This window comes from Flavobacterium sp. ABG, from assembly GCF_001027725.1.
GTDB classification, from domain to species: Bacteria; Bacteroidota; Bacteroidia; order Flavobacteriales; family Flavobacteriaceae; genus Flavobacterium; species Flavobacterium cupriresistens.
The window spans coordinates 1-57,671 of record NZ_LEKS01000025.1 but is presented as its reverse complement, the minus strand read 5'-3'; the positions used below and the strand labels follow the sequence as shown (position 1 = coordinate 57,671).

General features: G+C 34.3%; 46 protein-coding genes, 1 other RNA gene and 1 pseudogene. 21 read left to right on the top strand and 27 right to left on the bottom strand.

Going from position 1 to position 57,671, the window contains the following annotated elements; translation table 11 throughout:
* Positions 1-78: 78 nt before the first annotated feature.
* From AB674_RS19925 to AB674_RS19910, 4 genes are all read right to left on the bottom strand, one after another.
* Positions 79-1,761, bottom strand: coding sequence for a sensor histidine kinase (locus tag AB674_RS19925; RefSeq protein ID WP_047779046.1), 1,683 nt, complete (start codon positions 1,759-1,761; stop codon positions 79-81).
* A gap of 941 nt (positions 1,762-2,702) precedes the next feature.
* Positions 2,703-3,335, bottom strand: coding sequence for a response regulator (locus tag AB674_RS19920; RefSeq protein WP_047779045.1), 633 nt, complete (start codon positions 3,333-3,335; stop codon positions 2,703-2,705).
* Positions 3,336-3,362: 27 nt separating this feature from the next.
* Positions 3,363-5,198 carry a tetratricopeptide repeat protein gene (locus tag AB674_RS19915; protein WP_082210683.1) on the bottom strand — a complete coding sequence of 612 codons (1,836 nt, stop codon included), beginning with the start codon at positions 5,196-5,198 and terminating at the stop codon, positions 3,363-3,365.
* 21 nt (positions 5,199-5,219) lie between these two features.
* Positions 5,220-5,696 (bottom strand): hypothetical protein, encoded by a 477-nt coding sequence (locus AB674_RS19910; RefSeq protein WP_047779043.1) that lies wholly within the window; start codon positions 5,694-5,696, stop codon positions 5,220-5,222.
* A 375-nt stretch (positions 5,697-6,071) separates the two neighbouring features.
* Between AB674_RS19910 and AB674_RS19905 the strand changes: the two genes are divergently transcribed.
* Entirely contained in the window at positions 6,072-6,602 is a 531-nt protein-coding gene (locus AB674_RS19905) for an AidA/PixA family protein (protein WP_047779042.1), read from the top strand.
* A 347-nt stretch (positions 6,603-6,949) separates the two neighbouring features.
* On the opposite strand, the gene AB674_RS19900 is transcribed toward AB674_RS19905, so the two are convergent.
* The 3 genes from AB674_RS19900 to AB674_RS19890 all read right to left on the bottom strand — a co-directional run bounded on the left by AB674_RS19900 (position 6,950) and on the right by AB674_RS19890 (position 8,811).
* On the bottom strand, positions 6,950-7,237 hold the full coding sequence (locus tag AB674_RS19900) for a hypothetical protein (protein ID WP_047779041.1): 288 nt from the start codon (positions 7,235-7,237) through the stop codon (positions 6,950-6,952).
* A gap of 187 nt (positions 7,238-7,424) precedes the next feature.
* A complete protein-coding gene (locus AB674_RS19895) occupies positions 7,425-8,120 on the bottom strand; it encodes an SIMPL domain-containing protein (RefSeq protein WP_047779040.1) in 696 nt (231 codons plus the stop codon).
* A gap of 52 nt (positions 8,121-8,172) precedes the next feature.
* On the bottom strand, positions 8,173-8,811 hold the full coding sequence (locus AB674_RS19890; protein ID WP_047779039.1) for a rhomboid family intramembrane serine protease: 639 nt from the start codon (positions 8,809-8,811) through the stop codon (positions 8,173-8,175).
* Between the two features lie 112 nt (positions 8,812-8,923).
* On the opposite strand from AB674_RS19890, the gene AB674_RS19885 reads away from it, so the two are divergent.
* The 3 genes and pseudogenes from AB674_RS19885 to AB674_RS23115 all read left to right on the top strand — a co-directional run.
* Positions 8,924-9,799: a lysophospholipid acyltransferase family protein gene (locus AB674_RS19885; RefSeq protein WP_047779038.1), complete on the top strand. Its 876-nt coding sequence runs from the start codon at positions 8,924-8,926 to the stop codon at positions 9,797-9,799.
* A gap of 597 nt (positions 9,800-10,396) precedes the next feature.
* Positions 10,397-11,134 (top strand): hypothetical protein, encoded by a 738-nt coding sequence (locus AB674_RS19880; RefSeq protein WP_047779037.1) that lies wholly within the window; start codon positions 10,397-10,399, stop codon positions 11,132-11,134.
* A gap of 83 nt (positions 11,135-11,217) precedes the next feature.
* A pseudogene (locus tag AB674_RS23115) lies at positions 11,218-11,307 on the top strand (transcriptional regulator); the annotation flags it as partial.
* A 169-nt stretch (positions 11,308-11,476) separates the two neighbouring features.
* Here the strand turns inward: AB674_RS23115 and glmM are convergent.
* Positions 11,477-12,865, bottom strand: coding sequence for a phosphoglucosamine mutase (gene glmM / locus AB674_RS19875; protein ID WP_047779036.1), 1,389 nt, complete (start codon positions 12,863-12,865; stop codon positions 11,477-11,479).
* A gap of 207 nt (positions 12,866-13,072) precedes the next feature.
* On the opposite strand from glmM, the gene AB674_RS19870 reads away from it, so the two are divergent.
* The 8 genes from AB674_RS19870 to AB674_RS19835 all read left to right on the top strand — a co-directional run bounded on the left by AB674_RS19870 (position 13,073) and on the right by AB674_RS19835 (position 27,878).
* The gene (locus AB674_RS19870) at positions 13,073-13,657 is read left to right on the top strand and encodes an ACP phosphodiesterase (RefSeq protein WP_047779054.1); all 585 of its coding nucleotides are present in this window, start codon (positions 13,073-13,075) and stop codon (positions 13,655-13,657) included.
* Complete coding sequence (ggt, locus tag AB674_RS19865) at positions 13,654-15,339, top strand: gamma-glutamyltransferase (RefSeq protein ID WP_047779035.1); 1,686 nt, start codon at positions 13,654-13,656, stop codon at positions 15,337-15,339. The genes AB674_RS19870 and ggt overlap by 4 nt, the downstream gene beginning before the upstream one ends.
* Positions 15,340-15,413: 74 nt before the next feature.
* Positions 15,414-17,198, top strand: coding sequence for a chloride channel protein (locus AB674_RS19860; protein ID WP_047779034.1), 1,785 nt, complete (start codon positions 15,414-15,416; stop codon positions 17,196-17,198).
* 61 nt (positions 17,199-17,259) lie between these two features.
* Entirely contained in the window at positions 17,260-18,213 is a 954-nt protein-coding gene (locus tag AB674_RS19855) for a Fic family protein (protein ID WP_047779033.1), read from the top strand.
* Positions 18,214-18,314: 101 nt separating this feature from the next.
* Positions 18,315-21,146 (top strand): excinuclease ABC subunit UvrA, encoded by a 2,832-nt coding sequence (uvrA, locus tag AB674_RS19850; protein WP_047779032.1) that lies wholly within the window; start codon positions 18,315-18,317, stop codon positions 21,144-21,146.
* Positions 21,147-21,492: 346 nt separating this feature from the next.
* The gene (locus AB674_RS19845; RefSeq protein ID WP_047779031.1) at positions 21,493-22,221 is read left to right on the top strand and encodes a TIGR00730 family Rossman fold protein; all 729 of its coding nucleotides are present in this window, start codon (positions 21,493-21,495) and stop codon (positions 22,219-22,221) included.
* Between the two features lie 306 nt (positions 22,222-22,527).
* Positions 22,528-25,278, top strand: coding sequence for an aminopeptidase N (locus AB674_RS19840; RefSeq protein ID WP_047779030.1), 2,751 nt, complete (start codon positions 22,528-22,530; stop codon positions 25,276-25,278).
* Positions 25,279-25,466: 188 nt separating this feature from the next.
* Positions 25,467-27,878, top strand: a complete 2,412-nt coding sequence (locus tag AB674_RS19835; RefSeq protein ID WP_047779029.1) for a thiamine pyrophosphate-dependent enzyme — start codon at positions 25,467-25,469, stop codon at positions 27,876-27,878.
* Between the two features lie 222 nt (positions 27,879-28,100).
* On the opposite strand, the gene AB674_RS19830 is transcribed toward AB674_RS19835, so the two are convergent.
* Entirely contained in the window at positions 28,101-28,874 is a 774-nt protein-coding gene (locus AB674_RS19830; protein WP_047779028.1) for a carbonic anhydrase family protein, read from the bottom strand.
* A 345-nt stretch (positions 28,875-29,219) separates the two neighbouring features.
* Positions 29,220-29,954, bottom strand: a complete 735-nt coding sequence (gene kdsB, locus AB674_RS19820) for a 3-deoxy-manno-octulosonate cytidylyltransferase (RefSeq protein WP_047779026.1) — start codon at positions 29,952-29,954, stop codon at positions 29,220-29,222.
* Between the two features lie 188 nt (positions 29,955-30,142).
* Between kdsB and AB674_RS19815 the strand changes: the two genes are divergently transcribed.
* A complete protein-coding gene (locus AB674_RS19815; RefSeq protein WP_047779025.1) occupies positions 30,143-31,480 on the top strand; it encodes a PQQ-binding-like beta-propeller repeat protein in 1,338 nt (445 codons plus the stop codon).
* Between the two features lie 75 nt (positions 31,481-31,555).
* On the opposite strand, the gene AB674_RS19810 is transcribed toward AB674_RS19815, so the two are convergent.
* Entirely contained in the window at positions 31,556-32,980 is a 1,425-nt protein-coding gene (locus tag AB674_RS19810) for an ATP-dependent RecD-like DNA helicase (RefSeq protein ID WP_047779053.1), read from the bottom strand.
* A 253-nt stretch (positions 32,981-33,233) separates the two neighbouring features.
* On the opposite strand from AB674_RS19810, the gene AB674_RS19805 reads away from it, so the two are divergent.
* Positions 33,234-34,055, top strand: coding sequence for a DUF3822 family protein (locus AB674_RS19805; protein ID WP_047779024.1), 822 nt, complete (start codon positions 33,234-33,236; stop codon positions 34,053-34,055).
* A complete protein-coding gene (locus tag AB674_RS19800; RefSeq protein WP_047779023.1) occupies positions 34,052-34,657 on the top strand; it encodes an RsmD family RNA methyltransferase in 606 nt (201 codons plus the stop codon). Before AB674_RS19805 ends, AB674_RS19800 begins: the two co-directional genes overlap by 4 nt.
* Before the next feature lie 233 nt (positions 34,658-34,890).
* On the opposite strand, the gene AB674_RS19795 is transcribed toward AB674_RS19800, so the two are convergent.
* Positions 34,891-37,005 (bottom strand): outer membrane beta-barrel family protein, encoded by a 2,115-nt coding sequence (locus AB674_RS19795; protein WP_047779022.1) that lies wholly within the window; start codon positions 37,003-37,005, stop codon positions 34,891-34,893.
* 137 nt (positions 37,006-37,142) lie between these two features.
* Here AB674_RS19795 and AB674_RS19790 point away from each other — a divergent pair, with 137 nt between their 5' ends.
* Positions 37,143-38,501: a sensor histidine kinase gene (locus AB674_RS19790; RefSeq protein WP_047779021.1), complete on the top strand. Its 1,359-nt coding sequence runs from the start codon at positions 37,143-37,145 to the stop codon at positions 38,499-38,501.
* A gap of 10 nt (positions 38,502-38,511) precedes the next feature.
* Entirely contained in the window at positions 38,512-39,201 is a 690-nt protein-coding gene (locus AB674_RS19785; protein WP_047779020.1) for a response regulator transcription factor, read from the top strand.
* Between the two features lie 126 nt (positions 39,202-39,327).
* Here the strand turns inward: AB674_RS19785 and AB674_RS19780 are convergent, their stop codons facing one another.
* The 3 genes from AB674_RS19780 to rnpB all read right to left on the bottom strand — a co-directional run bounded on the left by AB674_RS19780 (position 39,328) and on the right by rnpB (position 42,035).
* Positions 39,328-40,257 carry a ketopantoate reductase family protein gene (locus AB674_RS19780; protein WP_047779019.1) on the bottom strand — a complete coding sequence of 310 codons (930 nt, stop codon included), beginning with the start codon at positions 40,255-40,257 and terminating at the stop codon, positions 39,328-39,330.
* 180 nt (positions 40,258-40,437) lie between these two features.
* Positions 40,438-41,688, bottom strand: coding sequence for a cation:dicarboxylate symporter family transporter (locus AB674_RS19775; protein ID WP_047779018.1), 1,251 nt, complete (start codon positions 41,686-41,688; stop codon positions 40,438-40,440).
* A 31-nt stretch (positions 41,689-41,719) separates the two neighbouring features.
* Positions 41,720-42,035, bottom strand: an RNA gene (gene rnpB, locus AB674_RS22065) — RNase P RNA component class A.
* Between the two features lie 124 nt (positions 42,036-42,159).
* Here rnpB and AB674_RS19770 point away from each other — a divergent pair.
* Positions 42,160-42,453: a hypothetical protein gene (locus tag AB674_RS19770; protein ID WP_047779017.1), complete on the top strand. Its 294-nt coding sequence runs from the start codon at positions 42,160-42,162 to the stop codon at positions 42,451-42,453.
* A 395-nt stretch (positions 42,454-42,848) separates the two neighbouring features.
* Here the strand turns inward: AB674_RS19770 and AB674_RS19765 are convergent, their stop codons facing one another.
* From AB674_RS19765 to AB674_RS19750, 4 genes are all read right to left on the bottom strand, one after another.
* Positions 42,849-43,358: a hypothetical protein gene (locus AB674_RS19765; RefSeq protein ID WP_047779016.1), complete on the bottom strand. Its 510-nt coding sequence runs from the start codon at positions 43,356-43,358 to the stop codon at positions 42,849-42,851.
* Between the two features lie 113 nt (positions 43,359-43,471).
* Positions 43,472-44,185, bottom strand: coding sequence for an endonuclease/exonuclease/phosphatase family protein (locus AB674_RS19760; protein WP_047779015.1), 714 nt, complete (start codon positions 44,183-44,185; stop codon positions 43,472-43,474).
* 13 nt (positions 44,186-44,198) lie between these two features.
* Positions 44,199-44,642 carry a GNAT family N-acetyltransferase gene (locus AB674_RS19755; protein ID WP_047779014.1) on the bottom strand — a complete coding sequence of 148 codons (444 nt, stop codon included), beginning with the start codon at positions 44,640-44,642 and terminating at the stop codon, positions 44,199-44,201.
* A 9-nt stretch (positions 44,643-44,651) separates the two neighbouring features.
* Entirely contained in the window at positions 44,652-45,047 is a 396-nt protein-coding gene (locus AB674_RS19750) for an NIPSNAP family protein (protein WP_047779013.1), read from the bottom strand.
* Positions 45,048-45,459: 412 nt separating this feature from the next.
* On the opposite strand from AB674_RS19750, the gene dnaX reads away from it, so the two are divergent.
* A complete protein-coding gene (dnaX, locus tag AB674_RS19745; RefSeq protein ID WP_047779012.1) occupies positions 45,460-46,545 on the top strand; it encodes a DNA polymerase III subunit gamma/tau in 1,086 nt (361 codons plus the stop codon).
* Between the two features lie 28 nt (positions 46,546-46,573).
* On the opposite strand, the gene AB674_RS19740 is transcribed toward dnaX, so the two are convergent.
* A complete protein-coding gene (locus tag AB674_RS19740) occupies positions 46,574-46,786 on the bottom strand; it encodes a hypothetical protein (protein ID WP_047779011.1) in 213 nt (70 codons plus the stop codon).
* A gap of 10 nt (positions 46,787-46,796) precedes the next feature.
* Here AB674_RS19740 and AB674_RS19735 point away from each other — a divergent pair, with 10 nt between their 5' ends.
* Complete coding sequence (locus tag AB674_RS19735; protein WP_047779010.1) at positions 46,797-47,213, top strand: hypothetical protein; 417 nt, start codon at positions 46,797-46,799, stop codon at positions 47,211-47,213.
* A gap of 580 nt (positions 47,214-47,793) precedes the next feature.
* On the opposite strand, the gene AB674_RS19730 is transcribed toward AB674_RS19735, so the two are convergent.
* The 7 genes from AB674_RS19730 to AB674_RS19700 form a co-directional block, all read right to left on the bottom strand.
* Complete coding sequence (locus AB674_RS19730) at positions 47,794-48,372, bottom strand: NAD(P)H-dependent oxidoreductase (RefSeq protein WP_047779009.1); 579 nt, start codon at positions 48,370-48,372, stop codon at positions 47,794-47,796.
* A 6-nt stretch (positions 48,373-48,378) separates the two neighbouring features.
* Positions 48,379-49,410 (bottom strand): saccharopine dehydrogenase, encoded by a 1,032-nt coding sequence (locus tag AB674_RS19725; protein ID WP_240478113.1) that lies wholly within the window; start codon positions 49,408-49,410, stop codon positions 48,379-48,381.
* Between the two features lie 59 nt (positions 49,411-49,469).
* Entirely contained in the window at positions 49,470-50,030 is a 561-nt protein-coding gene (locus AB674_RS19720; RefSeq protein WP_047779007.1) for a Crp/Fnr family transcriptional regulator, read from the bottom strand.
* Positions 50,031-50,388: 358 nt separating this feature from the next.
* Positions 50,389-50,973 (bottom strand): TMEM175 family protein, encoded by a 585-nt coding sequence (locus tag AB674_RS19715; protein WP_047779006.1) that lies wholly within the window; start codon positions 50,971-50,973, stop codon positions 50,389-50,391.
* A gap of 185 nt (positions 50,974-51,158) precedes the next feature.
* Positions 51,159-52,049 (bottom strand): Ppx/GppA phosphatase family protein, encoded by an 891-nt coding sequence (locus tag AB674_RS19710; RefSeq protein ID WP_047779005.1) that lies wholly within the window; start codon positions 52,047-52,049, stop codon positions 51,159-51,161.
* A gap of 38 nt (positions 52,050-52,087) precedes the next feature.
* The gene (ppk1, locus tag AB674_RS19705) at positions 52,088-54,169 is read right to left on the bottom strand and encodes a polyphosphate kinase 1 (RefSeq protein ID WP_047779004.1); all 2,082 of its coding nucleotides are present in this window, start codon (positions 54,167-54,169) and stop codon (positions 52,088-52,090) included.
* Positions 54,169-54,660, bottom strand: coding sequence for a SixA phosphatase family protein (locus tag AB674_RS19700; protein WP_047779003.1), 492 nt, complete (start codon positions 54,658-54,660; stop codon positions 54,169-54,171). Before AB674_RS19700 ends, ppk1 begins: the two co-directional genes overlap by 1 nt.
* Before the next feature lie 624 nt (positions 54,661-55,284).
* Here AB674_RS19700 and AB674_RS19690 point away from each other — a divergent pair.
* Positions 55,285-57,671, top strand: a 2,387-nt coding sequence (locus tag AB674_RS19690; protein WP_047779001.1) for a choice-of-anchor L domain-containing protein, incomplete at its 3' end; no start/stop codon positions are given.

The following is a 57,671-nucleotide window of genomic DNA, read 5'->3' as shown; positions in this document are numbered from 1 at the left end:
AGAATTATTTAAGCGCTTTTCTCTAACAAATTATCTTTTTAACTTTATACATTTAAAGTATACTTATCGGACCTTATTTTAAACCAAGCTTATAAGCAGGTTAAAAATAATCTTAGTCCCCTTTCCTTCCTCGCTTTGAACGTCTATTTTTCCGTTAAACAATTCTACTATTTCTTTACATAAATTAAGTCCTAAACCTACCCCCAGATTGTTTACTTTATCTGAAACCGTTCCCTGATAATAAAGCTCGAATATATTTTTAAGGTCATTTTCAGCAATTCCAATTCCGCTGTCCTCAATTTCAACTTTTAGATTCACTTTCTTATCCGAGGTTCTTTCAAGGTCTATCTTTACCTTTATCAATCCGTTCTCAGTAAACTTATTCGCATTACCGATAATGTTATAAAAAAGCTGATGAATTTTTGCAGCATCGGAATTGACATCAAGTTCTAAAATCAGATTCGAATTCACTTCTATTTTATTGCCTTTGCTTTCAACCAGTGAAGTCATCGAATTCACAATCTGATGAATTTCTTCTTTAAGGTGAAATTTCTTTTTGTTTAGTTTAGGCGCATAATTTTCGTCTTTTGAATATTCCAAAATCTGATTGGCCAAAAGAAGCAATGAGTTCGTAGTAAATTGTATCGATTTAAAAGTATCTTTTATCTCGGGATCTTTTATAGAGGAGCCAATCATTTTACTGTAAATCGATATGATGCTTAAAGGAGACCTTATTTCATGACTGACCATCCCCATAATTCTATTCTTAAAATTCAGGCTTTCATGAATCTTCAGCTGAGCCATTGTAAGTCTCTTTTCATATTGAAAAGCCAGCCTTGTAAAACCAAAAAGTACAAGCGATATGATAAACATCAGCAGAATCAAAATTGCGATGGTATAATTCCTTACTATTTTATTCGAATCGTACTGCTTCTGCAACTGTTTTTGGGTATTGTCCTGAAGTACTTTTAATGAATTGTTATAATGAGGCATCACCTCAGCCTCTAAGTTCAGTAGTTCGTTATTAAACCTCTTTAGTTTAGCTTCCTGATCTTTTAAATTGTCGAATGACTTTTTTAAGTTTATAAACTGATTTTCGTAATATTTATTAGTAGTATTAAACAGGTTTGCAAATTGTTCTTCGATACTCCCGGTCACTATCTTATTATTATATTTCATAGTAACGGTGATCTTCAACTGCTCTTTTTGTATGTCAACTTTTCCGGCTAAAGCAGCTCCCAATCTGGAGAATAATCCTTTTTTAGACACACTGTCTATCGTCATATAAGAATCCGTTTTGATACTGTCTAAGATTTTTTTGTACTCGAACTTATTTAGTTTAAACGGTCGGGACAAATTATTTTTATCCGGATTGACCTGTGATTCAATTATTGAATCGATACTGGATTTTAGGGACTCAACAGAATGTTCGGACTGGTTCTTTTCCTGCAGCACCTTCATGAACTCTTTATTGTCTTTTGTAATTAAGCTTAAACTGTCGATCAAACGACTGATATCGTTTAAGCTGGCGGTGTACGCATTGAGCGATTCTTTGTCTTTATAAATACTATAATTATTAAAGCTTTTTTGAGAATCAACAAAGGAGTTGTTTATGTTGTTCGTAAAATGTGTTATTCTATTCAATGAATCCATAGAATTCATCGTTTTTGACATTTCCGAATCATTAGACGATTCGTTGTACCAAATAACTATTGCAGTTATTTGTAAAAAAATAACACAGGCTATTAAAGTATAGTGCATTATTTTTCTGTGTTTGAACTTTAGTCTAAAGAAACTAAAGGGGCTATTTTGGGGCTGTTTTCTAATCAAAATTTATATTTTAAAATGAAAAATAAAATAAGGAGTCAAAGAATCAAATCAATAACTCACACAACTTTTTTAATTAGGTATCGGAAGAACATCCTGAATGATGTACTACATTTTAAATAAATATTGTTCTATAGTCAAAATTAGCAGTCACTAATTCAATTTTAATACGGATAACAGATTTTACTCTCTCTAAGATACTGTTTCTTTGTTTAAAGAACAACAATATTTATCAGCACTAACTACAACACAACAGCTATTAAAAGAGATTTGGGGGATCTTTTTAATTGAATAAATAAACTTTATAGGATAAACATATTCTTATTCCGTTTATAAATATTTACTTATTTCTATTTTCTTAATAAAAAACAAAAATAGCATGCTGGGATTAAACCGACTGTAGAACATTCTGCAACAGTCTGTAGAACTTGTTCTACAATTTAATCATTGCTTATACTACAGTTTTCTTACTACAAAGATATTAATTTTAAAAAAATACGCCGGATTATTTACGAAATCGTTTGATATGGAACAAATCTAATGCCCCAACACTTAGATTCTCTCACATCTGGTGAATCAAAAAAAATATAAACTAAAGATATGAAAATTATGTAGTCAATTTACAGCATAATTTGAACCTATTTGTTTCAGGATTAACCCTCTTATTCTTTCTTACTGTATGTACGATTTCGATTCCACTCAATCTTCGTATGGCAGATTCAAAATTTTTGATGCCTAAGCCATTCTAATTGACTTAAAAAAAAATTAAGTTTAAAAGTTGTGGGTTTTCTTAGCACAAGCAAAAGAAACTTCTTGAACATATAACAGACTCATTTACAACCTAAAACACATGAGGTATCTTAAGAGAAATCCTCTCAAATAATGCCTTTTTCAATGGCCAATTTAATGAGTTCAGGTGAGGTTTTTACCTGTAGTTTGTGCATGATATTCCTACGGTGTGTTTTTACGGTATGTTCGCTGATAAAAAGGATACCGGATATGGCTTTGGTGTTCATTCCGTCGGCAACGCATTTTATGATTTCTTTTTCGCGTTCCGAAAGCTCCTGCATGTTGTTCTTATTTAAGTTTTTTCCACGGAAATAATTAAACAGTTGCTCGTTGATTTTACTGTGAAAATAATTCTTGCGCTGACTGGTATCAATAATCGCCTGTACAAGCTCGGCTTTTGAAGCATCTTTTAGAATATAACCCTGGGCGCCTTTTTCGAGTGCGCTCTTAATTTGTTTCATGGATTGGTGCATGGTCAGCATTAATATCGGCACATCATACCCCTTACTTTTTAATAATTCCATGCTGGCAATTCCGTCCAGTATTGGCATGTCTATATCCATCAGAATGGTGTCAATTGTCATCGTATCCAGGATAGATGGAATGGTATTTCCGTTTTTTGTATGCTCGACTATTTCAATACCATCTTCCGGTTTGAACATCGATTTTACGCCTTCGGCAAACAGATGGTGGTCGTCTACTATCAATACTTTAATCATAATCCGTAATTGTTCAGTTAGGTGATACTAAAAAGGCAAATCAATATTTACAGTAGTTCCGCTTGCCGGATTGCTGTCAAATTTAATGTCTCCCTGTAAATTGAAAATTATTTCTTTAAGGGTTTTGAGCCCCATTCCGGAAATTTCTTTTGATTTTTCGGTTACATTAAATCCTTTTCCATTGTCTTGTACAAGTATATTAATGAGGTTTTCATCATCGAAACAGGTTAGTAATATGGATAGTTTTGTGGCTGCTGCATGTTTCAATACATTGCTCACGAGTTCCTGCACGATACGATATACAATTATTTCATTTTCAGAACTCATTTGTTCCTGACACATGGCAGCTTTAAACTCTACTTCAAGACCATTGACTTGTTGTAAATGCGCGGTCAATTCTTTTAAGGCCGGTACCAATCCGAAATTATCCGATATGCCCATATTGAGTTCATGCGACAAATTTCGGATATCGGTGCAGGCCTGATCTACCAATATAGTCAGCGTCTGATGGTTGGAAATACTCTTTTCGTCGATTGCATTCAGGTTTACTTTTATGGTGGCCAACAAACTTCCAAAATGATTGTGCAGTTCCCGTGCGATACGTTTGCGTTCATTTTCCTGTCCCTGTACCATCGACTGGAGCGTCTTGGTCTCTTGTGTGTTTAGCAGTTTTTTTATTTTTTCATCATGCTGATTGCGCTCATTATGGGCCATCAGCCTAGTGTTTTTAAACCGTTGTCGGAAATACAACAACAACAATATGGCAAAAAGCAACAAAAAAACAGTAACGATAATATAAATCCGGTTGCTAAGTTGTCTTTTTTCCAGCAGTGCGATTTCTTTTTCCTTTTGAGTTACTTCAAAATCGGTACGAAGATTGGCAAGTTGTTTTGTTGCTTCGGTATTTTCGATACTGTCTTTGTAAGCAATATATTGGGATTGATACCTAAATGCTTTCGGATAATCTTTCTCGACCTCATATAGTTCTGATAAAAGCAAAGCCGCATCTCTGATTTGCTCTTTCAGATCAAGAACTTTCGCCATATTGAGCGCCTTAAGCGTATGATTAATGGCTTTTTCAGTCTGTTTCAGTTCAGAATAAATACGTCCCAACTGGTTGTGATAATCGGCCATACCAAATGTATCACCAAGTAAATCAAGCATTGTAATAGCTCTGAGAAGATCTTTTTCGGCAATAGCATATTTTCCTTGTTTCCAGTAGACCAATGCACGATTCCCTATGGTATAAGCCTTACCTATTTCAAGATCAATTTCATCAAAAATAGGTGCTGCTTCGTTATAAAGCGATAAAGCAGAATCGAGTTCGTTGAGCCTGTAATAACTAAATCCTGTATTGAGCAGGTTGATCGCCAATTGTTCTTTATTTCCATGCAATCGTATAACGGCTATGGCTTTCTTATTATAGACAATTGCATTTTTAAAGTCGTTATTGGACATATAGGTATTGGCTATTTCCAGATAATCACTCGTTAGCAGCTTGTCGTTCTTATACTGTATTGCAAGCTCAGCGCTTTTAAAAAGATTTTTTAAAGCCATTTTTAAATTACCCTTTAACCTGTATGCAACACCTATGGATTGATAGGCTTCAATTACATAAGTGAACTGCTTATCTATTGAAGCCATCTCCAACAATTTATTGGCATACAATAATACCTCGTCCGGCGAAGAAGAATGCGCAGCTATCTTAGCATAAATCCCCATTTTGGCCTTCGACGAAAGCGTATCTGTTTTAACCAACAGTAATTTAAGGCTGTCAGCTCTGGCCTGGTTTTGCGCCATGACTCCGTAGCTGATGCCAAACAATAAAAAACAAAAGATAGTCACTATCCTGCCTTTATTCATTTGAATGAAATTTAATAATTATCAGTTGCCTTGGTTCGCTCTCAATACAGGATCAATTAGTATCGGAAGACTCACCGTTTCACCCAAAACGTTCTTAAACTCTATAACAGCCAAAAGATCAAAGGCCACGTTGCTATTTTGATTCGCTTTTTTAATATATACATCAAAACTTACCTGCTTATCAGTCAGTGAAGATGTAGTAATTATTTCATTATTATCATTAAGAATCTTAAATTCAGTAAAATATATTTTGTGATACGAATAAAGACGAAGTGGTACAATCGTAAAAAAAATAGTTTCGCCTGTTTCAGTATCGATGCAAAAACTTTTTTCAGCATCACCCATTGCCATCAATCCCTGTTCACAAATAAATGAACTCTCACTGACATTCACTGGTGGAATAGACAAATCAAAATTAAGTTCTTTAAAATTAGAACCAGATTCTTTAATAACACGATCTGTATCGATCTGAATAAAAATGTTTCTTGTTTTTTTCATGGCTGATTTATTTTGTAGGTTTATTTTTAACAAATCTAACTAGAAATTTCTTAGGTGTGATACCCCAAAAGAGGTATTTGCCAAAATATAGTACTTATTCGGTAATCTCCGTTACGAAAGCTTTTTTGCTTCACAAATAACGATACTTCTTTTGGTAATCTATTCCGTATTGTATTACTATAAAAAAGTAGCACTTAATTGCCCCGCTACCTACTATGGGGTATTAAAAAAATCACTCTTTTGGCTTACAAATCAAGCTCATAACTTTCACAACTTTGTCATGTCTTCAAATCACATATATCGATAACTAAGACAAGGCGTAATCTGAAAAGCCTTCAACAGAGTAGGAAAACAAACCATATAAATTACAAAATCATGGGATTAATTAACATTTTAGTAGCAGTAGACGGAACGCAACTGGCAGAACAAGTTGCTAATGGCAAAATCAAGCCAGGAACCAAAACTTCACCAACCTCATTAGGAGCTTGGTCACAATCAGATGTGTATATTGCAATGATTTCACAACACAACAATGTTGTAAACAACGAAGGACAGTCTGAATTAAAAATTTCGGCGAATTCCGGCGATACCGTTCAGTGGGCAATGACCACATTTGGAAATAACGTAGATAATACCGCATTTTTGTATGCAGGATCATTTAGTCCTTCAGGTGCAATTCTTCCAAGCGGATTACTTTACTTTAATTCACAGACAGCAGAACATCTTCCAAACAACAGCGGTACTTTGCAAGAGTTTACCAACAATGTATATCTTGCTCAAGGTACAGTTATACAGGTTGGCGTAAAAATCCAGTATACCCTCTCATTTCAGTTGGTAAACAATGCTAATGGAAATGTAATAGGTTACTTTTCATGGGATCCATTCATCGATGTAAATCAGGGATAAGAATGCCCCTGAATCAAACCTTTATTACACAAAAAAACTTCAATTAGCACTAGCCAATTGAAGTTTTTGGTATTTAGAACGGGACTTCAACCCGTGCCACATAGTATTGTTTATTGAATTTTAAACCCGTCTGTCTATCCTTTTTTCCATCAAATACAATTTCTACTAGTAGCCACTTAATAAATAATTGTGCCCGATCTGACTTCGGGTTTTTGAAAATGGATACGGAATATTCATACTAAGCTGTTACAAAACCTTATAACTTTTAAACGAAATTCACATTATTCTAATTCAGAAAATAAGGAAGAACTAGTTTGATTTTAGGTTAATAAAATCAGCCATTTGAATTAATTATTTTTCTCAGAAGTGCTTTCACTAACCAAACAATCTATTACATCCATCAAATTATCTCTGGCAAAACTTACATCATTGTAGTTATTTACTTTTCGATTATCAGATTTGATCTGCTCTAAACGCTCTTTTATGATCTTCAAAATTTCCCAGGTCGAAAATTCTTTAGTATTGGCGCGTCCTTTTAATGTTAGTTTAATCGTTATTTCTTCCTGCTCCGCTCCTCCAAAACCAACAACGTTTTTTCTCTCTATTAATTCTGCTGTTTCTGTGAAAAATTTCATGATTTTTTGCTTTTAGTTGTTATCCGTTTTTTTATGTGCACTATAAATTTAGCTTTTATTTTCAACACTATAATTGATAACCCGTTTTTTATCAAAACATTAGCATTAAATTTTAAAACAAAAAAAATCCAAATCCCAATAAATAAAATTGGAATTTGGATTTTAAAATATTGAAATTTAGTCTGATTTAGTCCAGAATAAAACTAACCGTTACGTTTGCTGTAATTTCGATTTCACCAATTGCAAGAGTTTCATTTGAAGCTCCTCCCATTGCATCTGCAGACTCTGACTTTCTCATCGCTGCATACATAGGTTGTGGACGGTAGATTTGTGAATTATCAGAAATTGTAATTGCCTTACCTACTTTTTGACCTAAAACAGATACATAATCTTCTGCTTTTGCTTTAGCATCTTTAATTGCTAATTTTCTTGCTTCTGATTCGTGTTGCGCTAATTTAGAAGATTCAAAAGAAACGTTATCCAAACGATTAATTCCTTGTTGAACCAAACCTTCCATTAACTCATCGTACTTAGATAAATCTTTTAATACAATTTCTACAGTCTGATTGGCATTGTAACTTGTTTTCTTTTTCTCGTAATCGTATTGTGGATTAAGAGCTACTTGTTTTGTTTTGAAATCTGCTGTTGGAATATTCATTTTTTTAATGAATTTTAAAACCGCGTCCATTTTTTCGTCATTTTGCTTTTTGACATCCTTAGCATTATTCCCTTTTGTTTCAACCGTAGCTGAAATACAAACCTGATCGGGTGCTACTTTTACTTTTCCTTCCCCATTTACATTGATTTGAGGAATTTGTTTGGTTTCTTGGCCGTAAGACATAGTCATAAACATAATTGTTAATAATAATACTAGTTTCTTCATTTTCGTGATTTTTAAATTATTTGTTAATTGCTTTTCAAAAGTTGTGCCAGCTTTACAGCTTTCCTAATTTCGCCATTCCAAAAAGTACTATAATCGGAATCGCCAACAAAATAACCATTACTGTATGATCTACTAATAAAGCAGGTTCTTTTATTAAAGTGATTAAATAACCTCCTACTGCACCTCCAAAATGAGCCGTATGTCCGATGTTATCATTCTTGGCCTTCATTCCATAAATTGAATATAATAAATATAAAATTCCAAAAAGATAGGCCGGTACAGGAATCACAAAAAAGATTCCCAACATCATATCCGGCTGTAATAAAATTGCAGAGTACAAAACACCCGTTACTGCTCCCGAGGCGCCAACGGCACGGTAACTGTAATCGTTTTTATGAAACAACATGGTAAGTAAACTTCCGAAAATTAAACTTCCAAAATAAACTAAGATAAAAGAAAAATTGCCTAACCAATTTAAAACTACAGGAGCGAAAAACCAAAGTGTAAGCATGTTAAAAATCAAATGCATCATATCGGCATGCAAAAAACCTGATGAAAGCATTCTGATTTGCTCTCCGGAACGAATACTTCCGACGTGAAATTCGTACTTTCTAAAAAATGCAAAATCATTAAACCCCTTGTAACTTATTAGTACGTTGGCAACTATTATCCCAATCAAAATGGTATTCATAAAAAATGTTTATTGTGAAATGTAAATATAATCATTCTTCAACACAAGTGAGTAAGAAACCAAAATATCGATCGTTATTCATTTTTCTTTTATATTTGTAAAAAAAAATTACATGCAATTCCTCGTTTATATTTTAGCCTATCCTATTCTTTGGCTTATCTCTATACTTCCTTTTCGAATCTTTTATTGGTTTTCTGATTTTGTATTCTTTCTGGTCTATTATGTTTTAGGATACAGAAGAAAAGTGGTTCGCGAGAATCTGGCTTTAGCATTACCCCATTTAAGTGATGCGGAAAGAAAAGTAATCGAAAAGAAATTTTATCAGCACATGTGCGATATGTTTCTCGAAATGATCAAAACGATGAGCATTTCTCCTGAAGAAATGGAGAAAAGGTTTACCGTAACCAATATGGAAGTCATTAGAGAATATGAAAAAAAGGGCAAAAGTGCCATTTTGGTCACGTCACATTATGCCAGTTTTGAATGGATTCTGACGATTAACAAAAAATTACTCTTTAAAGGAGTTGGTGTTTATAAAAAAATTGCCAATCCATACTTTGATAAACTAGTTCGAAAAATCAGATCTAAATACGATACTGAATTAGTAGAAACCCGAAAAACAATTCCGCTTATGGCGCAAAACCAAAGAGACGGAATTCTGAGCCTTTACGGTTTGGCAAGTGATCAGTCACCAAAATTAGATCGTATTTTTCACTCGAGTTCTTTTATGGGAATCGAAGTTCCTGTTCACACGGGATCAGAAATGCTGGCTAAAAAATACGATTTAAGCGTTATTTTCTTCAAAGTAAAAAAGATAAAACGTGGGTATTATGAAGGTACTTTCATTCCGATCTGCGACAATCCACGGGATTATGAAGACTTCAAGGTCACAGAGATGTATCTGGAAGAAGTAGAAAAACAAATTCTTGAAGCTCCAGAATATTATTTGTGGACACATAAAAGATGGAAACATAGGGTTGAGAAATAATCTTCTCTAAAGTAAAAATCCAAAAAACGACATTTGTTTTTTGGATTTTTTCTTAAAATTTACTGATAGCGCAGAATTTAGATTTAGGAAAAACATTGAAGTCTTAGGTCAATAATTTTCTTCACCATATAAGTAATATAAGCTCATTTGAGTTTTTTTTCCTTTGCTGTTAGAAAAAAATAATCACAAGATAATCAAAGCTCTGTAGAAAACTTTGCGCGCCTTACCTTAGATTTATAATTAAAATAAAGATTCGCTAAAATTTTCTTTTGCACGCAGATTTAGCAGATTAGGCCGATTATATTTACCTCTTTAAAAAAAATCTGCTAAATCTGCGTGCAAAAAAATTAAGTGTAAAATTAAAAAGGTGCAGTAATGCTATAATTAAAACTTCACGCACCTTGCCTTTAATTTTTGATAAACAGGACTACAAGGTTAATCATAATCCCAATTTATCTTCATGTACAGTCTAAAACAATGTACCGTCTTATCTTTCAAAATTAGCTACTATTTCTTTAAGAACCTGCCGCACATAACACTAAAAAAAGTAACAAAAGTTTGATTTTCAATACTAATAGAAGTAAAAACTCTAAACACATGAAAAAACCACTGTTCATTTTACTAGCCATTTTTGGAACCTTTGTTCAACTTCATAGCCAAGAAAACCCTCTAAGTCCATTAAATAATCCCGCCGACAAAAGTCTTCTCAAGTCTGAAACTTCAGAAATGAATTGGTTTATGCTTAAGGATACTCTTAAAGTACAAATAGGAAGGGTACAAACCCAAATTCAGAAAAAGAAAGAGAAAATATACATTATAACAACAGTAGATATCAAACAAACAACTACAAAATGGGTTGACAGTACCATTGTTGAAACACAAAACTTTAAACCGGTCTATCATTCCTCCTTTAATCAACAAAGAGATATGGTATTGCAATTTGGAGAAAAAATCACGGGATATTACTTAGACAAAAAAACAGGAACTAAAACAAACATTTCTGAGGAAGTAAACAAGCCTTTTTTTGATAGTAATTTCTATCCTCAATTGATACGATTACTTCCTTTGAAAGAAGGTTATTCAAACACCATTTCGATTTTTGATTATAATCCTGCAGCTAAAATTGGAGCTATTATCGCAACAATTAAAAATACCCAAGAGACAACTATCACTTTTAAAGGACAGAAAAAACAGGTCTGGAAAGTTGAAACCACTGATGATATTTCAAATAACACGGCTATAAGTACCTATTATATCGACAAATCGACAAGAGAAATATTGAAACAGGAAATCGATTTTGGCGGTAGAAAAATGTTAATGGAATTGGTAGATTAGGCCTTACTGATTAAAAGGCTTAAACGCAAAGTTAGCAAGGGACACAAAGATTTGTTCTCTTTAAAAAAAAGACTTATGAATCTATCGATGAAAATAAAAAACTATACGAACGCTTAGTTCAAGTGGAAAAAGATAAAGTTGAATATTTAGAGAAATTACTAAAAGCCAAATAAACTTTTATAAAGGAAATAATTCAAACTAAAAAGACAGCCCTTTCAGACTGCCTTTTTGTTGTTATACTCGGTTTTGTCACAAGGATAAAACTCAAAATTCACACAGATTTTCAGATTTATGTACGTTTATTGTCTTCAAAATCTTATCTCTAAATCTTCAAAAAAGAAATTAAATCCCTGCAATAGCCTTAATTTCATCAATAATTCGAAGGGCTAAAACGTCTGCTTTTTCCTGAGACGGAGCTTCTGTGTAAATACGAATGATAGGCTCTGTATTTGATTTTCTTAAATGTACCCATTCGGTAGCAAAATCAATTTTTACACCGTCGATTGTTGAGATATCTTCGCTTTTGTATTTTTCTGTCATAGCGACTAAAATCGCATCAACATCAATTTGCGGTGTTAATTCGATTTTATTTTTACTCATGTAATACTCAGGGTACGACGCTCTCAATGCTGAAACTGACATCTTTTTATTTGCCAAATGCGTTAAAAATAAAGCCACACCAACCAAGCTGTCACGCCCGTAATGTGATTCCGGATAGATAATTCCACCGTTACCTTCACCACCGATAATGGCATTATTTTTCTTCATCAATTCAACTACATTCACCTCACCTACTGCGCTGGCTTCGTAGTTTCCTTTGTGTCCTATTGTTACATCACGCAAGGCACGTGAAGAAGACATATTTGATACTGTATTTCCCGGAGTTTTACTCAATACATAATCTGCACAAGCTACCAATGTATATTCTTCTCCAAACATTTCTCCGTCTTCACAAATAAATGCCAGACGATCCACATCTGGATCAACTACAACTCCTAAATGTGCTTTTTCTTTTACAACCAATTCTGAAATATCGGTTAAATGTTCTTTTAAAGGTTCCGGATTATGAGGGAAATGTCCGTTTGGTTCGCAGTATAATTTTACCACTTCAACGCCCATTAATTCTAACAATTTAGGAATAATAATTCCCCCTGACGAATTTACTCCATCAACAACTACTTTAAATTTTGCCGCTTTTACTGCTTCAACATCTACCAAAGGTAAATTTAAAACCTCGTCGATATGAATATCCATATAAGCATCATTGATCGTAATTTCTCCCAGATTATCCACATCTGAAAAATCGAAAGCCTCAGCCTCGGCAATTTCAAGAATTTTAGCTCCTTCTGCTCCGCTTAAGAATTCCCCTTTTTCATTCAATAATTTCAAGGCATTCCATTGTTTTGGATTGTGAGAAGCCGTCAGGATAATCCCACCGTCTGCTTTTTCCAAAGGCACAGCAACTTCTACAGTTGGCGTAGTGGAAAGTCCAAGGTCAATTACATTAATTCCTAAACCAATTAAGGTATTTACTACGAGATTATGAATCATTGGACCAGAAATTCTGGCATCACGACCAATTACAACTGTTAATTTTTCTTTTGAAGTATTATTTTTAAGAAAGGTTCCGTAAGCCGAAGCAAACTTTACCGCATCAACAGGAGTCAGGTTGTCTCCCACTTTTCCTCCAATGGTTCCACGTATACCTGAGATAGATTTTATTAAAGTCATTTTTTTGAGATATGGTTATTTATTACAAATATAAAAAAGTTGCCGAGTAACCAAGATGCTTAAGTGCTAAGATTTTAAAATAATATTAAAGTATCCTTACTATTACATACTAAGTTTTATAACAAAATGATTTAAAAAGTTTTTATACATTTACTAAAATAAACGTATCGCTTTCGAAACATCGAAATGATACTAACTCAAAAAAACATGAATTTCCTAGCACACATTTATCTGTCAGGAGACAATGATTTAATAAAAATCGGCAATTTTATGGCCGATGGAATTCGGGGAAAACAATTTGAACATTTTCCGGAGGATGTCCAAAAAGGAATAATCCTGCACCGATCGATTGATACTTATACTGATTCACATACTGTTTTCAGACAGAGTACCAAACGGTTACATGAAAAATACCACCATTACTCGGGTGTGATTGTAGACATCGTTTACGATCATTTTTTAGCCAAAAACTGGACGAAATATTCAGATGAAAAACTGGAAACTTTCATTAACCGATTTTATCGATCGTTACACGAAAACTATGCTATTCTCACTGAAAAAACGCAGGATTTAATGCCCTATATGATTCAGAGAAACTGGCTTTTAAGTTATCAGACGGTTGAAGGAATCCATCAGATTTTAACCCAAATGGACCGAAGGTCAAAAAACGAATCAAAAATGCAGTATGCCAGTGCCGAATTAAAAGAATTTTATACTGAATTCGAGCAGGAATTTACGCTCTTTTTTGAAGATATAAAAGAACATTCAAAACAAAAATTACTCTTATTATGAGAAAAGTTACACTACTGTTTACCTTATTATATATTAGCTGCTCAGCACAACAGACTCCGGCAAAACCAACCGGATTAGTCGTTACCAAAGCAATGGTGGTTTCTGCCCGTGAGGAAGCATCCAAAATAGGTGTTGAAATCATGAAAAAAGGCGGTAATGCTTTTGATGCCATGGTTGGTACTGAATTAGCGCTTGCCGTTGCTTTTCCGTTTGCCGGAAATATTGGCGGCGGCGGGTTTATGGTTTACCGAAAAGCAAATGGCGAAGTCGGATCGTTGGATTATCGCGAAAAAGCGCCATTAGCAGCCACAAAAGATATGTTTCTCGATAAAGACGGAAATGTAATTAAAGGAAAAAGTACGGAAACTGCTCTTGCTATTGGGGTACCGGGTACGGTTGCCGGTGTTTTTGCTGTTCATAAAAAGCTTGGTACACTGCCAATGTCTGAAATTCTAAAACTCGTAATTGTTCTTGCTGAAAAAGGGGTAGTTGTAACGCAAAAACAAGAAAAAAACTTAAAAAATTATCATGAAAGTATCGTCAAAATAAACGGAGAGCAAACACTACTCGCGGGAAATTTCAAGGAGAATGATACGATTAAATATTCCGCTTTGGCGAAAACTTTGAAAAGGATTCAAAAAAATGGAAGAAATGAATTCTATAAAGGAGAAACTGCCAAAATTCTTGTCGATTATCTTCAGAAAAAAGGTGGAATAATCACACTTGAGGATTTGGCGAAATACGAAGCAAAATGGAGAAAACCACTTCAATTTACTTACAAGGATTTAAAGATCACTTCTATGGCACCACCCAGCAGTGGCGGAATTTGTCTGGCACAAATTTTAAAAATGATCGAACCTTATGATTTATCTAAATTAGGACATAATTCTGATGCATCTATTCAAATCATTGTTGAAGCCGAAAGAAGAGCTTATGCAGACAGAAGTCAATACTTGGGTGATCCGGATTTTGTAAAAGTTCCAACAAAAGCTTTAATGGATAGTTCTTATTTAAAAGACAGAATGTCAACTTTTAATCCGGAAAAAGCCAGTTTATCTTCCGAAATAAAAGAGGGAAAAATTACCTATAATGAAAGTACCGAAACGACACATTATTCGATTGTAGATCAATTTGGAAATGCTGTTGCTGCGACTACAACCCTTAACGATGCCTATGGTTCTAAATACTATTGCGATGAATTAGGTTTCTTTTTGAATAATGAAATGGATGATTTCAGTGCTAAACCAGGTTCTCCGAACATGTTTGGTTTGGTGGGAAATGAAGCCAACAGTATTGCACCTCAAAAGCGCATGTTAAGTTCTATGACTCCAACAATTGTTGAGAAAGACGGTAAACTGTTTATGGTAGTAGGTACACCAGGCGGGTCGACGATAATAACTTCTGTTTTACAAACCATTCTAAATGTTTACGAATACAACTTAAGTATGCAGGAAGCTGTAAATGCACCTCGTTTTCATCATCAGTGGTTACCTGACCTTATTACTTTTGAACCTGATACTTTCGATACTAAGACCATCGAAAAACTAAAAGCTAAAAACTATCTGATCAACGAAAAATCTACTCCAATTATCGGAAAAGTGGATGCTATTTTGGTATTACCAAATAAAAATTTAGAGGGTGGCGCTGACTTCCGTGGTGACGATAAAGCAGCCGGGTTTTAATTTAGTTCCCTTTTTTTACTGGTTTTTTAAAGATTATAACTTAAATTTGTAGTATCCATAATTTTTAAAACAGAATGCTAAAAAAATATTTCAGAAGACTAGAAAGCATAATTGCTTTGGGGCAATCGCTAATGACACCAAAGCAATTTATTTTTTTATCAAGTGTTTTAATTGGTATTTCTTGTGCTCTTGCGGTAATTGTTTTAAAAACATTTGCCCATAGCGTATTTTCATTTGCTACTTATATCAATGGGATTCTTAAATTGAGTTTCATCAATAGTTTACTTCCTATTATCGGAATTTTGTTAACCGTTTTGGTTGTCAAAAAAGTACTAAGCGGAACCATACAAAAAGGAACTTCACAAATCCTTTATGCAGTGGCAAAAAAAGCAAGTATCATCCCTAAGAAACAAATGTACGCCCAAATTATAACCAGTTCCCTGACTGTTGGTTTGGGAGGTTCTGCAGGTTTGGAGAGTCCGATTGTAATTACAGGTGCTGCTTTTGGATCTAATTTTGCTCAAAATTATAAACTTCCTTATAAAGACAGAACCTTACTTATTGGCTGCGGTGTAGCTGCCGGGATTTCGGCCGCATTTAACGCGCCTATTGCCGGGGTTCTTTTTGCTATTGAAGTCTTGTTGGTAGATGTAAGTATTTCTGCTTTTACCCCTATTATGATTTCTGCTGCAACAGGGGCAATTGTTTCCGCTATTTTATTGGATGAAAGCATCTTATTGTCTTTCAAACAACAACAAACATTTAATTATCACAATACTCCTTTTTATGTAATTTTAGGAGTACTTACCGGTCTTGCTGCGATTTATTATTCTCGAAATTTTCAGAGAGTTGAACATTACTTTTCAAAACTGGAAATGGGGCCCTATAAAAAAGCATTAATAGGTTCTTCTATGTTGGCAGTTCTGATTTTTATTTTCCCTACTCTTTTTGGAGAAGGTTATGAAAGTATAAAAACACTATCAGAAAGTGATCCCGGAAAATTACTGGACAATACCCTTTTTAGTGAGTACCGAGACAATAATTGGGTGCTGCTCATCTTTGTTGGATGTACCTTAATGATAAAAGTTTTAGCCTCCGGTTTAACTATCGGAAGCGGTGGAAATGGAGGTAATTTTGCTCCTGCCCTCTTTTTAGGTTCTTATCTTGGATATTTTTTCTCCAAATTAGTTAATATGACCGGGCTTACAAACTTACCAGTCAGTAATTTTACTATGGTCGGAATGGCCGGAATCCTAAGCGGTTTGTTTCATGCGCCACTAACAGCCATTTTCTTAATTGCCGAAATAACAGGAGGCTACGGATTAATGATTCCCTTGATGATTATATCCTCCATTAGCTTTGCTATCTCCAAGCGCTTCGAAAAACATTCCCTCGATGTAAAAGGATTAGCCAAAAAAGGACATGCTTTTACCAGCAATAAAGATTCAAACATATTATCGACTCTTGATATTGATTCTATTATCCAGACAGATTATTTAACCGTACATCCTGATGAGAATTTGACCAAACTCGTCGATCTTATTTCCCACTCTAATCAAGTTGTTTTTGCCGTTGTGAATAACGAAAAAGATCTTGTTGGTGTAGTTCACTTTAATGATACTCGAGAAATCATCTTTAATAGTTACCGTGTAAAATACACCTTGATAAAAGACGTCATGAAAACTCCACTCGCTACCATATCCTCTTATGACAGCATGGAAATTGTTATGAGTAAATTTGAAAAAACTAAAACAGCTTTTATTCCAGTCGTACGAAATGAAAAATATTATGGCTTTATTTCCAAATCTATAGCACTTGAAGCCTATCGAACTAAGCTAAGAGCTATGACCATCGAGTAAGCTTAATATCGGATAAGTTAAAAAATTTTATTATCCGATAATAAGAAGTATCTTTGTGGTTATGTGGAATATAGACCTAATATATAGAAACGAATTTCAATCAACCTTTGAACGATTGTATCAGAAAAGGCAGGATTTGCAAACCAGCAGACTCTTGCCAAACATCGCTTTGCATAAAATTCGTGAAAGCCTTTCTTTAGAATGGACCTATAACTCCAATAGTATAGAAGGAAATACTATGAGTTTGCGAGAAACCCAAATGGTTATTCAGGAAGGCATTACCATAAAAGGCAAATCTTTAAGAGAACACTTTGAAACTCATAACCATGACAAGGCTATTGATTATCTGTACTCTATTGTTGATGATACTTACAAACTTAGAAGTATTGATATACTCTCTATACATGGTTTGGTTTTACGCTCTATTGAAGACGATTTTGCAGGACGTTTGCGCAATGGAGGGGTCCGTATTTCCGGTGCCAATTTTATGCCTCCAAATGCAAACAAGGTTTCTGACTATCTAGACGAACTAATTGATTTTATTAATACAAACCCTTTAGGGCTTAATGATATAGAACTGGCTACTATTTACCATCATAAATTAGTCTGGATTCATCCTTTCTTTGATGGTAATGGGCGTACTGTGCGTTTAAGCATGAATTTACTATTGATGCGTTGTGGGTTTCCACCTGCAATCATTCTTAAAAATGACAGGAAAAAGTATTACGAAGCCTTAAATCAGGCTAATACAGGAAACTATCAAAAACTAATACTTTTGATGTGTCAGGCTTTAGAACGTACGCTCAATATTTATCTAAATGCTATGCCGGACAGCGATACCAACTTTCAAAAAATAGCTGATATTGTTAGTGAGCCAGAGACACCTTATGGTCAGGAATATGTAAGTTTACTTGCCAGAACAGGTAAAATAGACGCTTACAAAGAAGGCCGAAACTGGTATACCACCAAAGAAGCTATAGAAGAATATATGGCCACCCGAAAAAGAAAACGCTAATTTTTATTAGCGTTTTTTGTTACAATTTATAACATAAACTTCTGCAGCGTAGTATAAAAAGAATAAATCAAAATGGTAACTTTGCTTTTTGCTCAAAATATATGTTAGAAAAAGACAATACTATTGAAGTTCTTGGTGCAAGAGTTCATAATCTAAAAAATATAGATATTTCGATTCCGCGTGAAAAACTGGTTGTTATTACCGGTTTATCTGGTTCGGGAAAATCTTCTTTGGCATTTGACACTATTTATGCCGAAGGTCAGCGTCGTTATGTAGAAACTTTTTCTGCCTATGCGAGACAATTCCTTGGCGGTTTAGAACGTCCTGATGTTGATAAAATCGACGGACTTTCTCCCGTAATTGCGATTGAACAAAAAACAACCAGTAAAAGCCCTCGTTCAACTGTTGGGACCATTACTGAAATATACGATTTCTTAAGATTACTTTTCGCACGTGGAGCAGATGCTTACAGCTATAATACGGGCGAAAAAATGGTTTCGTATTCTGATGAACAAATCAAAGACTTGATTATTCAGGATTTTATCGGAAAACGAATCAATATCCTTGCTCCGGTTATTAAAGCCAGAAAAGGACACTATGCCGAATTGTTCCAGCAAATTACAAAACAAGGCTTCCTGAAAGTTCGCGTCAATGGCGAAGTACAGGATTTAGTTTCGGGAATGAAATTAGACCGATACAAAACCCATGATATTGAAATTGTAGTAGACCGAATGTTAATTGAAGACACTGCCGACAATCAAAAACGATTAGCAGAAAGCATTAATACTGCAATGCATCATGGTGAAGATGTATTGATGATTCTAGATCAAGACACCAATGAAGTACGTTATTTCAGTAGAAATCTGATGTGTCCCTCAACAGGTATTTCTTATCAAAATCCGGAGCCTAATTTATTTTCTTTTAACTCTCCAAAAGGAGCTTGCCCACATTGTAATGGTTTAGGAACGGTACATGAAATCAATGTCAAAAAGATTATTCCGAATCCAAAATTATCTATTAAAGCCGGTGGTTTTGCACCACTTGGAGAATACAAATCCTCTTGGATTTTTAAGCAATTAGAAGTCATTGGAGAAAAATTCAGTTTTAAGATAACGGATCCAATCGAGAAGATTCCGGAAGAAGCTATGACCATGATTTTACATGGCGGAAAAGATAAATTTACCATAAACTCAAAAGACTTAGGTGTTACTCGCGATTATAAAATTGATTTTGAAGGTATTTCAAATTTTATCAAAAATCAATATGACGAGAGTCCATCTACAACCATAAAACGTTGGGCTAAAGATTTCATGGACGAAGTAAACTGTCCGGTTTGTGAAGGTTCACGTTTGAAAAAAGAAGCTTTATTCTTTAAAATCAATACCAAAAACATCACCGAATTGTGTGATATGGACATCTCTGATTTAACAGCCTGGTTCTTAGATTTAGAAAACCATTTATCAGATAAACAACTGTTGATTGCTTCTGAAGTGGTAAAAGAAATCAAAGACCGTCTGAATTTTTTAATGAATGTTGGTTTGAACTATCTGGCTTTAAGTCGAAGTTCAAAATCACTTTCGGGTGGTGAAGCGCAACGCATTCGACTGGCAACGCAAATTGGCTCACAACTAGTAGGTGTTTTGTATATATTAGATGAGCCAAGTATTGGTCTTCATCAGCGAGATAACGAAAAACTGATTCGTTCATTAGAGCAATTACGTGATATTGGAAATTCGGTTATTGTGGTTGAACATGACAAAGACATGATCGAAACAGCTGATTATGTAATTGATATTGGGCCAAAAGCCGGAAAATACGGTGGCGAAATTATCAGTATCGGAACTCCAAAAGAAACTTTGGCATCTGACACGATTACCGCTCAATATCTGAATGGCAAAATGAAGTTAGAAATTCCAAAAGAAAGACGCAAAGGAAACGGTAAGTTTTTGAAACTTTCGGGAGCGACTGGAAATAATTTAAAAAATGTAACCATTGAAGTTCCTTTAGGCCAACTAATTTGTGTTACAGGAGTTTCCGGAAGTGGAAAATCGACTTTGATAAACGAAACCCTCTACCCGATTCTGAATGCCTATTATTTTAATGGTGTAAAAAAACCACAACCTTATAAAAAGATAGAAGGTCTTGAACATATTGACAAAGTAATTGATATTGATCAGAGTCCGATTGGGAGAACACCACGTTCGAATCCAGCGACTTACACCGAGGTTTTCACAGAAATCAGAAATCTGTTTACTATGACTTCCGAAAGTATGATTCGCGGTTATAAAGCCGGACGTTTTAGTTTTAATGTAAAGGGCGGACGTTGCGAAACCTGTGAAGGCTCAGGTGTCAGAACCATCGAAATGAACTTTTTACCGGATGTATATGTGGAATGCGAAACCTGTCAGGGAAAACGTTTTAACCGTGAAACTTTAGAAATTCGATACAAAGGAAAATCTATATCAGATGTATTGAATATGACAGTGGATGAAGCGGTACCATTCTTTGAAAACATTCCAAAGATTTACCGAAAAGTAAAAACAATTCAGGATGTCGGTTTAGGTTATATTACACTTGGACAACAAAGCACAACGCTTTCAGGTGGTGAGGCGCAACGTATAAAGCTAGCTGGGGAATTATCTAAAAAAGATACCGGAAATACTTTTTATATACTCGACGAGCCTACAACAGGTTTACACTTTGAAGACATCAGAGTTTTGATGGACGTAATCAATAAACTTGTTGATAAAGGAAACACCATACTAGTAATCGAACATAATATGGACGTTATTAAACTGGCGGATTATATTATAGACATTGGCCCGGAAGGCGGAAAAGGTGGTGGAGAACTTATCGCAAAAGGAACACCTGAAGAAGTAGTTAAAAGTAAAAAAAGCTTTACGGCTAAGTTTTTGAAAAAAGAACTTATCTAACATTCTAAATTAAAATTATAGTACACACCCCACAACAACGATTACTTTAATTAATTGATAATGAGAAACAAAATTTAAAAAACTTGTTTCCATCGCTATATTTTGGTTAATAAATAAGTTTTTTTGCACCAACTCTCGAAAAAAGAGTTAATTTAGTATCCCTTTTTAATCAAAAAAAATCAACTTTAATCGATAAAAAGATAAAGCTGAATCAAAAACTGATGCCTTAGCTCCAGTGAAAGAGGAAATCTTATTGCTTTGATCCCTATAACTATTGGGGACCACAAAAGATTAGAATGTACAGCAGGAACGAGCTCCTGAAAAATAAATTAATAATACACAAAAAATGAGATTAGAAGATTTTGACAACGATGAGGATAAAATTATCCAAGATCGTTTGAAGCAAAAAACGTGGAATGAAATCAGAACAAACGACAGCTGGGCGATTTTTAAAATCATGGCTGAATTTGTAAATGGATATGAAAGCATGGGACGTATTGGTCCGTGTGTATCGATTTTTGGATCTGCAAGAACAAAGCCGGATGATAAATATTACTTACTGGCAGAAAAAATTGCTTTTAAAATTAGTAAAGCAGGTTATGGTGTAATCACAGGAGGTGGTCCCGGAATAATGGAAGCTGGAAACAAAGGCGCGCATTTGGGCGGAGGAACTTCAGTTGGTCTGAATATCGAATTGCCTTTTGAACAACACTTTAACCCTTATATTGATCACGACAAAAACCTTAATTTTGACTACTTTTTTGTTAGAAAGGTAATGTTTGTAAAATATTCTCAAGGTTTCGTAGTAATGCCGGGAGGTTTTGGAACTTTAGACGAAATGTTTGAAGCTATCACCTTAATACAAACTAAAAAAATTGGAAAATTCCCAATTATATTAGTAGGAGTTGAATTCTGGTCAGGATTGATCGAATGGGTAAAAACGGTACTTGTAGAAAAAATGCAAACAGTGAGCCCGGAAGATTTAAACTTATTCAAAATTGTAGATACTGAAGACGAAGTAGTAGATGTTCTGGACAAATTCTATAAGAAATATGATTTGAGTCCGAATTTCTAAACTTTTTCTTAACCACATAAGTAATGTAAGCGCATTTGAGAAACAAGCTTAACAAAGATTAATTTATTATGAATTTACATCGCTTTTATGGTTAAAATTTATTACGAAATGCAAAAAAAATGAAGCTGTTTTCTTAAACAGCTTTTTTTTATACTATTTTTACAAAAGTCAAAAAAAAATCTACGCTCGTAAATTAAAGAAACAGCTAAAAAAATTTAAGCCAACTTGAGATCATTTTATAAAAGAATTTTCTTCGTTTTAGTTTTATTCAATTCAGTAAAACAATATGCGCAACATCAATCTAAGATGGAAGTGGCTGTAAACCTTGAACTAAAAACTTTAAATGTAAAACAGGATATTGTTTTTTACAATACTTCTAATGACACTTTAGATTCAATTGTTTTAAATGATTGGAATAATGCTTTTTCTAATAAAAACACGCCACTTGCCAGGCGATTTTCTGATGAATTTTATCGTGGTTTTCATCTGGCCAACGACCAAGAAAGAGGAAATACTACAATTCTGAATTTACTCGATGCTAATGACATGGCTTTTGAATGGGAAAGAACCGAGAGAAATCCTGACTTTATCGTAGTAAAACTAAAGCAAAAACTACTCCCGAATCAAAAAGTTGAGCTTCATATTAGCTATATTTCTAAGGTTCCAAGCGATAAATTCACTCATTATGGTTTTGATCAAAATGGTGGAATGAACCTTAAAAACTGGTTTTTGAGTCCCGCCCGATATGAAAATCACGCTTTTATAAAATACAATAATTTTAATCTGGATGATATTGTAAATGCTGCCAGTACTTATGAAATTGCAATAAAAATTCCGAATACGTATTCGATTACAACCGATTTAAATTCGATTACTACAGATCTTACAAATCCACAATCGACTACCTATACTTTTTCCGGAACCAACAGAACTGATTTTAATTTGTTTATCGAAAAGCAAAATAGTTTCAAAAGCTATGAGAATAGCTCCATTGAGATTCTTTCTAATCTAAAAAACAAAAAACTTAACGATATCCAAAAAGCGATTGTCATAAACAAGGTAGTCACTTTTGCAAACAACTTTATTGGCACCTATCCACATCAAAAAATCACCGTTTCTCAAACCGATTATGACCGAAATCCTTTTTACGGGTTAAATCAGTTACCGTCTTTTATCAGTCCATTTTCAGATGAATTTATCTTCGAGATCACCTTCTTAAAGACTTATTTGAACAATTATCTTAAGAATAGTCTCCGTCTAGACTCCAGAAAAGACAACTGGATTCAGGACGGTATCCAGATCTATGCCATGATGAAATACATGGACGAAAACCATCTGGATCAAAAAATGCTTGGAAGTCTTTCGAACATGAGACTTTTTAAGAGTTACAATATTGCCAATTTGACTTTTAACGAGCAATACAGTTATTATTATATGCTAATGGCACGTAAAAATCTGGATCAGCCACTTGGAGACCCGAAAAATACATTGATAAAATTCAACGAGCAGATTGCCAGTAAATATCGTGCAGGTTTAAGTTTAAGTTATTTAGACAACTATCTAAATCATGACATTGTCCCTAAAAGTGTTCAGGAATTTTATGATTTAAATAAAAACCAACAAGTTAACAGATTTGATTTCGAAAAAATACTAACTCAAAACAGTCCTAAAAAAATCGATTGGTTTTTCAAAACCATCATTGACTCCCGTGATATTATTGATTACAAATTTTCGAATGTCACCAGAACCAAAGACAGCATACAATTTTCGATAAGAAACCGAACAGGCAACTTTGTCCCTATTCCGGTTTATGGAATTAAAAAAAACGAAGTTGTTTTCAAAAAATGGATTGAGCCTTCAAGTAACGACTCGATTTATCATTTTAACAGAAACAAAGCCGACAAAATAGTTTTGAATTATGACAATGAGGTTCCAGAATACAACTTAAGAAACAACTGGAAATCTCTAAAAAGTCTCGTGATCACCAACCGTCCAATAAAATTTAATTTCGCAAAAGATCTTGAAGATCCGTATTACAATCAAATTTTATATGTTCCAACGCTTACCTATAATTATTATGATGGTTTGACGCCCGGAATGCGTTTTCACAACAAAACCATTTTAGACAAACCGTTTACCTTCGACATTAATCCGGCTTATTCTATTAATGCCGGTACTATATCCGGTTCTTCTGCTTTTTCGCTAAATCATTATTATCGAAACAGTACGCTTTATAATGTTAGATATTCCATTAGCCAAAATTATTTTCATTACGCACCGGATGCCACTTATTTCAGATTAAATCCGATGGTACAGCTTAGAATTCGTGAAGAAAATTTCAGAGACAACCGAAAACAACTTATTCTGGTTCGTCAAGTTATTGTAAATCGCGAAGCAAGTAAATACATTACTGATAATTCAAATCCGAATTATTCTGTTTTTAACGCTCGTTATATGAATACCAAAACAGAATTGGTCGATCATTTTAGTTTTATGACCGATGTTCAATTTTCAAGCGGATTCGGAAAACTAGCCGGAGAAATCGAATACAGAAGATTATTTGAAAATAATCGAAAGCTAAACTTACGTGTATATACCGGAAGCTTCTTATATAACAGGACTGATTCTGATTATTTTAGCTTTGGATTAGACCGCCCAACCGATTATATGTTTGATTATAATTTTTTAGGCCGTTCTGAAAGTACCGGAATTTTCAGCCAACAATACGTAATAGCCGAAGGTGGTTTTAAATCTAAAATAGAACCGCGATACGCAAATCAATGGATGGCGACGCTAAATGCAAGTTATTCGATTTGGAATTGGATTGAGGCTTACGGTGACATCGGTTTCATGCAAAACAAACATCAAACCACAGACTTTGCATATGATAGTGGAATCCGCTTAAATCTGGTTCCGGATTACTTCGAATTGTATTTTCCGATCTATTCTAATAATGGTTGGGAGGTTGCGCAAAAAAATTATGACGAAAAAATACGATTTGTTGTTACTTTTTCTCCCAAAACATTAGTCAATCTTTTTACCCGAAAATGGTTTTAATTGAATAAATTTTAAATAAAAACATAAATTATTACCACTTAAATCACAAAATCATTAAACATTCAATAAAAAAACCCTAGTGTTTTAGCAATTTAATTGTTAATAATTAAATTATATTTACTTTAATGAATTATGATTATTGATACTTTTTAAGTAATTTTGTCGCCTAACATGACCCATTCCAGATTATGATTAAAGAAAAAAACAATTCTACATTGACTTTCGAAGATTTCAAAACTGAGGTGTTAAACGATTACAAAATTGCTGTAACCAGCCGCGAATGTAGTCTTTTAGGGCGTAAAGAAGTATTGACAGGAAAGGCCAAATTCGGAATATTTGGTGACGGAAAAGAGGTTCCACAGCTTGCTATGGCCAAAGCTTTTAAAAACGGTGATTTCCGTTCCGGATACTATCGCGATCAAACCTTTATGATGGCTATTGGAGAATTAACTCCAAAACAATTTTTTGCCGGTTTATACGGTCATACTGATATAGATTTTGATCCAATGTCTGCGGGCAGGCAAATGGGTGGTCACTTTGTAACGCACAGTTTAAACGAAGACGGCTCTTGGAAAGATTTAACAAAACAAAAAAATTCAAGTTCAGATATATCTCCTACTGCAGGGCAAATGCCAAGATTACTTGGTTTAGCACAAGCATCAAAAATTTACAGAAACGTTGACGGAATCACTGTCAAAGACAAATTCTCTGTTAATGGTAATGAAGTAGCTTGGGGAACAATTGGAAATGCAAGTACTTCTGAAGGTTTATTTTTTGAAACTATAAATGCTGCCGGAGTTTTACAAGTTCCGATGGTAATGAGTGTTTGGGATGATGAATACGGAATTTCGGTTCACGCAAGACATCAAACAACCAAAGAAAACATCTCTGAGATCTTAAAAGGATACCAACGTGATGAAGATGCAAAAGGATATGAAATTTTCAGAGTAAAAGGCTGGGATTATGCCGAACTAGTTTCGACATATGAAAGAGCCGCAGCAATTGCACGTGAAGAACATGTACCGGTTTTAATTCACGTAAATGAATTAACACAACCTCAAGGACACTCTACTTCAGGATCGCACGAGCGTTACAAAAATGCCGAAAGACTGGCATGGGAAAGAGATTTCGATTGTATTCGTCAAATGCGTTTATGGATGATTGCTGTCAATGTTGCTTCTCCTGAAGAATTAGCTGAAATTGATTTTGAAATTAAAAAAGAAATCCTTGACGCTAAAAAAGACGCTTGGAATTCTTTTATTAATCCAATTATTGAAGATCAAAAAAATCTTTTAGTTTTATTGGAACAAATTTCAAGCGCCAGTATCAATCATAAAGATAAAATTCAGAAATACATCTCTGAATTAAGTGCTATAAAATCTCCTTTGAAAAAGGAAATGCTGGTAATCGCCAGAAAAATTCTGCGTTTTATTGAAATTCCAAACAGTAAAGTTTTATTATCTGACTGGATTACCAATTATATCAAAACTACACAAGTAAAATTCAGCAGTAATTTACATTCTGATTCTGCCGAAAATGTATTTTCAGTACAGAAAGTACTTCCTGAATATGATGAGAATTCAAAAGCGGACTTAGATGGCCGAATGATTCTTCGTGATAACTTCGATGCTATATTCAGTAAATATCCGGAAACATTGATCTTTGGTGAAGATGTTGGAAACATTGGTGACGTAAACCAAGGTTTAGAAGGTATGCAAGAAAAATACGGTGAACTTCGTGTTGCCGATGTTGGTATCAGAGAAGCAACCATTATTGGTCAGGGAATTGGAATGGCCTTAAGAGGTTTGCGTCCGATTGCTGAGATTCAATATTTAGATTATTTATTGTACGCTATTCAGATCATGAGTGATGATTTGGCAACTTTACAATACAGAACGGTTGGAAAACAAAAAGCCCCATTAATTATCAGAACTCGTGGACACCGTTTAGAAGGTATCTGGCACTCTGGTTCTCCGATGGGAATGATTATCAATGCAATTCGTGGAATTCATGTTTTGGTTCCAAGAAACATGACTCAGGCAGCCGGTTTCTATAACGCTCTTTTAGAATGTGACGAACCTGCTTTAGTGATCGAATGTTTGAACGGATACCGTTTAAAAGAAAAAACACCACTTAATTTTGGAGAATTCAAAACACCAATCGGAGTTGTTGAAACACTAAAAGAAGGGGCTGATATTACTTTAGTTTCTTACGGATCTACCTTGAGATTGGTAGAACAAGCTGCAATTGAATTATTAGAATTAGGTATTGATTGTGAAGTAATCGATATTCAGTCTTTACTTCCATTTGATATTAATAAAGATATTGTAAAAAGTATCGCCAAAACAAATCGTCTATTAGTAATCGATGAAGATGTTCCGGGTGGTGCTTCAGCATTTATTTTACAACAAATTCTGGAAGAACAGGATGCCTACAAATATCTGGACAGCAAACCACAGACTTTAGCTTCAAAAGCACACAGACCTGCTTATGGAACAGATGGGGATTATTTCTCTAAACCTTCTGCTGAAGATATTTTCGAAAAGGTATATACGATGATGAATGAAGTTAATCCTTCTAAATATCCTAATTTATACTAGAACCTATATTTTAAAAAAATACCCGACAAGTTTTAAAAAACCAGTCGGGTATTTTTTTATCTTTTTCTGAGTATCTTACTCCCCTACTACTTTACCAAAAGTCCATCAGTTAAGAATAGGTCTACTTTTTAGCAGTAACTAAAAACGCATTTTTTCCTCTGCATTTTTTCCTCTGCATTTTTTCCTCTGCATTTTTTCCTTTGCATTTTTTCAATGAAAATATTACCTTATATTTTCAAATATTTTTCTGTTATTCAATGGCTGTATGACACGGAAATTTTCTTTACTGTAATTTCCCTGATAGTTCTTAAATTGATCATTTGTCATTTCAATCTGGTTTTTAAACACAAACCAAGTTAGAGGACCTTCATTTAAAGTAAAATCTAAATGAGGAGTTGTCAATGAACCACTATAAGCATAATATTTATTCGTATCAGCAGGCAATAGCGTATTCAAATTTAACAGATTAGACAACGCATTAGTCCCTTTAAGTTTCGGAGAGCCATCAAATAAAGTTTGAAGCGAAGTATTTGCTTTTCCGTTTTTAACAAGCACTCCTAAAACTGCGTAAGCACCTTTTGAAGATTTGTGAACAAAATGAATTTCCATTACACCATATTCTCCATTAATACTGTGTTCGCTATGATAATGAAAGTGAAATTGCTGCAGTTCATATTTATTCCCCTTAATGGTTATAAAATTATCTGTCTTATCTGCCTGCGATAAATTTACTTTTAAATTATCTTCTGTATTCTCTATATTACTTAAAGTTATTGCGCCATAATGAATAATAGGATCTAATGTACTTATCTTCTCGGTAAAAGATGCATTTATATTAATGGGAGTTTGTCCATCGATATTAGCTGTACCTAATGGCTTATCCTGATTTACTAAACTCTCCGGAAACTCTTTAACAGAATTCTCCGAATGATCGTCACTCTTGCTGCAAGAAACAAAAGTAATTGTTACTAATAAAAGTAAGGCTATTTTTTTCATATCTAAATATTTGTATTTATTTGATACGAAAAAAAACAAAATGCTTCATTAAGCTTAACAAAAACATACAACTGTTTATATCTAATTAACAACTGTCTTTATGTTTTTTATATTTCTATTCTTTAGGTTTTTAAATTTCAAAAAGCTTGTGAGAGATATTCTTAAGATTGAAGGGGCAAAACTGAAGAGGTACAGAATTGTAGAAGTTAGTAAAAGCAGAAAAAGTCTTGCGACTCTTCTACTTTACCTTCTGGATATTTATTGCTGTATGATAGAATGAGTATTACACTCAAAACTACATTTTTAGCTTTCCTTATTTTTAATTTAGTTTCTTACAACAAAAAACTATTTGGCACTCAAAATAGCTCTGGCTTTCTCTAAATCTTCGGCTGTATCGATTCCAATTCCTACATGAGTCGTCTCTACCATTTTGATTCGTTTTCCGAATTCCAGATAACGGAGCTGTTCTAGTTTCTCAGAAGCTTCTAAAGATTTCATTGGCAGACTATAAAAATCCAACAGAGCCTGCTTTCTAAACGCATAAATCCCAATATGCTGAAAGTAACGAACACCAACATCTTTATCTCTTGGATACGGAATCACAGAACGCGAAAAATACAAGGCAAATTGTGATTGATCTACCACCACTTTTACATTATTCGGGTTATTGATCTCTTCTTCATTTGTAATTTCACGCATTAATGAAGCCAAATCAACTTTACGATCGGGATCATTTTTAAAAGCATTCAAGACCTGCTCTAAAGGCCCTGCTTCCGTAAAAGGTTCATCCCCTTGCACATTCACCACAATATCTACATCCAGATTGGCTACCGCTTCTGCAATTCGGTCGCTTCCAGATTCGTGCTCTTTGATACTCATAATGGCTTTCCCACCGTTAGAAACAATTTCATCAAAGATCAAATCCGAATCGGTCACCACAAAAACATCTTCAAATAATTGAGTGGCAACTGCGGCTTCATAAGTTCTTAAAATAACGGTTTTACCTCCCAAATCCTGCATTAGTTTGGCTGGAAATCGTGTAGAAGCGTAACGTGCCGGAATAACTGCTATTATTTTCATTTTTGATCGTGTAATTTAGGTTGGAATCTAGAAAACAAATATACCTATTCGGTCGCAGGTTTTAAAAATATATTTACAACATAGTATTCAAAAAATTCTAACAAATTCCCTAAACAATTATCATTTAATATCTTACAAAATAAATTTTCGCATGCAAAAAATAATTATTTTTATGCAAAAAAAAAATTATGACACAAACATTCCGTTTTCTTTTATTTTCTTTCTTTCTGATCAGTACCAGTGTTTTTTCACAAAAAACAAACTCTCCAATCTTAAATTCATTTTCAGATCGTGTCTTTAAAGGAGAAGGTTATCAGCCCATTGGTAATCTCAAATGGAAGTTTAAAACGGAAGGCAAAATTTTCTCCTCTCCAATTACAAAAAATGGAATTGTATACGTTGGCAGTGAGGACGGCAATTTTTATGCGCTTGATGAAAAAACCGGAAAAGAAAAATGGAAGTTTAAAACCAATGGCGCTGTTCACAGTTCACCAAGTATTTATGAAAATACCATCTACTTTGGAAGTTTTGACGGTTATTATTATGCCGTAAACCTAACAACCGGAAAACAACTTTGGAAATTTAAAACAGCAGGTGAACATTGGTACCAGGAAGCGGGAATCTTGGGTTTGAAACCACACGATATGGTAATGGATGAATTATGGGATTTTTATTTGTCATCTCCGGTTGTCTACAGAAACAATAAATCAACTCTCGTTATATTCGGAAGCAGCGACGGAAATGTTTATGCTGTTGATGCCAAAAAAGGAAATCTAAACTGGAAATTCAAAACCAATGCTGCTATTCACAGTACACCGGTTATAAACAAAAACACTTTATATATTGGGAGTTGGGATGCCGATTTGTATGCCCTAAATTGTGATACCGGAAAAGAAAAATGGAAATTCGAAACACAAAAAAAAGTAGGTTTCAAAGGCATCCAATCTTCTGTTGCTGTTGCCAATGGCATGGTTTATCTTAGCGCCAGAGACCCTTACATTTTTGCCGTAGATGCCGAAACCGGAAAATTAGAATGGAAATATGACGCGGAAAACTCCTGGATTTTAAGTACGGCTGTAATTCTAAACAATATTCTTTACGTAGGAACATCTGACACCTATGCTTTACTGGCTTTAGACCCAAAAACAGGAAAAGAATTATCGCGCTTTGAAACCAAAGGGTATGTGTATGGAACACCTGCAATAGCTGGTAACACTGCTTATTTTGGAGATTTCACGGGGAATTTCTTTGCGCTTAACCTACTTTCTTCCGGAAAAGAGTTCAGCTCCATAAGTACCGAAAGCAGAAAAGAAAACGCCGCCAAAATTTTAAAAGACGATAAATTAGATGCTGTCTATGCCGCTAAGGGTGCCGATTTATCTCTTTACAGCGAAAACAAAAAGGTTATGGATGAATTTTACAAACTTGGCTCCATCGTTTCATCCCCATTTGTTAGCAATAAAACCGTTTACTTTGGCAGTGCTGATGGTTATTTATATGCGCATCATTTACAGAAAAGTAAATAAATTTTAAATAATTATAATTATAGCCCTGACAGGTTTTAAAAATCTGTCAGGCATGATTTTGAAAAATAAATTAAACTATTCTACAAAACTCTCGTCTTTAAAACCAATTAAATAGAGTTTATTTTTAGCACGTGTCATAGCAGTATACAACCATCTAATATAATCGCGATCGATTCCGTTTGGCAAATAGGGCTGCTCTATAAAAACCGTATCCCACTGCCCTCCTTGCGATTTATGACAGGTAATGGCGTACGAGAATTTCACCTGTAAACCATTAAAATATTCGTTGTTTTTTATCTTTTGAAATTTCTTGTACTTGGTGGTTTCTTCCTCATAATCTTTCATCACTTCTTCGTACAAACGATTTGAATCTTCGTAGGTTAATGAAGGAGATTCACTTTTAATCGTATCCAAAATCAAAACGGTTTCAAAAGGCTTTTGATCCGGATAATCGACCATTCTGATTTTTACTTTCGCAAAATTGAATCCGTATAACTCTCGGATTCCAAAAAGCTCCAGCACTTCAATAATATCACCATTGGCAATAAAACCGGCTTCATCGGTTTCTTTGAGCCAGAAGTAATTGTTCTTTACCACCATCAGGAAATCTCCAACCGAAAGTTCGCTTTCTTTAAACAAAATCCGGGTTCTAATCTGTTCATTGTACTGATTCGCCCTTTTATTGGAACGCACTATAAAGGCCGTATCCTCAATACTATAATTGCTGTACGCCGTATTTATAGCGTCCTGAATATCGTAACCATCCGTAAGTCTGACGATATCTTTGAATTTTTTTACGTTGAATTTAAATTCGGTCAAAAATGATTCTTTTAATAATTCACGTAATTCTGTAGCATTGTATAAAATTCCTGAACTTTCTTCCTGACGCATCACTTCATCAAGTTCAATATGTTCAATTTCTTTATCGTAATGAGCACCCAAAGTATGTATATCAAGCGCAGGACTAATATCTAAGTTTACCGGAGGCAACTGAGCGGTATCTCCAAGAAGAATCATTTTGCAATTGGTTCCCGAATATACATAAGAGATTAAATCGTCTAATAACGATCCATTATCATACAATTTCGAATCCGAATTGCTGTCTGAGATCATCGAGGCCTCATCAACAATAAAAATAGTGTTTTTGTGCTTGTTGATTTGTTTTGTAAATGCTACCCCGCCTCCTGCAGACTTTTTAGGGAAATAGATTTTTTTATGAATCGTGAAAGCAGGTGTATTCGAATAATTTGCAATAACCTTTGCCGCACGTCCTGTTGGCGCCAATAAAACATATTTTTTATTGATATCCCCCAAGTTGTTTACAATCGTTGAGATCACGGTTGTCTTTCCTGTTCCGGCATATCCTTTTAATACAAAAATGGTATCATTGGCCGGTTCTGTCAGGAAAATAGCGATTTTTTGAAAAAATATATCTTGTTTATAAGTTGGAGCAAACGGAAATCTTTTTTGCAAAACACCGTAAAACTGTGCTGAATTCATAGGAAAAATTTGAACTACAAAGTACGGTTTTTTTACCGTCAATGCCAATGTCTAAACTCGATTTCGGTCATAAAGTTTTCAAAAAGAGCAAAACAAAAAACAAGGCTTAATTAAAATATAACAAGGCCGTAACTTTAACAAAATGTTGTTTTTTGAAATTGCAATTATTATTGTTGCTTTTTAATTTGTAAGTTTGTCTTTTAATTAAATTCTTTCTTGACACTACAACTGGTAACGAATTGTAAATCAGATTATGCCATTTCAAAACACTAATATAACATCAAAAAAATACAAAAAACTTTCTATTCAGGTTTCCCTGAACGGATTTTCATTTTGTTGTTTTGATACGCTTAATAATACCATTACTTCGTTTAATGAAGTCGAATTTACACCTACACAAAAAGGATCCAAAATAGAAGAATTATATGGTGATGCTTTTAAGAAACACACGGAACTAAAAGACGCCTATGATGATATTGTGGTGATACACAACAACAATCTTTCTACTTTTGTGCCTACTGCTTTGTTTGACGAAAATTATCTGGGCAGTTATTTACAATACAACACCAAGGTTTTTGAAACTGATTTTTTTACCTATGATCAGATTTCAAATTACGAGATGAACACCATTTATATCCCGTATGTCAACATCAATAACTTTTTGATTGATCAGATTGGTTCTTTTGATTACAAACATTCGAACAGCATTCTAATCGAAAAAATACTGGAGGCTTCTAAAAATAACGACGATAAAAAAATGATCGTTAATTTTAATCCCGATCATTTCGAACTGATCGTGGTACAAAACCAGAGATTACTATTATTCAATTCTTTCGAGTATCAGACTCCGGAAGATTTTATATACTATTTGCTTTTTACAGCAGAACAATTGAGCTTAAATCCCGAAAGTTTTCACCTTGAATTATTAGGAACGATAACTAAAAATGATCCTTTTTATACCATTGCGTATAAATACATTCGTAATGTTGCCTTTTTAGATGTAAGCACATTACAAGAGAGAAACAGCTTTTCTACCACTCAGAATCAAAAACATTATATTCTATTTCAATCATGAGAATCATATCAGGAAAATACAAAGGACGCCGCATTTTTCCACCAAAAAACCTTCCGGTAAGACCTACAACTGACATGAGTAAAGAAGCATTATTTAATGTTTTGAACAATCATTTTAGTTTTGAAGGCTTAAAGGTGCTGGATTTATTTTCAGGAACGGGCAATATTAGTTTCGAGTTCGCTTCCCGCGGAAGTGCTCCAATTACCTCTGTTGACGGAGATTTTGGTTGTGTAAAATTCATCAAACAAGTTGCATCAGAATACGATTTTGAGATTGCAGCAACAAAAAGTGATGTTTTTAAATTCCTTGAAAACTGCAAAACCTCTTACGATATTATTTTTGCTGATCCCCCTTACGGTTTAGATCAGGCTACTTTTGAAAAAATAGTACTAACGGTTTTCGAAAGAGATTTGCTTCACGACGACGGAATGATGATTATTGAACATTCTAAGTATACCAAATTAGAGCATTTGAGCAATTTCTCTTTTCAGAAAAGTTACGGAGGTTCTTTTTTCACCTTCTTCGAATTGAATTCTACGGATGATGACGAAGAACTCGTTGATGATTCCTCTAATAAAATTACAGAAGAAGACGAAGGATAGTCGAGAACAAAACATTTGATTTTTGTTTTTTGCATTTTACATTTTATAAAAGAAATTCAAGCTTATTTTAGTTTCATAAGCCTTCGACTTCGCTCAGGGTGACACTCGTGGGATAATTTAATTTTGAGTAAGTACGACAACAAAAGAATTGATCGTTGATTTTTTCAAATCTCACATTTCACATTCAACTTTTTAAACATAAAAAAGCCCTTGACTCACAAGGGCTTTTTCTTTTATCTAATCCTATCTGAATTTTCATTAACGATTTTTTCCTTGAATTCTGATTCTTTTATTTTTCCAAAAGAATATTTAAGTGTAATAGAAACTTCATTAGCATCAACTAAATACCGTGCTCTCGAACTTATATTATTAATCGTAAATCTTTCTGTATAAATCGTGTTTCTAAAAATATCATTATAATTTAAAGTACAATTCCAGTTTTTACCAAACGCTTTTGCGAGTGACATATCAAAAATTAAATTTGCCCCTCGCTCAAAAACGCCCTCTTTTTGTTTTGTTGCACCCCAAAAAGACAGAACGAATGTAAAATCTTTTGGAAGTTTAAAAGTATTATTCGAGTAATAATACAAATAGGTTTTTGTAGAATTAAACACTGCCGCAGGGTCTTCTATTTTATTTGTCGCGAAAATTAAAGAATTTGTATTTGTCCAAATTTTATAGGTAAACGGTACTGTAAATTCAATAGTATAACCTGATTCTTTTTGAAAATTTTTCTCCGTAAAAGTCAAAACATTGTTTTGATTATCAAAAATAAAATCAGCATAAATTGGATTTTTGTTTTGGTATAAAGTCAATTTTACAGATTTATCATGATACTGAAAAACCGTCGAAATTACATCGATAAAAGTTGGTCCTAAATTGATATTATTGCTGTAAATAAAATACGGGTTAATATAGGTTGCAATCATACTCAAAGAAGAATAATTGGGTCTCGAAATACTTTTAGAATAATCTACACTTATACTTTTTGTACTGTCTATTGAAAAAGAAAACAGCGCTTTCGGGAAAAAATTTGTGTAGTTTTTATTTATTAACGATGAATTGTCTGTGCTGTATTTACTTTTGACATTTGTATTTTCCATTCGCAATCCAATCGAAAAATCGATTTTTTTAATTTTTCCTGAAAGCTGTGAATAAGCACCTGAATTGATTTCTTTAAAATTATAATCGAAAGTCGTAGTTTTATTTTCATCATAATCAAATACATCATAATTAGATTTCGATTTTGCTGCAGAATATAGTCCGCCGTATTCCCAAGTCATTTCATTTTTAAACTTTTTTTCTAAATTAATACGCCCCGAAAAAACATCAACATTAAATCTCTGATTCCTATTTTGTGATAATTCCAGCTCCGAATCATTAAAATTATTTTCGACTAAACTCCATAAATGCTGATTAAAATTGGAGCCCTGAATACCAACAAATAACTTTGTATCAATCGCTTTAAGTCTTTTTGAATAATTCATAAATGAGTTAATAAAATTCTTTTCGCTGGAATTATCACTAAGTGTAAAAACATTATTTTGCTGATCTAGATTTTGGTTAAAAGTAAACGTATTGATATCAAAAGCATCTGCTTTCATTTTTCCATTTATATTCATTGAGAAATAATCCTCTTCATTTATTTTATAAAACAAACCGGTACCAAAAATACATTCTTTCACACGAGAAATTGCTGTAACATCATAATTAGAAACAATAGCAGCCTGCGGAATTTGATAAGCAATGCTATGATTCTCCCACGGATTTCGTCGGTTGTAATTGAAGTTGGCTTTCCATTCTAACTTATTCTTTTTGAAACTGGAATTAAAACCGATATAATTATTATAGTTCTTTTTAAAAGAAGCTGTTTCAGAAATATCCGTTTTAAAACCCTCTTTTCTGCTTAGTTTACGAGTAATTAAAATTACGGCGCGCCCCTCAGCTTCATACTTTGAAGAAGGATTTTTAATAATTTCAATTGTTTTGATATCGTCAACAACCAAAGCATTCAAATCATTCATTCCTACTCTTTGATTGTCAATATAAATAAGCGGCGTTCCTTTACCAACAATCGAAATACTTTCGCGATCAGCACTTACTTGAACTGTTGGAAGTTTTGAAAGCAAATCAACGGGATTTGGAATCGAATTGTAAACCGAATTGGCAACGTCTACTTTTATATTTCCGTTTGCATTAGTAAACGTTTTTTTGTTTTGAGCGATAACAACTTCATCTAATTTGTTAGAGATACTATCCTTCGGAGTTTCCGTTTGCGCATATCCGGCCATCGAAAGGCAAAAAAGCAATAACAATAAAATAATTTTTAAGAACAGGTACATTTTCATTCGTTAACAAGATTTTGGTTTAAGAGCTACAAAAGTGCTTCTAATATGGCGTTCTGAAAGTTAATTGGAGGTTAATGCGGCGTTAATGCTGAAATTGTAGCACAAAAGCTTTATTTTTGATTCGAATTCCTTTCTGTATGAAACAAAGAATCAATTTATTAATCACACTTTCTGTTGTCGCCCTGCTCGTTTTATCGGCGGTACAATGTTATTTGGTCAAAACCACTTACGATTTTAAAGTAGCGCAGTTTCACACCGAAATCAAGAATGAGATTGCTCGGATTTCAAATAATTACAGTGATATTGATTCCGTTATTGTCAGTAAAAAAGAAGCCCTTTACAAAGGATTAGCTCAAAATTATATTCAAGGAAAAAAGACCAAATTTGAAATCAAAAACGGTATTCTTGGAAATCAATATCAAGACGCCTTAACACAGAAAATTCAACGCAAATTCGAAAGAGAATTACCCAATCTAAAAATTGATTTTGCGATTGTACTCAATAAATTTATACTGTATCAGAACACCAAAAAAGCGGATACTATTTTCTCGGAAAAGCCTTTTATCCAAAACAAATTATACGGTAATCTGGCTTCGTTAAACCATGCTTTTTTAGTTCGGAGTTATGTCGGAACAACAAACGGATTGTACAAAAATCAAGATTATAAATTGCTGACCGAAGATTCGATGTACATTTCGGTAATCGACTGGGAAATGATTATTTTAAAACGAATGATCGGTGTGTTACTATTGTCGTTGTTTTCTATTCTTACCCTGATTACCCTTTTTGTCATTGCCATTAAAGCTTTAATTAAACAGAAAAAAGTAAACAAAGTTAAAACTGATTTTATCAATAATATTACACACGAACTCAAAACTCCTTTGGCGACTTTGAGTATTTCGACCAAAATTTTAGAACAGAAAAACATTCGTGAAAACGATGAGAATTTCAATGCAATTGTCAATACGATTTCACGTCAGAACAATCGTTTGCAAAGTTTGATCGATCAGGTTTTGGCAAATTCTCTGGCAGAAAATGAAATCGAACTACAAAAAGAAAAAATAAATACCGAAGAATTTCTGCTTTCGATTATCGAAGATTTTAAAATCGGATATCCCAAAATTACGATCGAAACTGATTTTCAAACGCAAAAAACAGTTTTAGTTTTAGATAAATTTCATTTGACAACCGCAATTTTAAATGTTTTAGAAAATGCTGTAAAATACGGTTCCAGCCATATTTTGGTAAAAACCGGAAATATAGAAAATGAGTTTTCGTTAAGTATTCAAGATGACGGAATTGGAATTTCTAAAAACAAACAAGCGTTGCTTTTTGAGAAGTTTTACAGAGTCGAACAAGGAAATTTACACAACGCAAAAGGCCTCGGATTGGGTTTGTATTACGTAGATCAGATTATAAAAGCACACCAGGGCTCTGTTAACGTTATTAGCGATTTAGGAAAAGGCGCTGTGTTTACTATTTTATTAAAAGCTTAATTACCATATTTTGAAAAAACTACTTTTAGCTGAAGACGATTTTGATTTTGCTGCGATTCTAAAACAATATTTAGAACTGCATCAATTTGAAGTAACCTGGGCAGAAAATGGCGAAATAGCATTAAACTATTTTAAAAAACAAACTTTTGACATTTGTATTCTGGATGTAATGATGCCAAAATTGGACGGATTTTCTCTGGCAGAAAAAATAGTTACAATCAATCCCGAAACTCCATTTATTTTTTTAACTGCAAGAAAGTTAACAGAAGACAAAATTATTGGATTGAAATTAGGCGCAGACGACTACATCGCGAAACCTTTTGAAGTAGACGAATTGATCTTGCGTTTGCAAAATATATTGAAGAGGATCGAACAAAAGAGAAGCCTGGACGGAAATAATGTTATTGAAATTGGCTCGTATATTTTTGATAACGAACGCTTAACTCTCAATAATAAAAATCATGTTCAACAGCTTACAGAGAAAGAAGCGTCTCTTATTGAATATTTATATCTAAACCACAATCAGTTATTAAAGAGAGATCAAATTTTAATGTCTGTATGGAAAAAAGACGATTATTTCTCCGGTCGAAGCATGGATGTTTTTATTAGCAGACTAAGAAAATATTTTAATTCAGATCCAAAAATCAAAATTGAAAGTGTTCGTAATATTGGTTTGGAATTTAAAATAGAAAAGTCTTAATATAAACGCTATTTAAGTCATTTTGCACCAAAATAAAAATCAATCAAAAGTCTGCATATACCTGTAATATCAACATCTTTAAGTTCTGGAATAGGGTATCATAAAAGCTAATTCTGCTTCTTTTTTTTAATTCATTAGATTGGATAATTTATCTAAAACCAATTGGTAGGTTGGTGTTTCAACTTCATATTTCAAACCCTCATCTACTACAAATTGGGTCAATGAAGCCAATTCTATATTTCTTCCGGCAAGCAAATCACGATGCATCGATGACGTTGTGTCGGGAGGTGTTTTTTCGAGTTTCAGAATGGTTTGCATGATAATGTCATCCGGCAGATTTAGTCCTTTTACCGCTGCTATCATTGTAATTTCATTCATCAGGGAGACATATATATTTCTCGCTTCGCGGTTTTCTAAAATCTGTCCAATATTGTAATCTAAATAACAGGTTGCCGAAGCCAATACCGAAATAAACACAAACTTCTCCCAAACGGCATCTTCAATATTTTCAACCAAATGACTGTCTATCGACGCGTTTTTAAAGATCGTCTGTAAGGCTTTCATTTTAGAAACAGAAACACTGTAAGAACCAAAAAACAATCTTTGCAGAGAACCCACATTCTGAACAACACCAGGTGAAACAATCATCGAAAAAATATAAACACAGCCTTCCAAAACTTCATTGTCCGGAAAAAGAGCACTAATGCGTTCCGGAGCATCAACGCCATTATACAAGGGAAGAATAACGGTATTTTTAGTAATACACTTTTTTAAAGCCAGAAGACTTTCTTCAATATCATAAGTCTTTGTAGCGCAAATTAAATAATCCAGTTTGCCAATAAGCTCAGGATCATTGGAGACCACTTTCGGAAAAACAACCGTTTCAGACTCCTTCGTAATAATTTTCAATCCCGATTCTGCCACTACTCTAAGTGTTTCTCCACGGGCAATAAACACAATTTCTATTTCCTCAGAGTCCTGATACGCTTTCGCTAAAAGTCCACCGAAATAACCTCCTACACCACCTAGTCCTAAAATTCCAATTCTTGTTTTCATTATTGTTTGTTTTTATGCCACGAATTGCACTAATTAAACGAATTAAATCCCAAATAACACTTAACGCTTACCGTAAACTTTCCTTTATCAAAATTAAAAGAATGAGAAAAAAGAAAGAAAAAAATCCGTACTAAATCCGCGTTTTCGCACCAGCGAATCAGCCTCATCCGCGTCCCATCATCATTCCTCCAAAACAGGCTCCAAATTCAACTCCGTAAAATCACGTTCGCTCTTAGAAATCACTATTGTTGCCACCGTATTCCCTATCAAATTAGTAATCGCTCTGGCTTCACTCATAAATTTATCAACTCCAAGTAAAAAAGCCAGTCCTTCCACCGGAATTTTATGAATCGCTGTCAACGTCGATGCCAAAACGATAAAACCACTTCCGGTCACCCCCGCAGCACCTTTAGACGTAATCATCAGGATACCGATAACGCTCAGAATCTCAAAGAAACTCAAATGAACATCGTACAACTGCGCCAAAAAAATCACAGACATTGACAAATAAATCGAAGTCCCATCCAGATTAAAAGAATACCCCGTCGGAATCACCAACCCTACCACCGATTTACTGCAACCCATTCGTTCCAGTTTAACCATAATACTAGGCAAAGCAGCCTCCGAAGATGAAGTTCCAAGAACCAATAAAAGTTCTTCTTTAATGTATTTTAAAATTGATAAAATACTGATTTTATAATATTTCAATATACTCCCCAAAATCAAAAACACAAATAAAAACATCGTCGTATAAACACACAACATCAACTTCCCAAGCGGGATCAGCGTCTGCAGTCCAAATTTACCAATTGTATATGCCATTCCTCCAAAAGCCCCTAGCGGAGCGAGATACATCACATATTTCAAACCGGTAAAAACTACTTTTGAAAATCGTTCTAAAACCAAAATTGTCTGTTCGCGTTTTTGGTAAAAATTCAGTGCGATACCACAAACAATGGCAGCTACCAAAACCTGAAGTGTGAAATTTGAAAGGAAAAATTTTAACCACGAAAAGTTTTCCGCAGCATGATTGGTATACTGACTTGCATCTTGCAAAGCCAATCCGGTTTTATCTATTTTTCCCGGTTTAAAAATATAAGCAATCGCAACGCCAATGGCCAAAGCAACGGTTGAAACTACTTCAAAATAGGCTAATGCTTTCACACCAATCCGACCGACTTTTTTAAGATTCCCCATTCCGGAAATCCCCAAAACGATCGTCAAAAATATAATCGGACCTATAAAAAGTTTGATAATATCGACAAAAGTCTTGCCGACAATTTCCATTTTCATTCCGTTTTGCGGTGAAAAATGCCCGAGTAAAACTCCGGCAATAATGGCAATCAAAACCCAAAAGGTCAGATTGGTTACAATGACAAAAAAAGTACTTTTTTTAGGTTTATTTGGAAGATTCGGAGTAATTATATTCATGAAGTTTAGTTAGATAGTTTCACAAATATATAAAAAATGCAGACCTATAAGCCGGATTCTGTCTCTGATAAATCAGAGCCTTATCATTTATCTAGGCTTACAATTACTCATAAGCTCGAGCTACCTACCCTTCAACAACGGACGAGAAGCCCTTAAATGCTGATATACTTGGTATTTCACCGCATAGAGTTTACCTGTTTTCACTACAGCATTACCTGTACATACTTTCTGCTGCACTTGTCCTAACGTTATTACTAACGCCGACGGGTGTTACCCGCTATGCTTCTCTGTGGTGTCCGGACTTTCCTCCCCTCACCTAAGCGAGCGACGATAAGGCGGTCTGCGGGGCAAAAGTAGCGATTTATAATCGAAGAATCCCGCTTTTAAAATTTAGATTTTCACACTAAATTCACAATGTTTTAATTTTAAATTGGTTATCTTTAAAATCCATAATTTTTAAATTCAGTTATCATGATTAGAATGTATCATTACGCAACTGTTTCAAAAGCTTTAGATCAATTGAATGAAAAAGGATTCACCTTTGATTTTAATCTAAACTCAGACGCAATTAAAAAAAATCCTGAAAAATTTGAAATTGTACATGTGTATCGATACGAAGGGGAATCTGACCCGGGCGATGAGGCAGTTGTTTACGGAATAAAATCAAATTCAGGCAAAAAAGGAGTATATGTATCCGGGTTTTCGGCGGATTCCGACTCCGAAACCGTACAGATCTTACTCGATTTAAGCATAAAAGGCAGGTGATTTTGAAAGAACCATTATTATAATTTTCAGAAGCTATTCCCGCTGTCTGCTGTATCTTTTGTGTCGAACCCCGCCACAAAAGGATGCCGCTCCCATCAGGGCTAGGGCTTCTTGTTTTCAAGAGAAAAAGTTTTTTGTATGGAGTTATTTAACCGCAAGGGGCACGAAGATTTCGCAAGGGACGTAAAATGTGGCAATTTGGCAATGTGTCAACGTGAGAATGTGGTAATGCAAAAAGGTGAAATGCAAAAAATCAAAAGTTGAAGATCAAGAGTAAAATTCGAAATGTAAAAATCAGTAATCAGATCTTTTTTCTTTTAACTCCAACTACACCACTTCACAAGTGTCACCCTGAGCGAAGTCGAAGGCTCATGAAACCAAAATTTCTATTTAACTCAATTATACTTCAAACTTAAATTTTCAATAATAAAATCAATTGCAATTTTAACTTTTTCCGGTTTTGTCAATCTTATAATTTTCCTTTTAAAATCTCCTTTTTCATCTGTCATATTAATCGTAAAACAAGCTACGGAATAATTTAAGTTTGGCTCCCAATTATTTAATCCCCTTTTTCTATACGAATAATTATAGCTCGTTGAAAGCTTTCCTTCTCTTACTGATAATCCATCGTCTTCCGCTGTTTGCAATAATTCTCCCTTTAAAACCAACCCAAACAAAAAGATCGCTGTATACAAATTATTATTTTTTATGTACAAGCCTTTCCTTGTAAGCAACAGGGCAAAGAATAAAATAATGAAAAGAAACAAAGCTACTTTTCCATAAACGTAACTTCCTAACTTCAATGAATTAAGCATTACAAGCAAAACCATTACACAACAAAAATTTAGAATAATCAAATTTTGAAATTGCTTGAAATCTAAATTACGCTCTAATACAACTTTCATCTAAAAATATTTTTTTAGTTAATTTATGGTAACCCACGCTTCGACTTCGCTCAGCTTGACAATTACATTTACTTTTTTGTCCAGCTACAAATACTACATCTCTTAAAAAAAACTCACACCCCAAACTCCACAATCAAAGGTTTATGATCACTATGCATTCTCCAATCTTCATAACTTCCTACTTCAACACTTTCTAAAACTTCTATAAAATCATTCGAAGCAAAACAGTAGTCCAGATGATACGGTTTATTTTCATGACGATACAAAAACAAAGTCGGATGTATTTCTTTTCCCTGTTCCTGATTAAAGAATTTATGATATACGCTAAATATATTTTTTGAAGCTAATTTACTTACCACTGCTGAGTGATTCCCTTCTCTTCTTGGTTTATCCCAAATGGTGTTGCTGTTAAAATCTCCGACTAACATCGTTTTGGTTCCAGACAATAGTTTTTCATAATAATTAATCGCTTTCCAAACCTGAGTTACATATTGCCCGTCTTTATCTTGGGGATTATTTGCCCAAACGGCAAATAAAACAAAATCTACTTTTCCTTTGGTAACTGCAATGGGTAACACATTTTTGAAATTAGGATTATGACAATCCATCAATTCAAATCGATACTCGCTATACGAAAAAACACCAAGTCCTTTGTGTTGATTTATACCGTACCAAAGTATATCAGTCGGAATCGGAACGTCTTTGGAAAATTTTAATCTTTCGATATTTTCACATTCGGGAATTACCAGAATATCCGGTTGATGAACCAAAATAAATTCCGCTTTTTTTCTGAAAGCCATATTACAATTCCAGGTTATGATTTTCATTTCAGCTTTGTTTTTATTCTATTTTTTGATTCAATTCAAATAAAATATAAGGTCCGTTTTCGTTCTCATTCCAAGCTTTTTCAACAAACCCTACTTTTTTATAAAACGAAATTGCCTCAGTATTTTTCTCCAGACATTTTAATACAAGTGGAAATTTGGCTTTCTTTACCACTTCATTCAAAAGTCTTTTTCCGATTCCAAATTTATGAAATGCCGCATCGATATATAAATGGTGAATAAAATTGTCTCGCATCCAAACCGAAATAAATCCGATTACTTTTTCGTCGTACAAGGCAGTCAAAATATATTCTCCTTTCGTCTGAGCATCAAAATCCAATAAATCGAATGCTTCGGGATCGGCCCAAACAAAAGTTTCCTGACGCACTTTCAGAAATAATTGACGTAATGCGTCTAAATCCCCTTTCCTGAATTCGATAATATTTAATCTATCTGTCATAAAAAAACATTAATTGGGCGAGTAACTTGTTTTTACCATCGTCCGATCTTCAATATTACCGAGCAAATCTCCAAACTTGGCACTGGTTTGTTTTTTGATCTCAATCCATTCTTTATCGGCTTTAAAACCTTCCCAGGCTTTTTTCATTGTAGCTTCATCGGGCCATTCCAAAAGATAAACAAATTCAGTTTTACTATCCGATTTTGATTCCCAGATTGAATTGATCTTAAAATTATATTTCTTCATGATCACCATGGCGTGATCTCTGAAACGATCGTGGAAATCTTTCTTGTTTTTTTCGAAAATTTCATAAACACGCAATTGGTAAATTGGACTTGCATTTACTTTTTGCGCTTTTATTCCAAAAGAGATAAGGAATACTAAAATCAAAAGATGTAGTTTCATTTCGTTTTTATTAAAATTTAGTTTATAAAGCAACCCGAACTATTTGACAATAAAATTAACCCTTTTTTCATTACAATAACAAATCCAAATTTGAATTACTGCCCACCATAATCAACTGATTTAGAAATAAAGTTGCTCAAACTTTTGCTAAATCTCGCTTTCGAAAATTTGGCTAAAGCCAAGAATTCTTTCATGTCCTTTCCGTTAGGTTAAAACCAACGGCTATTCAAAAAAACATTGCTTTTAATCTTGTAAAACTGAATTTACCTCTAAAAACAAACTTGAATTTATCTAATTCGCTTACTGACAAATGATAAAACCTACAGTCGTTCAAACACTTAAAATCTTTCAATTTTTAAATTTTTAAATCATTAAATTATACCCTATATTTGCTATCGAATAATAAAGGAATATGGAACAATTTGTAGTATCGGCTCGTAAATACCGTCCGCAGACATTTAAGGATGTTGTGGGACAGAAAGCCATTACCAACACTTTGCTGAATGCCATAGAAAGTAATCACTTAGCTTCTGCTTTATTGTTTACCGGACCACGTGGAGTTGGTAAAACAACCTGCGCCCGTATCCTAGCCCGAAAAATCAATCAGCCCGGATATGATGATCCTAACGAAGATTTTGCTTTTAACGTTTTTGAGTTAGATGCGGCTTCAAACAACTCGGTTGACGATATTCGTAGTCTGATTGATCAGGTTCGAATCCCGCCACAAACCGGACAATACAAAGTCTATATCATTGACGAGGTTCATATGTTGTCTTCGGCAGCTTTTAATGCTTTCCTGAAAACATTAGAAGAACCCCCAAAACATGCTATTTTTATTTTAGCAACAACTGAAAAACATAAAATCATTCCAACGATTTTATCGCGTTGTCAGATTTTTGATTTCAAAAGAATTACGGTTAAAGACGCCAAAGAACATTTAGCAGAAGTAGCCGCAAGTCAGGGAATCAATTTTGAAGATGATGCTTTGCACATTATTGCTCAAAAGGCAGATGGTGCAATGCGTGACGCTCTATCTATATTTGATCGTGTGGTTTCTTTTTGTGGAACCAATTTAACGCGTCAGGCTGTAACCGAAAACCTAAACGTTTTAGATTACGAAACGTATATTTCGATTACCGATTTACTTTTAGAGAATCAGATTCCGGAACTTTTATTAGCTTACAACGACATCCTTGCAAAAGGTTTTGACGGACATCATTTTATTGCCGGATTGGCTTCGCATTTCAGAGATTTACTGGTAAGTAAAACTCCGGCTACCATCGCTTTACTTGAGGTGGGTGAACAGGCGCAACAAATGTATGGCGTACAATCTCAAAAATGTTCTCAGGACTTTTTATTAAAAGGAATTGACATTGCAAACGACTGTGATTTAAAATACAAACTAAGTCAGAATCAACGTCTTTTAGTTGAATTATGCTTGATGCAATTGGCCTCTATCAACTTTGATGGAGAAAAAAAAAAGCTGAGCAATTCATAATTCCACCCGTTTACTTTAAAAACGGAGGTTATTCTATTGTTGAAGTTCCATCAGCTAAGGCTGAAATTCCAAATAATAAATCCCAAATTCCAAATTCTGAGGAGAAAATTGGTACTGGCACTGTTGGTATCGAAACTCCTAAAGCTGAAGGCAATACCGCCAACACACCTCCTGTAGTTCCGAAAACGGAGGCCAACACTGAAGTTAAAGTTTCTGCTTTTTCATTATCCAGTATTCGCAAGAAAAAGGAAATGGAAGAAAGCAGTAAATCTTATGTAAAACCTTCTACAACCTTACCGACAGAAGAATTCACAGAAACCGAAATGTTATTGCATTGGAACAAATATGCAGAACGTTTGGGCAGTAAAGGTCTTAAAATTATGGAATCGTTATTGTTAATTAACGATCCGACTTTGAACGGAACCGTCATTACGCTTGAATTGCCTAACGAAGGTTCAAAATTAGATTTTGAAGGTCAGATTCATGGGCTTTTAGGGCATTTAAAAGGACATCTACACAATCACGATATTACAATTGAAGTTGTAGTAAACGAAACAATCGAAAGCAAACGTAGTTTTAACGATCAGGATCGATACAATCGTTTATTAGAAATAAACCCAAACATAGAACTTTTACGTTCTACATTTGGATTGGATTTACACACTTAGTATATTTTTTTTTTAAACACGAATTTCACGAATTTTCACGAATTGTTTTTTTTTTAAATCTTTGCGCATAAGAATTAGTGCTAATTCGTGAAATTCGCGGCAAACTCAGTAGATATGCCTAATGTAAAAATCCGTTAAGGTTTTTCACCACGAATTACACCAATTTTCGCGAATTGTTTTTTTAATCTTTGCGCATAAAAATTAGTGCAAATTCGTGAAATTCGTGTCAAACTCAGCAGATCTATTTAACGTAAAAATCTGTTAGACTTTTTCACCACGAATTACACCAATTTTCGCGAATTATTTCTTCCTCTTTTCGAGTAAAAGATTAGCGCAAATTCGTGTAATTTTCATAAGCCAAAAAATTAGTGCAAATTCGTGTAATTCGTGTCAAACTCAATAGATATGCTTAATATAAAAATCTGTTAGACTTTTTCGCCACGAATTACATCAATTTTTACGAATTGTTTCTTCCTCTTTTCGAGTAAAAGATTAGCGCAAATTCGTGTAATTTTCATAAGCAAAAAAATTAGTGTTAATTCGTGAAATTCGTGTCAAACCTTTTTCCTCTCAACCCAAATCATCTATTCTTAACTCCTAAATCATAAACTTTTTGGAGCCATTTTGCTCTTTGAAGTTCATTAGCAGATTTTACTATTCCTATATAAGTAACTTTTACCGGTTTTACTCCGCAGAATTCCAGTGTTGATTTTTTCAACTGATTGACACTTGGTCTTCCGTAAAACAAGCGATAATACCAGCCCGGCTGATCCAGAGTCGTGATGATATGTGCCGTTTTCCCTTTTAAGAGTTTATCCCACCAAACGGAATTCTCTTTGTATTCAAAAGCCATTCCCGGCAAAAACAATCGGTCAATAAATCCTTTTGTGATCGCAGGTAAACCTCCCCACCAAACAGGATGTACCCAAACCAGATGGTCTGCTTTTTGAATTTTCTTCCAGGCTTCGAGTAAATCCGGTTCTAATTCGGTTCTTTTCTGATAACCGAATTGCAGATTTGGATTAAACTTTAAATCGGCAATTGTAATGCTTTCTACCGAAGCTTGAGATTGTAACGCTCCTTTTTCGTAAGCATCGGCGATTGCAAAATTAAAACTCTTTGAATTGGGGTGTCCGTTGATAATAAGTATATTTTTCATCTTTGATTAGCTTATTTTTATATTAATTGTACTGTAATTATGCAATGCCTCATAAACTTCTTGTGGCGAATGTATTTGATGACTAAAGTAAATTCCATTGGCCAAAGTGGTATTCAACATCTTTTCTATATGTAAAACGGTAGAAAATGCAGTCAACTCGGCCTGACCTTTAACACTTTGCAAACTAACTTTTTTTGTTCCGGTATTCGTTCTGACATTGATTTCAAAAACAGTTTGATCTCCGTTACCACTAGATCCAAACAGCAATTGTCTTTCTTTTAAAGACAGGATATTAAAAATCTTTAGCGATTGAAAATACCCCATTAAACTGGTAACAAACTTAGAACTGTAAGTCATTTTTACGGAAATCGTTGGTATTTTTTCGATTTGATTTAAGATAAACAAATCCGGAACGTCCAGATTATAAACCTGCCGTTTTCCTAATCCGAATGAAAAATTAAATTTTTCAGCATCCAGAAAATGCTTGACTTTTTGAGGTTCATTATTTTTATAAGAAGTAAATGGTTTACACACATTTTCAGCCAAAAAATGGGCAGAGCTTTTCCCAGCTAAATCTTTTATGGAATAATAAATATACAAATTTGCTTCTGTGATTTCACGCTTATCCGGCGCTATAAAATCGACTAAACTCCCCACAATTCCACTCATCCAGCCGGAACTAAAAACAATATGGCTATTTGTATTTTGATTATTGTCTTGGGCTAAATCATGCGCCACAATTAAATCCGGAGTTGGTTTTGTAATATCAATGTAATCCAGTTTGTTTGCTATTGCAAACTTTAAAATTTCATTGTTACGATCTTTTGTACACAATACAATCAAATCGATTTTATTATCCAGAACACATTTAAAAGTTTTTGGATTGGTCACATCAATAACCAAATCATGCGTGGTATTTCCTAATTGGCGGCTTCCTACAAACAAGTTATAGTCAGGGTTTCTCTTTTGAAGAATGCGCAGTATGACTTTGCCTACCAATCCTGTTCCACCAATTACTAAAATGTTTTTTCTCATCATTACTTATTGTTTTGAACAAAAATAATGGCGAACTATACCTCATCTACTGGACAAATGTCCTATAAAACCGCTTTCCGGATGCGACTTAAATGCCTTGGCGTAACTCCTAAAAAAGAAGCTAAATACTGTAATGGAATTAACTTGATATAATTGGGATGGTTTTTAGAAAGTGTTTCGTAACGTTCTTTTCCGGTAAGTTTTTGGAAAGATAAAATGCGTTGTTCTAAACTTATATACTGCATTTGGGCAATAATCCGTCCGACTTTTTGCCAATGAATACTATTTTCATAAAGCTGTTCTATAGTATCGTGACTTATCACTTCGAGTTCAGTATCAAATAAGGCCTGAATATTTTCTTCTGTTGGTTGCTGCGTAATAAGACTGGTAAAAGCAGTCATAAATTCATTTTCGAATGTAATGCAGTTAGTGATTTCTTCACCTTCTGTATTGATATAAAAAGAGCGTAAAGCTCCTGATTTTATAAGAACAATTTCTTTAGCAATTTGATTTTCCTGAATTAAAAAGTCTCCCTTTTTTAATCTCTTTTTGGTAATTAAATCGCCCAGCTTATCTAATTCCTGTAGCGGTAAAATCTGAAGAGATTGAAATGTTGATTTCATGGTATCGAATTGTGAGTAAAAGATTTTCCTAAAAAATAATCAACGCTTGCTGGTCTGTTTAAGTTTCAAATTACAGAAAAGTTACAGTTGATTTTGATCAAAATCAAACAGATTTCCTTCAGGTAAACAATGGTATCTATTTTATTTTACAAAATAAGCTATATCTTTTTTTAATATAAAAAATCCGTTTTTATCATCGTTTTTGCCATTGCAAATCCGCATGATCCGCGTCCAATTCACACAGCTGTTGCCACTTAATTTTATACACGGATTAAAACAGATTCGTTATCGCAAATACAAGGATTAAAGCAGGTTTAAGATTCTTTCTAATGAAATTTAAACTCGCATTATGAGTCTATTATTTTTCGGCTGAGTTAAAAACATTCTCAATTCTTCTGTCCGGAATCAACCATAAAAAAGCTACCGTCAGATAACACCCTCCGGAAATCCATTCACTATAAAACGAAGAAACTATGCCGACGAAGTATAAGACTACAGAAGCTTTCCCTTTTAAATCTTTTCCCAGTGCTTTACTTAACGAAGAATCTTTTCCCTCTACCTGAATGATGTTATTTTGAAGTATGTTATACGCTATTGCGCAAAGCATTAAGATGACTCCGTATAATGCTAAGGAAGCTTTTGCAAAATTATGTTCTCCCATCCAACCCGTTGACACGGGAATCAAGGATAGCCAGAAAAGCAAATGCAGGTTGCTCCAAAGCACTTTTCCATTTACTTTCGATAATCCATGCACTAAATAATGGTGATTGTTCCAATAAATTCCGACATAAATAAAGCTTAAAACATAACTTAAAAACTTTGGAATAAGTGGTTTTAAATCTGCAAACTCATGGCCAGCGGGAACTTTAATTTCCAAAATCATAATCGTTATAATAATGGCCAGCACACCATCACTAAAAGCTTCCAGTCTTGTTTTATTCATTGCTATATAGGTTTTGGATTATCTTGTTTTACTGATGTTTTTAAAAAGTTTGCCACGAATTTCGCGAATTTACACTAATTTTTTGTTTAATTTAAAATGCCAATTTTTACAAATTGGCATTTTCTAAATTATACTGTTGCTTCTTTTTACTTGGGTCTTTTTTTTAAAAACTGACCTGTTATGCACTAAATTTTACCGTAGTACATTGCTTTTACGATTCCGTCAGAAAGTCCGATTTTTGGGACATAGATTTGACGGGCACCACTCCATTTCATTGCATTCAGATAAATTCTTGTGGCGGGAATAATTACATCGGCTCGATCGGAGTTTAATCCTAATTCTGCAATTCTCTGTTCGTACGTTAATGAATTTAAAAAGGCGTATTGTGAATTGATGTAAATATACGAAAGCGGTTTTTCCTGTTGCTTTCCGGACATTTTAAACAATTTATTAATGTTTCCACCGGATCCGATAAGTGTAACTTCTTCGTAACCTTCGGTATTGGTTTTGATCCATTTTTCGATTTCATCCCAAACGACATCGCAAACCATATTATTCAGCAAACGAACGGTTCCTGCTTTGAAAGATCTTGAATTAATCATTTTTCCATCAGAAAATAATGTAAATTCTGTACTACCACCACCCACATCTACAAAAAGATAGGTCTCGTCTGTTTTTAATAAATGGTGCAAATCTGTTGAAGCAATTATGGCTGCTTCTTTTTTACCGTCTATAATCTCGATTTTTATATCGGCTTTTTTCTTAATCAAAGCCACAACTTCTTTGGCATTATAGGCCTCACGCATTGCCGAAGTTGCAAACGCCATATAGCGTTCTACTTTATGTACTTTCATCAAAAGACTAAATGCTTTCATAGCATCTACCATTCGATCTATATTCTGTTCTGAAATTTCTCCAACTGTAAAAGCATCCTGTCCCAAACGAATCGGAACGCGAACAAGCGAACTTTTATTAAATTGTGGTTCTTTGCCATCTTGTTCTACAACATTCGATATCAGAAGCCTCATGGCATTCGATCCAATATCAATCGCTGCGTATTTTTTTATACTAATCATGCTCCCTTTATGATTTGAAATTGTTTTTGTGTTTTGTGTTAACTAATTTTTTGCGGAATTTTTTCGATTTTCTCAATTTTGTGCTGGTAATATTTATAGGTTTCAAGCTGTGCTCTGAATGGAGCATGGTGATTACGAGCTTTATACTTATTGTCTAGTTTATAGGAATGATATCTCACTTTTACATTTCCTTTCCAGGCAATATTAAAATTATCAATTAGTTCTTTTTTGATTTCAAGATCATAAATCGGACAAGTTACTTCTACTCGTCCATCGAGGTTTCTGGTCATAAAATCTGCTGATGAAATGTAAACCTCTGTTAATCCTGCATTTCCAAAAATATAAACTCTTGAATGTTCTAAATAATTATCTACAATACTGATTGCTTCAATATTCTCACTCATTCCCGGAATCCCCGGTATTAATGAGCAAATTCCTCTTACCTGAAGCTGAATTTTCACACCTGCATTACTTGCTTCGTATAATTTATCGATCATTTTAAAGTCCGATAAACTATTCATTTTTAACTTGATATGTGTTTTTCTACCGGCTAACGCATGCAAAATTTCACGGTCTATCAATTTTATAAATTTTGTCCTTGTATAATGTGGTGATACAATTAAATGTTTGTATCGGTGAACTCTGTAATTGATATCAAAAAATTCGAATATTTTTGAAATGTCTTTCAAAATACCAGGATGACAGGTAAACAACGTTACATCGGTATAAATTTTTGCCGTCGATTCGTTGAAATTTCCGGTAGAAATAAATCCGTAACGACGGGTTTTACCTTCTTCAACTCTCTCGATCACGCATATTTTACTGTGTACTTTAAGGCTTTTGATACCAAAAATAAGTTCGATGCCTTCCGTCTGCATTTGTTCGGCATAAGAAATATTACTTGCCTCATCAAAACGAGCCTGAAGTTCAATCTGTACGACTACTCTCTTACCGTTTTTTGCCGCATTGATCAAGGAACTAATAATCTGCGAATTCTTAGCCAGACGATATAACGTAATTTTTATACTTGTTACTTTTGGATCTAATGCCGCTTCACGTAAAAATTTAGTCAGATACGAAAAGGATTGATAAGGCGCATGCAACAGATAGTCTTTTTTACCGATCTTTCCCAAAATACTACCTTCAAGACTCAAACCGGGAATAGGCAAAGGATCATTGGTTTTATACAACAAATCATATCTTCCGAGATTTGGAAAACTCATATAATCACGGCGATTATGATATCTTCCACCGGGAATTATACTGTCAGTTTCTACAATTTTCATTTTATCTAAGAAGAAACGCAAGGTATCGTCTTCGATTAAACTATCGTAAATGAAACGAACCGGTTCTCCTATTCTTCTGTCTTTTACCGATGTAGCAATTTTTTCGAGCATACTTTTGCTCAAATCACTATCAATGTCCAATTGCGCATCTCGCGTAATTTTGATCATGTGGGCAGAGACACTTTTATAATCAAAAATATTGAAAATATTACTCAGGTTATGACGGATTACATCATCGATTAAGATCACATATTGTTTATCGTCATTGGAAGGCAATACCACAAATCTGTTTATCGTTTTAGGAATTTCAACAACCGCATATCGAACTTCATCATTGGTGTTCATCTCTAAACGAATGGCCAAATACCCTAAAGTATCTTTCAAAACCGGGAACTCTGCTAAGTCATTCAGGATAATAGTAACTAATTCGGGGCTTAATTTTTGAGTAAAAAAGTCTCTCAGAAAATGTTCCTGTGCTTCTGTAATCTGATTTTCGTTGATAATAAAGATATTCTCGGCTTCCAGTTCGGCTTCAATATTTCCTAAAATGCGTAAACTTTCTGATTGTTGCTGAATTACAATTTCAGTGATATCCTTAATTAACTGATGGGCAGAGACTCCGCCTAGATATTTTTCACCAGAAATACCCGAAAGACTTAGTCTTCTGATTGCGGCATAACGAACTCGAAAAAATTCATCTAAATTGTTCGAAAAAATTCCAACAAAACGCAACCTGTCTAAAAGTGGAACGGTATTATCTCCTGCTTCCTGAAGTACTCTTGCATTAAACGCTAACCAACTTTTTTCTCTATCGATATATTTCTGTTCGTACACTATATTTTTTTTAAATCTTTGGGGAAAATTGTTTTATGTGTTCTGCCTTTATTGATCGTATCCCAGCTTTCTGAATCAAACTTTAGCGATACAAATCCGGAGGTGGGTACATTTTCTATAAAAACATCCCCAAATTTATTAACAAAATTTGTAATAGCCTCGTTATGTCCGAAAAGAATAACACTTTCGAAACTATTATCGCACAATTTGATCACTTTTTCAAGTTGTTTATCATCAAAAGTATAAAGATCGTCCTTGTACACGATACTTTCTATGGGATAGGAGATGTTTTGAGCAAAAATTAGAGCCGTTTCAGAAGCACGAGCGGCCGTACTACTCCAAATAATATAAGTCTTGGGCAAAAAATTCGAAATAATTCCAGATACTTCATGAGCATCTAAAATTCCTCTTTTCATTAAAGGTCTGTCAAAATCTTTTAAAGGAGCTTCCCAACTGGATTTTGCATGTCGTATCAAAATTAAATTTTTCATAAGCGGAAGGATTTACAAACATCATAAAAAGAGATTCATTTTTATTGAAGTTCTAATTTACAAAAGAAATTCTAAACACTAACTTTTTTTTAATTCTGTTAACATTTGAAGAAAATTTTAACACGAAAAAAAATCAGTTAAATCCATCATAGAAAAAACATGCTTCTTTTTCCCTTTAACAAAAAGTGCACTTCATCCGTCAAAACTGTCACTTAGTCGATATTATACATATCACATAAAATCAGCCAATTAATTGATTATTGAATATTTTTAAAGGTTATTTTTTTATGTTTTTAACCAAAAAAGCAAAGAAATCGTACATTAATTTTTGCCAAAAACTACAAAAAACACCCCCTATTTTCACAAATTCTGACCAAAAAAAGACATTTCAACGAGTTTTTAGGTTAGTTACAGAGAAAAAAAATCTATTAAAAAGAGACTCTATAAATTTGATTCTGTTAAAACTATAAAAATTTCACAAAATACGAAGTCAAATCTATGGAGGCTCAAAAATCGTAGGTAATAGAGATAGCAAATTATACTTATAAAAGAGCCAAAATAAAATTTTACTAAAAATAGTACTGTAGAGGAACAAACAATTTTTGAAATTAAAGATTAAAGACTATGAAAAAAATTACTTTAACCACTATTTTGGGATTACTATTTTTCTTTACAGAGCTATCTGCCCAAGAAATAAATGTTCCTATCAGAATCGGAAATACTATTACCAAAAATAAATCTGCTGCTAAGAGTAATGTAACTACAAAAAGTAGTGCGACTGCTAATGCGTTGGCGGCACTGGCTGCAGTCGGATCTATAGATGTAGCAAATCCCGCTGCCGGAAATAATGGTTATACTGCAGACGGATTAGTGCGTAACATACTAACGTCTGGCTGTTTAAGCATTAGCAATGTCCGATTTGGTTATTATAAAAAAAATGGAAACAATTGGGATTGGACTAATCATACGTGGTCTTCAACCGCCGGTGACCGACAATTGGGATACTTTAATAAATCTACTTCTACATTTCCTATTGATGAAGGTCTTTTAATTGCAACAGGAAAAATAAGCTCCGCTATGGGGCCTAATACGTTTACAAATAAATCAGATTCAATGGTTAGCGAGGCCAGCGATCCTGATTTAACTAATATATCAGGTCAGACCATGCGTGATGCTGCTATATTGGAATTTAATTTTGTTCCTGATGGAAATTTGGTTGAGTTCAAATTTGTTTTTGCCTCAGAGGAATATCTGGAGTATGTTAATACACAATTTAACGATGCTTTTGGTTTTTTCTTAAGCGGACCCGGAATAGCCGGAACTTACACCAATAATGCTGTAAACCTTTCTCAATTACCAAATGGTGATACCGTTACGATCAACAACATTCACTCTTCCGGAGTTAATGTGAACGGTGTTGCTTTCCCTGATAAAAATGTCGCTTATTACCTAAACAATCCACCTGCTTCACTAGTAATGGAGTATGATGGATCTACAACTGTTCTTACCGCAACATATCCGGTTACACCTGGTCAAACTTATAAAATTAAAATGGCAATCGCCGATGCATCAGATCAATTATATGATGCAGGTGTATTTCTAAAAGCAAGAAGTTTTGCCACAAATACTTTAGTAATTACAAATCCTGCAGGTGTATGTTCTCCAAACACCGTAAATATTACTGCTGCGGCAGTAACTGCAGGAAGCACTGCCGGACTAACCTATACGTATTGGAGAGATGCAGCTGCTACAATTCCTTACACTACTCCTACTGCAGCAACTGCAGGTACTTATTATATTAAAGGACAAAACCTTGTATCAGGTTGTTCAGACATTAAACCTGTAGTGGTAACTGTCAGTAATATTGTTGTAACAGAAAACGTTGCTTCACATGTTGATGTAAAATGTTTTGGACAAAGCACAGGGGCTATTACACTTAACAATCCTACGGGTGGTGTTGCTCCATATACTTATTCATGGAAAAAAAATGGAGCAGCTTTTGCAGGAACAACTCAAACCATAACCAACTTAGGAGTTGGAACATACGAAGCAACTGTAACAGATGCAAGCGGATGTAAAGGTGTTATTTCTGTAGTTATAACGCAGCCAAATGCCGCTCTGGCTTTGGGAGCTTCTTCTAAAACAGATGTTACTTGTTTTGGTGCAAGCACCGGAACCGTAACTGCAGGCGCCGTTACAAACGCAGTTGGAACTGTTACGTACTCTTGGAAAAACAGCTCTAATACGGTAGTAGGAACGACAGCCACAGTATCAAATTTGCCTGCCGGAACTTATACTTTAACTGTTACAGATACTTGTTCGTCTCAATCCAATTCCGTTACAATCGGGCAACCGACTGCCGCTCTGACTTTGGCAGCTTCATCTAAAACGGATGCAGCATGTTTTGGTGCCAGCACCGGAACAGTTACTGCGGGTGCCGTGACAAACTCCGTTGGAACTGTAACGTACTCTTGGAAAAACAGTTCTAATACAGTAGTAGGAACGACAGCGACAGTGTCCAATCTTCCTGCGGGAACTTACACTTTAACTGTAACGGATTCTTGTTCTTCTAAAACCAATACAGTTACCATCGGACAACCGAGTGCAGCTTTGGCTTTAGCAGCTTCATCTAAAACGGATGCAGCATGTTTTGGCGCAAGCACCGGAACAGTTACTGCGGGTGCCGTGACAAACTCCGTTGGAACTGTAACTTTCTCTTGGAAAAACAGCTCTAATACAGTAGTAGGAACAACAGCAACGATATCCAATCTTCCTGCGGGAACTTATACTTTAACTGTTACAGATTCTTGTTCTTCTCAAACCAATTCCGTTACAATCGGACAACCGAGTGCGGCTTTGGCTTTGGCAGCTTCTTCTAAAACAGATGTTACTTGTTTTGGTGCCAGTACCGGAACTATAACTGCGGGTGCCGTTACAAATTCCGTTGGAACTGTAACTTTCTCTTGGAAAAACAGTTCTAATACAGTAGTAGGAACGACAGCAACAGTTTC

Excerpts from the sequence above, each read along its gene's own strand:
- AB674_RS19925 (WP_047779046.1), bottom strand. The coding sequence starts at position 1,761 with ATGCACTATACTTTAATAGCCTGTGTTATTTTTTTACAAATAACTGCA.
- AB674_RS19920 (WP_047779045.1), bottom strand. The coding sequence starts at position 3,335 with ATGATTAAAGTATTGATAGTAGACGACCACCATCTGTTTGCCGAAGGC.
- AB674_RS19915 (WP_082210683.1), bottom strand. The coding sequence starts at position 5,198 with ATGAATAAAGGCAGGATAGTGACTATCTTTTGTTTTTTATTGTTTGGC.
- AB674_RS19910 (WP_047779043.1), bottom strand. The coding sequence starts at position 5,696 with ATGAAAAAAACAAGAAACATTTTTATTCAGATCGATACAGATCGTGTT.
- AB674_RS19905 (WP_047779042.1), top strand. The coding sequence starts at position 6,072 with ATGGGATTAATTAACATTTTAGTAGCAGTAGACGGAACGCAACTGGCA.
- AB674_RS19900 (WP_047779041.1), bottom strand. The coding sequence starts at position 7,237 with ATGAAATTTTTCACAGAAACAGCAGAATTAATAGAGAGAAAAAACGTT.
- AB674_RS19895 (WP_047779040.1), bottom strand. The coding sequence starts at position 8,120 with ATGAAGAAACTAGTATTATTATTAACAATTATGTTTATGACTATGTCT.
- AB674_RS19890 (WP_047779039.1), bottom strand. The coding sequence starts at position 8,811 with ATGAATACCATTTTGATTGGGATAATAGTTGCCAACGTACTAATAAGT.
- AB674_RS19885 (WP_047779038.1), top strand. The coding sequence starts at position 8,924 with ATGCAATTCCTCGTTTATATTTTAGCCTATCCTATTCTTTGGCTTATC.
- AB674_RS19880 (WP_047779037.1), top strand. The coding sequence starts at position 10,397 with ATGAAAAAACCACTGTTCATTTTACTAGCCATTTTTGGAACCTTTGTT.
- glmM (WP_047779036.1), bottom strand. The coding sequence starts at position 12,865 with ATGACTTTAATAAAATCTATCTCAGGTATACGTGGAACCATTGGAGGA.
- AB674_RS19870 (WP_047779054.1), top strand. The coding sequence starts at position 13,073 with ATGAATTTCCTAGCACACATTTATCTGTCAGGAGACAATGATTTAATA.
- ggt (WP_047779035.1), top strand. The coding sequence starts at position 13,654 with ATGAGAAAAGTTACACTACTGTTTACCTTATTATATATTAGCTGCTCA.
- AB674_RS19860 (WP_047779034.1), top strand. The coding sequence starts at position 15,414 with ATGCTAAAAAAATATTTCAGAAGACTAGAAAGCATAATTGCTTTGGGG.
- AB674_RS19855 (WP_047779033.1), top strand. The coding sequence starts at position 17,260 with ATGTGGAATATAGACCTAATATATAGAAACGAATTTCAATCAACCTTT.
- uvrA (WP_047779032.1), top strand. The coding sequence starts at position 18,315 with ATGTTAGAAAAAGACAATACTATTGAAGTTCTTGGTGCAAGAGTTCAT.
- AB674_RS19845 (WP_047779031.1), top strand. The coding sequence starts at position 21,493 with ATGAGATTAGAAGATTTTGACAACGATGAGGATAAAATTATCCAAGAT.
- AB674_RS19840 (WP_047779030.1), top strand. The coding sequence starts at position 22,528 with ATGGAAGTGGCTGTAAACCTTGAACTAAAAACTTTAAATGTAAAACAG.
- AB674_RS19835 (WP_047779029.1), top strand. The coding sequence starts at position 25,467 with ATGATTAAAGAAAAAAACAATTCTACATTGACTTTCGAAGATTTCAAA.
- AB674_RS19830 (WP_047779028.1), bottom strand. The coding sequence starts at position 28,874 with ATGAAAAAAATAGCCTTACTTTTATTAGTAACAATTACTTTTGTTTCT.
- kdsB (WP_047779026.1), bottom strand. The coding sequence starts at position 29,954 with ATGAAAATAATAGCAGTTATTCCGGCACGTTACGCTTCTACACGATTT.
- AB674_RS19815 (WP_047779025.1), top strand. The coding sequence starts at position 30,143 with ATGACACAAACATTCCGTTTTCTTTTATTTTCTTTCTTTCTGATCAGT.
- AB674_RS19810 (WP_047779053.1), bottom strand. The coding sequence starts at position 32,980 with ATGAATTCAGCACAGTTTTACGGTGTTTTGCAAAAAAGATTTCCGTTT.
- AB674_RS19805 (WP_047779024.1), top strand. The coding sequence starts at position 33,234 with ATGCCATTTCAAAACACTAATATAACATCAAAAAAATACAAAAAACTT.
- AB674_RS19800 (WP_047779023.1), top strand. The coding sequence starts at position 34,052 with ATGAGAATCATATCAGGAAAATACAAAGGACGCCGCATTTTTCCACCA.
- AB674_RS19795 (WP_047779022.1), bottom strand. The coding sequence starts at position 37,005 with ATGAAAATGTACCTGTTCTTAAAAATTATTTTATTGTTATTGCTTTTT.
- AB674_RS19790 (WP_047779021.1), top strand. The coding sequence starts at position 37,143 with ATGAAACAAAGAATCAATTTATTAATCACACTTTCTGTTGTCGCCCTG.
- AB674_RS19780 (WP_047779019.1), bottom strand. The coding sequence starts at position 40,257 with ATGAAAACAAGAATTGGAATTTTAGGACTAGGTGGTGTAGGAGGTTAT.
- AB674_RS19775 (WP_047779018.1), bottom strand. The coding sequence starts at position 41,688 with ATGAATATAATTACTCCGAATCTTCCAAATAAACCTAAAAAAAGTACT.
- AB674_RS19770 (WP_047779017.1), top strand. The coding sequence starts at position 42,160 with ATGATTAGAATGTATCATTACGCAACTGTTTCAAAAGCTTTAGATCAA.
- AB674_RS19765 (WP_047779016.1), bottom strand. The coding sequence starts at position 43,358 with ATGAAAGTTGTATTAGAGCGTAATTTAGATTTCAAGCAATTTCAAAAT.
- AB674_RS19760 (WP_047779015.1), bottom strand. The coding sequence starts at position 44,185 with ATGAAAATCATAACCTGGAATTGTAATATGGCTTTCAGAAAAAAAGCG.
- AB674_RS19755 (WP_047779014.1), bottom strand. The coding sequence starts at position 44,642 with ATGACAGATAGATTAAATATTATCGAATTCAGGAAAGGGGATTTAGAC.
- AB674_RS19750 (WP_047779013.1), bottom strand. The coding sequence starts at position 45,047 with ATGAAACTACATCTTTTGATTTTAGTATTCCTTATCTCTTTTGGAATA.
- dnaX (WP_047779012.1), top strand. The coding sequence starts at position 45,460 with ATGGAACAATTTGTAGTATCGGCTCGTAAATACCGTCCGCAGACATTT.
- AB674_RS19735 (WP_047779010.1), top strand. The coding sequence starts at position 46,797 with ATGGAAGAAAGCAGTAAATCTTATGTAAAACCTTCTACAACCTTACCG.
- AB674_RS19730 (WP_047779009.1), bottom strand. The coding sequence starts at position 48,372 with ATGAAAAATATACTTATTATCAACGGACACCCCAATTCAAAGAGTTTT.
- AB674_RS19725 (WP_240478113.1), bottom strand. The coding sequence starts at position 49,410 with ATGATGAGAAAAAACATTTTAGTAATTGGTGGAACAGGATTGGTAGGC.
- AB674_RS19720 (WP_047779007.1), bottom strand. The coding sequence starts at position 50,030 with ATGAAATCAACATTTCAATCTCTTCAGATTTTACCGCTACAGGAATTA.
- AB674_RS19715 (WP_047779006.1), bottom strand. The coding sequence starts at position 50,973 with ATGAATAAAACAAGACTGGAAGCTTTTAGTGATGGTGTGCTGGCCATT.
- AB674_RS19710 (WP_047779005.1), bottom strand. The coding sequence starts at position 52,049 with ATGATTAGTATAAAAAAATACGCAGCGATTGATATTGGATCGAATGCC.
- AB674_RS19700 (WP_047779003.1), bottom strand. The coding sequence starts at position 54,660 with ATGAAAAATTTAATTTTGATACGACATGCAAAATCCAGTTGGGAAGCT.